The 57,671-nt window shown below is 71.5% G+C and carries 43 protein-coding genes, 1 pseudogene and 1 riboswitch (2 of these 45 running past the window's edge); of the genes and pseudogenes, 21 read left to right on the forward strand and 23 right to left on the reverse strand.

Features of this window, described 5'->3' with window-relative positions; translation table 11 throughout:
• Positions 1 to 466 carry the 3' portion of a class I SAM-dependent methyltransferase gene (locus F1721_RS09675; protein WP_150066255.1) on the forward strand. 542 nt of this gene lie to the left of the window's left edge, so the window shows 466 of its 1,008 coding nt (coding positions 543–1,008); its start codon lies off the left edge, out of view; the stop codon is at positions 464 to 466.
• Positions 467 to 476: 10 nt separating this feature from the next.
• Here the strand turns inward: F1721_RS09675 and F1721_RS09680 are convergent, their stop codons facing one another.
• Entirely contained in the window at positions 477 to 1,670 is a 1,194-nt protein-coding gene (locus tag F1721_RS09680; protein ID WP_150066256.1) for an MFS transporter, read from the reverse strand.
• 445 nt (positions 1,671 to 2,115) lie between these two features.
• Here F1721_RS09680 and F1721_RS09685 point away from each other — a divergent pair, with 445 nt between their 5' ends.
• The gene (locus F1721_RS09685; protein WP_170301425.1) at positions 2,116 to 3,138 is read left to right on the forward strand and encodes a zinc-dependent alcohol dehydrogenase; all 1,023 of its coding nucleotides are present in this window, start codon (positions 2,116 to 2,118) and stop codon (positions 3,136 to 3,138) included.
• A 108-nt stretch (positions 3,139 to 3,246) separates the two neighbouring features.
• Here F1721_RS09685 and F1721_RS09690 read toward each other — a convergent pair whose 3' ends face one another.
• The 3 genes from F1721_RS09690 to F1721_RS09700 are packed head-to-tail and all read right to left on the reverse strand — an operon-like array spanning position 3,247 to position 7,628.
• Positions 3,247 to 3,969 (reverse strand): PIG-L deacetylase family protein, encoded by a 723-nt coding sequence (locus F1721_RS09690; protein ID WP_150066258.1) that lies wholly within the window; start codon positions 3,967 to 3,969, stop codon positions 3,247 to 3,249.
• Positions 3,970 to 3,972: 3 nt separating this feature from the next.
• On the reverse strand, positions 3,973 to 5,829 hold the full coding sequence (locus tag F1721_RS09695; RefSeq protein WP_150066259.1) for an ABC transporter ATP-binding protein: 1,857 nt from the start codon (positions 5,827 to 5,829) through the stop codon (positions 3,973 to 3,975).
• Entirely contained in the window at positions 5,826 to 7,628 is a 1,803-nt protein-coding gene (locus tag F1721_RS09700) for an ABC transporter ATP-binding protein (RefSeq protein WP_150066260.1), read from the reverse strand. Before F1721_RS09700 ends, F1721_RS09695 begins: the two co-directional genes overlap by 4 nt.
• A 366-nt stretch (positions 7,629 to 7,994) precedes the next feature.
• On the opposite strand from F1721_RS09700, the gene F1721_RS09705 reads away from it, so the two are divergent.
• The gene (locus F1721_RS09705; RefSeq protein ID WP_170301426.1) at positions 7,995 to 8,915 is read left to right on the forward strand and encodes a phosphotransferase enzyme family protein; all 921 of its coding nucleotides are present in this window, start codon (positions 7,995 to 7,997) and stop codon (positions 8,913 to 8,915) included.
• A 68-nt stretch (positions 8,916 to 8,983) separates the two neighbouring features.
• Here F1721_RS09705 and F1721_RS09710 read toward each other — a convergent pair whose 3' ends face one another.
• From F1721_RS09710 to F1721_RS09720, 3 genes are read right to left on the reverse strand one after another with little or no spacing between them, the layout of a single operon-like run.
• The gene (locus tag F1721_RS09710; protein WP_246154599.1) at positions 8,984 to 10,354 is read right to left on the reverse strand and encodes an alkaline phosphatase; all 1,371 of its coding nucleotides are present in this window, start codon (positions 10,352 to 10,354) and stop codon (positions 8,984 to 8,986) included.
• Positions 10,355 to 10,364: 10 nt separating this feature from the next.
• Positions 10,365 to 11,735: an AprD4 family radical SAM diol-dehydratase gene (locus F1721_RS09715; RefSeq protein WP_150066262.1), complete on the reverse strand. Its 1,371-nt coding sequence runs from the start codon at positions 11,733 to 11,735 to the stop codon at positions 10,365 to 10,367.
• 54 nt (positions 11,736 to 11,789) lie between these two features.
• Positions 11,790 to 13,301, reverse strand: coding sequence for a GMC oxidoreductase (locus F1721_RS09720; protein ID WP_170301428.1), 1,512 nt, complete (start codon positions 13,299 to 13,301; stop codon positions 11,790 to 11,792).
• 550 nt (positions 13,302 to 13,851) lie between these two features.
• On the opposite strand from F1721_RS09720, the gene F1721_RS09725 reads away from it, so the two are divergent.
• From F1721_RS09725 to F1721_RS09760, 8 genes are all read left to right on the forward strand, one after another.
• Positions 13,852 to 14,586: an SDR family NAD(P)-dependent oxidoreductase gene (locus F1721_RS09725; protein ID WP_150066264.1), complete on the forward strand. Its 735-nt coding sequence runs from the start codon at positions 13,852 to 13,854 to the stop codon at positions 14,584 to 14,586.
• Positions 14,587 to 14,748: 162 nt separating this feature from the next.
• Positions 14,749 to 15,714: a UDP-N-acetylglucosamine 4,6-dehydratase (inverting) gene (gene pseB / locus F1721_RS09730; protein WP_281288752.1), complete on the forward strand. Its 966-nt coding sequence runs from the start codon at positions 14,749 to 14,751 to the stop codon at positions 15,712 to 15,714.
• Positions 15,715 to 15,718: 4 nt separating this feature from the next.
• Positions 15,719 to 16,435 carry a creatininase family protein gene (locus F1721_RS09735; RefSeq protein WP_150066266.1) on the forward strand — a complete coding sequence of 239 codons (717 nt, stop codon included), beginning with the start codon at positions 15,719 to 15,721 and terminating at the stop codon, positions 16,433 to 16,435.
• A 229-nt stretch (positions 16,436 to 16,664) separates the two neighbouring features.
• Entirely contained in the window at positions 16,665 to 17,903 is a 1,239-nt protein-coding gene (locus F1721_RS09740) for a DegT/DnrJ/EryC1/StrS family aminotransferase (RefSeq protein WP_211840398.1), read from the forward strand.
• A 41-nt stretch (positions 17,904 to 17,944) separates the two neighbouring features.
• Complete coding sequence (locus tag F1721_RS09745) at positions 17,945 to 19,093, forward strand: 2-deoxy-scyllo-inosose synthase (RefSeq protein WP_150066268.1); 1,149 nt, start codon at positions 17,945 to 17,947, stop codon at positions 19,091 to 19,093.
• Positions 19,094 to 19,108: 15 nt separating this feature from the next.
• The gene (locus F1721_RS09750) at positions 19,109 to 20,386 is read left to right on the forward strand and encodes a glycosyltransferase family 4 protein (protein WP_150066269.1); all 1,278 of its coding nucleotides are present in this window, start codon (positions 19,109 to 19,111) and stop codon (positions 20,384 to 20,386) included.
• A 32-nt stretch (positions 20,387 to 20,418) separates the two neighbouring features.
• The gene (locus tag F1721_RS09755; protein ID WP_150066270.1) at positions 20,419 to 20,907 is read left to right on the forward strand and encodes an adenylyltransferase/cytidyltransferase family protein; all 489 of its coding nucleotides are present in this window, start codon (positions 20,419 to 20,421) and stop codon (positions 20,905 to 20,907) included.
• Positions 20,908 to 20,910: 3 nt separating this feature from the next.
• Positions 20,911 to 21,603, forward strand: a complete 693-nt coding sequence (locus tag F1721_RS09760; protein ID WP_150066271.1) for an HAD family hydrolase — start codon at positions 20,911 to 20,913, stop codon at positions 21,601 to 21,603.
• Between the two features lie 44 nt (positions 21,604 to 21,647).
• Here the strand turns inward: F1721_RS09760 and F1721_RS09765 are convergent, their stop codons facing one another.
• Positions 21,648 to 22,436 (reverse strand): methyltransferase domain-containing protein, encoded by a 789-nt coding sequence (locus F1721_RS09765; RefSeq protein ID WP_170301429.1) that lies wholly within the window; start codon positions 22,434 to 22,436, stop codon positions 21,648 to 21,650.
• 2 nt (positions 22,437 to 22,438) lie between these two features.
• Positions 22,439 to 23,503 carry a PseG/SpsG family protein gene (locus F1721_RS09770; RefSeq protein WP_150066272.1) on the reverse strand — a complete coding sequence of 355 codons (1,065 nt, stop codon included), beginning with the start codon at positions 23,501 to 23,503 and terminating at the stop codon, positions 22,439 to 22,441.
• 258 nt (positions 23,504 to 23,761) lie between these two features.
• On the opposite strand from F1721_RS09770, the gene F1721_RS09775 reads away from it, so the two are divergent.
• The 5 genes from F1721_RS09775 to F1721_RS09795 all read left to right on the forward strand — a co-directional run bounded on the left by F1721_RS09775 (position 23,762) and on the right by F1721_RS09795 (position 30,970).
• Entirely contained in the window at positions 23,762 to 24,763 is a 1,002-nt protein-coding gene (locus F1721_RS09775) for a beta-L-arabinofuranosidase domain-containing protein (RefSeq protein ID WP_150066273.1), read from the forward strand.
• A complete protein-coding gene (locus F1721_RS09780) occupies positions 24,760 to 25,983 on the forward strand; it encodes a pentapeptide repeat-containing protein (protein ID WP_150066274.1) in 1,224 nt (407 codons plus the stop codon). Before F1721_RS09775 ends, F1721_RS09780 begins: the two co-directional genes overlap by 4 nt.
• A gap of 16 nt (positions 25,984 to 25,999) precedes the next feature.
• Positions 26,000 to 26,923, forward strand: a complete 924-nt coding sequence (locus F1721_RS09785; protein ID WP_170301430.1) for an NAD-dependent epimerase/dehydratase family protein — start codon at positions 26,000 to 26,002, stop codon at positions 26,921 to 26,923.
• Complete coding sequence (locus tag F1721_RS09790) at positions 26,920 to 29,214, forward strand: glycosyl hydrolase family 65 domain-containing protein (RefSeq protein ID WP_150066276.1); 2,295 nt, start codon at positions 26,920 to 26,922, stop codon at positions 29,212 to 29,214. Before F1721_RS09785 ends, F1721_RS09790 begins: the two co-directional genes overlap by 4 nt.
• A gap of 124 nt (positions 29,215 to 29,338) precedes the next feature.
• On the forward strand, positions 29,339 to 30,970 hold the full coding sequence (locus tag F1721_RS09795; RefSeq protein ID WP_150066277.1) for a GMC oxidoreductase: 1,632 nt from the start codon (positions 29,339 to 29,341) through the stop codon (positions 30,968 to 30,970).
• A gap of 1 nt (position 30,971) precedes the next feature.
• Here the strand turns inward: F1721_RS09795 and F1721_RS09800 are convergent, their stop codons facing one another.
• On the reverse strand, positions 30,972 to 32,399 hold the full coding sequence (locus F1721_RS09800; RefSeq protein ID WP_170301431.1) for an APC family permease: 1,428 nt from the start codon (positions 32,397 to 32,399) through the stop codon (positions 30,972 to 30,974).
• Positions 32,400 to 32,790: 391 nt separating this feature from the next.
• Here F1721_RS09800 and F1721_RS09805 point away from each other — a divergent pair, with 391 nt between their 5' ends.
• Positions 32,791 to 33,678, forward strand: coding sequence for an aminoglycoside phosphotransferase family protein (locus F1721_RS09805; protein ID WP_150066279.1), 888 nt, complete (start codon positions 32,791 to 32,793; stop codon positions 33,676 to 33,678).
• A gap of 65 nt (positions 33,679 to 33,743) precedes the next feature.
• Here the strand turns inward: F1721_RS09805 and F1721_RS09810 are convergent, their stop codons facing one another.
• Positions 33,744 to 34,889 (reverse strand): damage-control phosphatase ARMT1 family protein, encoded by a 1,146-nt coding sequence (locus F1721_RS09810; protein ID WP_211840399.1) that lies wholly within the window; start codon positions 34,887 to 34,889, stop codon positions 33,744 to 33,746.
• 166 nt (positions 34,890 to 35,055) lie between these two features.
• On the opposite strand from F1721_RS09810, the gene F1721_RS34365 reads away from it, so the two are divergent.
• Complete coding sequence (locus tag F1721_RS34365) at positions 35,056 to 35,310, forward strand: hypothetical protein (RefSeq protein WP_170301414.1); 255 nt, start codon at positions 35,056 to 35,058, stop codon at positions 35,308 to 35,310.
• Between the two features lie 49 nt (positions 35,311 to 35,359).
• Positions 35,360 to 36,109, forward strand: coding sequence for an enoyl-CoA hydratase-related protein (locus F1721_RS09820; RefSeq protein ID WP_150066281.1), 750 nt, complete (start codon positions 35,360 to 35,362; stop codon positions 36,107 to 36,109).
• 9 nt (positions 36,110 to 36,118) lie between these two features.
• Here the strand turns inward: F1721_RS09820 and F1721_RS09825 are convergent, their stop codons facing one another.
• Complete coding sequence (locus tag F1721_RS09825; protein WP_150066282.1) at positions 36,119 to 37,048, reverse strand: DMT family transporter; 930 nt, start codon at positions 37,046 to 37,048, stop codon at positions 36,119 to 36,121.
• Between the two features lie 31 nt (positions 37,049 to 37,079).
• On the opposite strand from F1721_RS09825, the gene F1721_RS09830 reads away from it, so the two are divergent.
• On the forward strand, positions 37,080 to 37,631 hold the full coding sequence (locus F1721_RS09830; protein WP_211840400.1) for a helix-turn-helix domain-containing protein: 552 nt from the start codon (positions 37,080 to 37,082) through the stop codon (positions 37,629 to 37,631).
• A 20-nt stretch (positions 37,632 to 37,651) separates the two neighbouring features.
• Here the strand turns inward: F1721_RS09830 and F1721_RS09835 are convergent, their stop codons facing one another.
• Positions 37,652 to 38,914, reverse strand: coding sequence for an MFS transporter (locus F1721_RS09835; protein WP_150066284.1), 1,263 nt, complete (start codon positions 38,912 to 38,914; stop codon positions 37,652 to 37,654).
• Between the two features lie 17 nt (positions 38,915 to 38,931).
• Entirely contained in the window at positions 38,932 to 41,601 is a 2,670-nt protein-coding gene (locus F1721_RS09840; protein ID WP_170301432.1) for a family 78 glycoside hydrolase catalytic domain, read from the reverse strand.
• Between the two features lie 648 nt (positions 41,602 to 42,249).
• Positions 42,250 to 42,377: riboswitch (FMN riboswitch) on the forward strand.
• 98 nt (positions 42,378 to 42,475) lie between these two features.
• Here F1721_RS09840 and ribB point away from each other — a divergent pair.
• Entirely contained in the window at positions 42,476 to 43,117 is a 642-nt protein-coding gene (ribB, locus tag F1721_RS09845) for a 3,4-dihydroxy-2-butanone-4-phosphate synthase (RefSeq protein WP_150066286.1), read from the forward strand.
• Between the two features lie 66 nt (positions 43,118 to 43,183).
• On the opposite strand, the gene F1721_RS09850 is transcribed toward ribB, so the two are convergent.
• The 9 genes and pseudogenes from F1721_RS09850 to F1721_RS34970 all read right to left on the reverse strand — a co-directional run.
• Positions 43,184 to 43,639, reverse strand: coding sequence for an SRPBCC family protein (locus F1721_RS09850; RefSeq protein WP_150066287.1), 456 nt, complete (start codon positions 43,637 to 43,639; stop codon positions 43,184 to 43,186).
• A gap of 63 nt (positions 43,640 to 43,702) precedes the next feature.
• Positions 43,703 to 44,539 (reverse strand): shikimate dehydrogenase family protein, encoded by an 837-nt coding sequence (locus F1721_RS09855; RefSeq protein ID WP_246154600.1) that lies wholly within the window; start codon positions 44,537 to 44,539, stop codon positions 43,703 to 43,705.
• A gap of 40 nt (positions 44,540 to 44,579) precedes the next feature.
• Entirely contained in the window at positions 44,580 to 44,867 is a 288-nt protein-coding gene (locus tag F1721_RS09860; RefSeq protein WP_150066289.1) for a hypothetical protein, read from the reverse strand.
• Positions 44,860 to 46,134, reverse strand: coding sequence for a 3-deoxy-7-phosphoheptulonate synthase (locus F1721_RS09865; RefSeq protein WP_150066290.1), 1,275 nt, complete (start codon positions 46,132 to 46,134; stop codon positions 44,860 to 44,862). Before F1721_RS09865 ends, F1721_RS09860 begins: the two co-directional genes overlap by 8 nt.
• 36 nt (positions 46,135 to 46,170) lie before the next feature.
• Positions 46,171 to 47,769 carry a bifunctional 3-(3-hydroxy-phenyl)propionate/3-hydroxycinnamic acid hydroxylase MhpA gene (gene mhpA / locus F1721_RS09870; RefSeq protein ID WP_150066291.1) on the reverse strand — a complete coding sequence of 533 codons (1,599 nt, stop codon included), beginning with the start codon at positions 47,767 to 47,769 and terminating at the stop codon, positions 46,171 to 46,173.
• Positions 47,770 to 47,808: 39 nt separating this feature from the next.
• Entirely contained in the window at positions 47,809 to 48,582 is a 774-nt protein-coding gene (locus tag F1721_RS09875; protein WP_150066292.1) for an arylamine N-acetyltransferase family protein, read from the reverse strand.
• Positions 48,569 to 51,643 (reverse strand): annotated as a pseudogene (locus tag F1721_RS09880) (type I polyketide synthase); the annotation flags it as partial. The pseudogene F1721_RS09880 and the gene F1721_RS09875, both read right to left, overlap by 14 nt.
• 49 nt (positions 51,644 to 51,692) lie before the next feature.
• On the reverse strand, positions 51,693 to 57,125 hold the full coding sequence (locus F1721_RS09885; RefSeq protein ID WP_150066294.1) for a type I polyketide synthase: 5,433 nt from the start codon (positions 57,123 to 57,125) through the stop codon (positions 51,693 to 51,695).
• A gap of 30 nt (positions 57,126 to 57,155) precedes the next feature.
• On the reverse strand, positions 57,156 to 57,671 hold the final stretch of the coding sequence (locus tag F1721_RS34970) for a type I polyketide synthase (RefSeq protein ID WP_150066295.1). The gene runs 12,960 nt beyond the window's last position; only the last 516 of its 13,476 coding nucleotides appear in the window; the start codon falls outside the window, past its right edge; it ends in the stop codon at positions 57,156 to 57,158.

A 57,671-nucleotide genomic window follows, 5' to 3' on the forward strand; every position in this document is an offset into this window, starting at 1 on the left:
GTTCATCGGGCGCGGCGCCTTCACCTGGGCGACGCACGCCGGTGGCGAGCGCAACGGAGTCCTGACCGCCGTCGAGGACGCGCTGGCCGAGGCGCCCGACTGGCACCTGGAGGTGATCCCGGCGGTCTTCGGGCTGGGCATCGCGCTGCGGCCGAGCGCGGAGGCCGACACCGACCTGCTCGACAGCCTCCAGCCCTACAGCCGGTCCGCGCTGCTGGCCGCGCTGGAGAACAACCGGATCGCCTTGTACACCAGGGTGATCGAGCTCGAGCACGAAGCGGCCGCGCACGCCGCCGACGCCGACGAGCTGGCCAGGACCATCGCCGCCAAGCAGGCCGAGATCGACGAGCTCTCGCGGGAGGCGAACGCGCTCCGAGAGCGCCTCGCGCAGGCGACGAGCCGCCCGGCGGGCAAGCGGTCCTTCCTGGAGCTGGCACGGGCAGCCGTCGCGCGGCTGCGCTCCTGACTGCGGCCCGTCAGCTCTGCGGCTGCCGGGGTTTGGCCGCCGGGACGGCCAGAGCTGACGGGATCAGGAGCACGGCGACCACGAGCAGCGCGTGCAGCGTTCCGACGTGGTCGCCCAGGTAGCCCAGCAGCGGCGGTCCGGCCAGGAACGCGGTGTAGCCGATCGTGGAGACCACGCTCACCCGCGCGGCGGCGTGCTCGGGGTCGTCGGCCGCCGCGCTCATCCCGACCGGGAAGCCCAGCGAAGCTCCGAGCCCCCACAGCACCGCTCCGAGCAGCACGATCGGCAACCAGCTGGCGAAGACCAGGAGCAGCACGCCGAGCGCCGCCGTGGCCATCGTCGCCCACAGCATCCGCAGGCGGCCGAACCGGTCGAGGAGCACCGTGCCCGCGACGCGGCCGGTCGTCATGGCGACGAGGAAGACCGCGAACCCGGCGGAACCGGCCCAGTGCGGGACTCCGTGCCCGTCGACCAGGGCGATGGCCAGCCAGTCGTTGGCGGTGCCCTCGGTGAGCGCCAGGGCCAGCACCATCACGCCGAGCACCAGCGTCCGCGGTTCCGCCCAAGCCCGCCACGACTTCCGTGCCCCGCCAGCGCGGCCGTCTTCCGCGTGCTGTTCGCGCAGGAACGCCGGTGCGGCGAGCGCGGGCAGCACCGCGACCAGGACGGCGACTGCGCTCAGGTGCACCGGCATCGGAACCGACCAAGCCGCTGCCGCTGCTCCTCCCCCGGCACCGGCAACGGTGCCGGAGCTGAACGCCGCGTGGAAGCGCGGCATGATCGTGCGGCCGAGCACCCGCTCGACCGCGGCGCCCTCCACGTTCATCGCGACGTCCCAGACGCCCGAGCCGAGGCCCAGCAGGAGCAGGCCGATCCAGGTCACCCAGTACTCGCCGAGCACGCCGACGCCCACGCCGCTGCACGCCACCCCCGCTGCGGCCAGAACGGCGCCGCCGGTGACCATCGCTCGCGCGCCGAACCGCCGGACCAGACCCCCGGCGACCGGCAGGGCGGTGATCGACCCGACCGAGATCGCCAGCAGGAGCGTTCCCAGCTGCCCCGGCGTGACGTCGAGCATGTCGCGGGCCTCCGGGATGCGCGACATCCAGCTGGACGCGGCGAACCCGTTGACGGCGAACACCGCGGTGACCGCGTTGCGCGCGCGCAGCACGGCCGGTCGGGCGGTGAGTTCCTCCACGGCCACGGAGTGGACCCCCAATTCCGCTCAGATCGGGTGGGCGGGCACCGTCGCACCGGGGACGGACGGTTCCTCAGCGCGCGCCCACGGGAGGGTATCCAGCGCCGGAGCGCACCGGCATCCGCCAAACGGTGATCACCCCGCGCGGAGAATCGCCCGGCGAAATCCGGGAAAATGATGCCCGGGAAGCACGAGCGGCGACCGAATCCCGTTCACCCCCGGTCTTCTCGCGGTGTTCGCGTTGTTCACACGGCTCCCGGGCGAGCCCCGGCGGCTCGGTCAGCACGCCCTCGTGTCGCGAAAATCCCCTTGCCAGCAAAGGGAAATCCCGTCACCCGATCAGCGGCTTATGCATGATCGTCAACGCTCACTAGGGTTGCCGGTACTGCACATGGCTGGCAGTTGCGCCCAGCCCGTCATGGTTCATCGAAGCCTGAATCCGGGAGTCTGCGTGAAAGCAGTCGTCTTCGAAGCGCCCGAACACGCCCACCTGGTGGACAAGGAAATTCCCCGCCCGGGACCGGACGAGGCGCTCGTCCGCGTCGCCTACAACTCGCTGTGCGGCAGCGATCTCTCCTTCTACCGCGGTGTTTGGCACGGCTCCACCTATCCGGTCGTGCCGGGCCACGAGTGGAGCGGCACGGTCGTCGACGTCGGCGACTCCGGCCACTCGCACCTGGTCGGGTCCAGGGTGGTCGGCGACCTGACCGTGCCGTGCGGTTCGTGCCCGACCTGCCAGCGGAACAGCCCGTCGCTGTGCGCGAACCTGCAGGAGCTGGGGTTCACCCGGGACGGCGGCTGCGCCGAGTACCTCACGATCCCGGCCGGGAACCTGCACGCGCTGCCGGATTCGGTGTCGCTGCGCGCGGCCTGCCAGGTGGAGCCGCTGGCGGTCGCGCTGCACGCCGCGGCCACCATCGGCATCGAGCCGGGTGACCGGGTGGCCGTGCTCGGCGCGGGCGGCATCGGGTTGCTGCTCGGCGAGGTCGCCCGGTACTTGGGTGCGACGGTGACGCTCGCCGCCGATCCGGTGCCGGAACGTCGTGCCGTGGCGGGCGAGATGGGCGCCACCGCCGTCGCGGACGGCTCGCCGGGCTCGGTGACCGCCCTGGTCCGGGAGCGGCCGGAGCTGGAACCGGACGTGGTGCTGGAGGCCTCCGGGTACCCGGTCGCGGTGCAGGAGGCGATGGAGGTCGTCCGGCCGACCGGGCGGGTCGGTCTGGTCGGGTACCGCCTCGAGGAGGCCGCGCCGATGGCGCCGTACCACGCGGTGCTGAAGGGCCTGACCCTCCGCGGGCTGATGGGCCCCGGCGGTCTCTTCCCGGAGGCGATCGAAGCCATCGAGTCGGGCCAGGTGAACGTGGAACCGCTGCTCAGCCACGAGTTCGGGCTGGCCGACTTCGACTCCGCGCTGGACGTCGCGCTGCGCCGGGTCGACGCCAACACCCGATCGGTGTTCAACATCGAGGCCTGATCCGCCGCGGAGCTGCCCGCCACCTCGCCGTGGCGGGCAGTTTCGCGTGTTGGCAGGACGAAACCGCCCGCCTCGGCAGGTGATCGAGGCGGGCGGTGCACGCGTACCTCAGTCGGCGGCCTCCCAGAGACGTTCGCCGAACTCACCCGGCGGAGCCGCGACGCGGCTCGCGTGGAAGCGCATGTCCTGGACGCCCTGGTCGTCGGTCTGGCTCCGGTAGACGCGCATGCCCTCCACCTTGGACTCGATCACCGCCGAGATGTCGAAGGTCCGGAACGGGCGCAGGCCCCGCACCTCCCTCAGCTCGCGCTCCACGGTCTTCAGCGCGTGGTGCGCGCTGTAGGGGATGTCCTCGTAGTACAGCGTCCGGTGATCGCCGTCCAGCGCGCGGACCGCCAGGTGCACGAGCAGGTGGTCGATGTGGTTGCCCACCGCCGCCGGGGCGATCACCAGGTCCGGGGCGACTCCCCGGACCACCTCCGCGAGCTTCCCGGCCACCTCGTCGGCGAGGGGGTCGTCCTCCGCCCTGGCCAGCAGTTCCTGCTCGTCGTCGTAGCCGCGCAGGCTGGCGTCGGCGAAGTCCAGGAAGCTGTGGTCGATGGCGCGCTCCGCGCAGTACCGCCGGTCCTCCGCGACGCGGACCTCGCTCAGGGCGTCCGCGCCCGCGTCGCGCAGGTGCTCGGAGATCGTCCACTCGGAACGGGTGAACACGGTCAGCAGGTGGGCCGCGTCGATCCGCGTCTCCACCAGGCCGCCGCAGGAGTAGGCGATGTCGTCCGGGTGCGGCGACACCAGCAGCAGTTTTCCGGACCGGAACGAGTCGTCCTGCACTCCTCACCCCTTCGTGCTGATCAGCCATGCCTCGTGCAGGGCCGCGAACTGGTCCCCGTTGCCGATGAGGTCGCTCGGGCGCCCGTCCTCCACGATCCGGCCCCGCTCGATCACCAGCACCCGGTCGGCGGTGAGCACTGTGGACAGCCGGTGCGCGATGATCAGCGCTGTCCGGCCGCTCAGCACCGTGCGCAGCGCGCGCTGCACCGTGCGCTCGGTGGCGATGTCCATGCTGGACGTCGCCTCGTCCAGGATCACGATCGCGGGATCGGCGAGCAGGACGCGCGCCAGCGCGACCAGCTGGCGCTGGCCCGCCGAGAGGCGGCAGCCGCGCTTGTTCACCTCGCTGTCGTAGCCGTCGGGCAGCTTGCTGATGAACTCGTGCGCCCCGATCGCCTTCGCCGCCGCCTCGACGTCCGCCCGGCTGGCGCTCGGCCGCCCCAGCGCGATGTTGTCGGCGACCGAACCGGAGAACAGGAAGGACTCCTGGGTGACCATCGCGATCGCCGCGCGGAGATCGGTTTCCGGGATGTCCCGCAGGTCCACGCCGTTGATCGCGACGACGCCGGACACCGGGTCGTAGAACCGGGCCAGCAGCTTGGCGATCGTGGACTTGCCCGACCCGGTCGCGCCCACCATGGCCACCGTCTGCCCCGCCGGGATCCGCACGTCGAGGTCCGGCAGGACCGTCTCCTCGCCGGAGGGGTAGCGGAACTCGACGTGGCGGAACTCGACGGAGGCGTCGGAGATGCGCAGCGGTTCCCGCTCCGGCGGGTGCGCGACCTTGGGCTGCTCCGCGAGGACGCCGGAGATCTTCTCCAGCGCCGCCGAGGCCGAGGCGTAGGAGTTGGCGAACCGCGCCAGGTCGTCCACCGGGTCGTAGAACTTGCGCAGGTACAGCACGTAGGCCGCGAGCACCCCCACCGCCAGCTCGCCCTGCACGATGCGCCAGCCGCCGACCAGCAGCACGAGGGCGATCGTGGCGTTGCCGATGAAGTTGATCGCCGCCGTCGAGTGGGCCAGCGCGAAGCCCGCCCTGACCGTCGCGTCCTGGTTCGCCGCGTTCCGCTCGCGCATCGAGCGGGAGTTGGTGCCCTCCTGGCGGTAGGCCTGCACCGCGCGGATGCCGTTCATCGTCTCGACGAAGTGCCCGGTCACCCGGGCGATGGTCGTCCTGGTCCGGCGGAAGTGCTGGTAGGACCGCTTGCGGTAGGCGCTGGTCACCAGCAGCAGCGGGATGAAGGTGAGCAGGATGACGCTGGTCAGCGGCAGGTCCAGCCAGATCAGCAGCACCGCGATGGTGACGACCGACAGGAACGCGCGCAACAAGCCCTCGATGCTTTCTTCCAGGAGCTCGCTCAGCGCTTCGACGTCGCTGGTCAGCCGGGAGATGATCTTGCTGGAGCGGTAGGACTCGTGGAACGAGATGGACAGCTTCTGGACGTGCCGGAACAGCCGGTGCCGCAGGTCGAGCAGCACGTCCTGGCCGATCCGCCCGGACAGCGTCATGAAGGCGTAGGTCAGCCCGGCCGAGGCCACGCTGGAGGCCGCGTAGCCGATGACGTACCAGGCCAGCGGGCCGTAATCGCCGCCGCCCGCGGCGGGGATGCCGCTGTCGATCACGGCGGCGATCAGCAGCGGTCGCGCCATCTCGGCCGCGGTGTCCAGGAGCGCGAGCACCAGCGCGAGGACCGCGCCCTTCGAGTGCGGTGCGAGGAGGTCGCCCAGCAGTCGGCGGGACCGCTTCTGCAGCTCCCGCCGCTCCTGGCGGTCCAGCTCCTCGTAGCCCTCCACGTCGGGTTCCCGCCGTTCCGGGCTCTCCTGCTCGCTGTCCTCGGTGATGGTCTTGGGCTGGCTCATGATGTCGCCGCCTCGGTCTGGAAGGTCTGCTCGTCGCTGGAGGACATCAGGGCCCAGTACTCCGGTGAGGTGCGCAGCAGCTCGTGGTGGGAACCGACCGCCGTGATGCGGCCCCCGCTGAGCAGGGCCACCCGGCTGGCCAACTGCACCGTGCTCGGGCGGTGCGCGACGATCAGCGCCGTCGTCCCGCGCAGCACCTGGCGCAGCGCCGCCTCCACCTCCGCCTCGGTGTGGACGTCCAATGCGGACAGCGGGTCGTCCATCACCAGCAGGGACGGGCGTCCCACCACCGCACGGGCGAGCGCCAACCGCTGCCGCTGGCCGCCGGACAGCGAGAAGCCCTGCTCGCCGACCTCGGTGCGCGCGCCGGAAGGCATTGCGGCGACGAAGGAATCGGCGTTGGCGACCCGCAGCGCCTCGTCCACCTGCTCGTCGGTCAGCTGCTCGCGGTCGAGGCGGACGTTGTCCGCGACCGAGCCCGAGAACAGCACGGGGTCCTCGAAGACCGTCGCCACCGCCTCGCGCAGCTCGGCCAGCGGCACCTGGGTGATGTCCACGCCGTCGAGGGTGATCCGGCCGCCGGTCACGTCGTAGAGCCGGGTGATCAGGCCCACCAGGAGGGACTTGCCGGAGCCCGCCGCGCCCACCAGGGCGAGCGTCTCCCCCGGCCGGATCTCCAGGTCGACCTCGGTGAGCAGGTCCTCCGCAGCGCCGGGGAAGCGGAAGCTCACCTTCTCCAACCGCAGGTGGCCGCGCAGCGGCGTCGGCAGGTGCTGCGGGCGGGGCGGGTCGACGATCGTGACCGGGGCGTCCAGCAGCTGGAAGTACCGCTGGGCCGCCGCTGCGGCGCTGTTGGCCTCGGCCAGCAGGTAGCCGATGGACTCCAGGGGCCACTGCAGGTAGGCGACCACCGCGACCGCGGCGACCAGCTCACCGGCGCTCAAAGTGCCCTGGGCGGCCAGGAAACCGCCGACGGCGAGCACGGCGCCGAGCGCGATCTCGGGCAACCCCACGATGGTGGCGGTGAGCACGCCGAGCAGCCGCACCTTGCCGATCTCGGTGTTCCGCAGGAGCTCGGCCTGGCGCCGGAACGCCGCCGTCGCCTGCGCGCTGCGGCCGAAAGCCTTGAGCACCCGGATGCCCAGCACCGATTCCTCCACCTGGGTGGTGAGGTCGCCGAGCTGGTTCTGCGCCCGCAGGCTCTGCGCCTTGTACCTGGACTCGAACAGCGTGGAGCCGATGGCGACGGGCACGCTGATCACCGCGAAGACCAGGCCCAGCAGCGGGGACATCCAGCACAGGACGACCAGGCTCGCCGCGATGGTGAAGCTGTTCACCACCAGGTACACCAGGGCGTAGCGCGGGAACCGCACGATGGTGCTGATGTCGGACACCGCGCGGGAGAGCAGCTGACCGGAGTGCCACCGGTCGTGGAAGATCAGCGGCAACCGCTGCAGGTGATCGAAGAGAGCGCTCCGCATCCGGGATTCCATCCGGGCGCTCGGACCGATTACCAAACGGTGCCGCCCCAGGAAGAAGAGCGCTTCCAGAGCGCCGAGCAGAAGAATTCCGACCGACGCCCACAACAGTTCCAGCAGATCACCTCGGGCCACCGGTCCATCGATGATCCACTGGATGACCAGTGGAATCAGCAAACCGCAGAGGGTGGCCGCCGTGGCCGACAGCAGAGCCAGCCCGACGAGGAGAATATCCGGTTTCACGAATGGGATCAACCGGTACAGGGTCGCTGCTGCGCTGCGTGATTCATTCCGTTCGGGGACCTGCGTTTTCGACGACATGCAAAAGCCCGGATCCTCACTGGTCAAGCCGGTCGCACAAGGAACTGATAGGCACGTGAGCACGACGGCGCCATCCCCCGCGCTCGGCGCGCACCTGCCCCCAGCAGCTTTTTCCAACTCAGGTTGAACGTGCCCGACAATTTGATCTTAGTCTGCCACAGGGGTGCGGCACCGGCAAGCGCGGGAGGGCCGCCCATTCACCGTTGTCGCCCTTTTGGTCCAATGGCGATCGGAACGCGCGAAAAATCTGCGCGAGCCCGCTCGCGACGGTTCTATTGCGCGCGATCACCGGTACACTCACCCGCCGTGGGATCGGATATCGACGAATCGTCGTTGCTCGCCAGCATCGGTCTGCGGAATTGGTCGGTGGAACGGCATCTCCGCAGCGGCGGAGAGCCGACCTGGCTCGTTCGCCCGGCCGGACCGGCATCGGAACTCCTGGTGGTGAAGAAGAAGCGGGACTACCTGAGCGAGAGCGAGTTCCTGGCGCACTGCGCCGTCCACCGGCGCCTCGCCGACGCCGGTGGCCCGGTGCCCGCGCTGCCCGGCGAGGTGCCGTCCAACCCGGTCCGCGGCGCCGACGGGGCGCTGTACGAGATGTGGGAGTGGACGCCCGGCCGCACGCCCGGGCTCGCCGCCCCGGACCTGCGGGACCTCGGTGCCGCGCTCGCCGAGTTCCACCTGCTCGCCGCCAGCGCGCTGGACGGGGTGGAGCTCCAGCACCAGGAGCCGCACGACAGGTTCGACAAGGCCCGCTTCCACCTCCCGCTGCTCGCCGAAGGGCTCGCCGCCCGGGGCGCCGACCGCCACCGCGCGCTGACCGCCGAGCTGGCCGACGCCCGGCAGCGGGCGCGGACGTCGGAGGCCCCGCCGGACGTGGTGCTGCACGGCGACCCGTGCCCGGGCAACGTCCTGCTCACCCGCGCGGGCCGGGCGGTTCTGGTCGACCTGGACGACGTGCACCGCGGGCCCGCCGTGTCCGATCTGGCGTGGTCGCTCATCTCCGTCGGCGCGGTGGTCCCCGAGGGCGACGGGTTCCGCGAGTCCTGGGACCGGCCCGCCTTCGAAGCCGTGCTGGAGGGCTACCAGAGCCGCCGCCCGCTCAGCCGCACCGAGCACGAGGTGCTGCCGTGCTGGATCGTGGCGAGCCTGTGCTGCGCGGCCACCGACCAGCTCTACGACTACGGCTGGAAGATCAGCACCGAGGACCTCCCCGCGGAGTGCGACAAGGTCCTCGCGCTGGCCGAGCCGGACAACCTGCCCGCACGTTCCGTCCACTTCGGCTAGTCGCCGAACGCGGAGATCGGTGAGCAGCACCGGGATGCCGCTCACCGATCCCCTCCCCGCGCGGGTCGTCAACCCAGTCCCATCGCCCCGGTGAGGGTGCGGAACAGGTCGGTCTGGTCCGTCACGCCGTCGACGTCGGCCGCGTGCGGCCCCTGGCCCGCGATGGGCACCTGGCTCCCGCTGTGCTCCTGGGACTCGCCGGGCATCGCGGTCGCGTAGTTGACCGTGATGTGGCTGCCCTCGTTGGTGATCAGGGTGGCGGTCTGCCCCGGCGTCGGCACCCCGTTGGGGACGATCTGGGTGGCCTGCGCGTGGTCGGCGGTGACGATGACCAGGGTGCCGGGGTTGTGCTCGGCGAACTCCAGACCGGCGGCGACCGCCTCGTCGAACTGGAGGGTCTCCCCGATCTGGGCGCACGGCTCGGCGTCGTGCGCGGCGTTGTCGATGCCCGCGCTCTCGACCTGGAGGAAGAAGCCCCGCTGCTGGCCCGCCGACTTGCGGTCCAGCAGGTCCACGGCCGCCCGGGTCATCTCCGCCAGCCGTGGCTCGTCCGCCGGGCGCTCCGCGTTGGGCGCGCACCGGGTGGGTTCGGTGCCGCCCCGCCTGGCCACCGGCCCGGTCCAGATCGGGGCGAGACCGCCGTCGGCGAACAGGCCGAGCACCGGCCGGTCCCCGCTCAGGCCGTCGAGCTGGTCCGCCCGGTCGAGGACCTGGAAGCCGGAGTCCTCGGCCTGCTGGCGCACCGTCCGGCCCGCGAACTCCCCGGCCCTGACGCGTTGGGCGAACGCCTCCGCACCGCCGCCCATCAGCACGTCGGGCCGCAGCGCCACCTGCTGCTCGACGATCGACCCGGGGCCGCCGTTCTCGACGGCGTTCGGGGCGCAGGGCTGCATGTCGTCGGGCCCGGCGCAATCGCGCTCCAGGACGTGCGCCGAGATGGCGGCCGGGGTGGCGTCGAAGACCTCGGCCGTGGTGACGTTCCCGGTCCGGTAGCCGCCCTGCTGCGCGAGCTCCAGGACCGTGGGCAGCGGTCGGCCGCGGGCGTCGACGCCGATCGCCCCGTTGTAGGTCTTGGACCCGGTCGCCCACCCCGTGGCGGCCGCCGCGGAATCGGTGACGTACTCGACCTGGTCCGGTGCTCCCCGGCCGACCGAGTAGGTGGTGTAGGAACCGGAGACCGGCAACCGGTCCAGGGTCAGCCGCCCCGCCGCGCCGCGGTCGTAGTTGCGCGCCAGCGTGATCTCCGAATCGCCCATGCCGTCGCCGATGAACAGCAGGACGTTGCGGACCGCGCCGGTCCGGACCGCTTCCGCCACCGGAAGCCCGGAGGCGGCCGCCGATCCGCTGCCGTCCGAGGGGACCACCGGCGAGAGCGCCACCGCCGCGGTGGCGAGCGCGACCAGCGCCACCGACCGCTCATTCGCGCGTTTCCTGCGCATCATCATCCCCTCAGACCTGCGCGCCCTCGGACCAGGCGTGCACCTTGGACTGGAAGTCCGCCCGCTCCTCCGCCGTGGCCGTCGGGCGGCAGACCGCGTGCAGCTCGTTGACGAGCGCGCTCGCCTCCTCCAGGTCCTCCACGGTCAGCTGGTCGGTGTGCATGACCGCGTTGTGGCTGGTGAAGACGTTCTCCACCCGGTCGATCCAGCCCTTGTCCAGGGCGATCCGGTGCAGTTCGGTGCCGGGGTAGGGCGTGATCACGCTCATGTTGAACTCGTTGTCGGCCAGGCCCAGCTCCATGATGAAGTCGAAGGTGCGCCGGATGGAGGTCCGGGTCTCCTGCGGCAGCCCGATCAGGAACAGGAAGACGAGCTTGAGTCCCGCCTCCCGGGCCACCGCGTGGAACCTGCGGACGGTGTCCAGGTCGAGCCGCTTGCGCACCGCGCTCGCCTGCATCTCCGGGTCGCCGCTCTCGACTCCCACCTCGACCCCGACGCAGCCGGAGTCGACCAGCGCGGCCACGACCTCCTCGTCGAGCCGGTCGATGCGGGTCTCGCACCACCACGGCACGCCGGTGTCGGCGGCCTCGATGGCCCGGCACATCTCGATGGTGCGGTCCCGGTGGAAGGAGAAGACGGGGTCGCGGAAGACCGCGGCGGTGATGCCGAGCTCGGCGCACTGCTGGAACTCCGCCACGATCCGCTCGATCGGGTAGGTCCGGATCTTGCGTCCCTCGCTGAGCGGGTACGGGCAGTAGAAGCGGCACGGGTACGGGCAGCCGAAGCTGCCGTTGATGCTGGTGATCCCGCTCTTGGCGATCGGCGGGAACATGTACGGCGCGTGGTCGAGCAGATCGCGGGCGGGCAGCGCTTCGGCGGCCAGGTCGCCGAACTCCGGCTTGTGGTGCCGCGGGTCCAGCTGGGTCTCCGGCGTGACGATCCCCGGCAGGGAGGTGTCCCCGCGCAGGACGTCCAGGGCGAAGGTGATGGACTCCGGCAGCAGGATCCCCTCGCAGCCGCCGCGCTCGAACAGCGTCTTCCACTGCGCGGGGCTGCGGATGCTGGTGTAGGCGAAGCATCGGGCACCGGCCGCCCTGAACCCCGCTATGCGGTCGGCGTCCTCCAGCAGGCTCGGCAGGGAGACCTGGCAGATCACGGTGCTCCCGGGTTCGGCCACCACCATGCCGGTGACCTCCTCGTCGGCGATGGTGATCTCGTCGGCGCCCTCCCGGAGGACACCGGCGAGCCGCATCAGGTCCAGCGGCGGCAGCAGGAAGTCCTCGTCCTTGCACACGGTGCCGAGCCCGCCCGCGTAGGTGCGCTGCAGATCGCGCCCGAAGGACGTCTTCGGGCTCACCAGCAGTACGTTCCCGAGTTTCATCTGTACCTCGCATGTCGACGACGGCGGCCGCGGGGCGCGACCGGGGAGGGAGGGTCAGGCGATGGCGGAGGCGATCCGGCGGGCGTTCGCCTGGATGGTCAGGGTCGGGTTGAGGTTCCCGGCGAACGGGAACACCGCACCGTCGACGGCCCACACGTTGTCGTAGTCGTGCAGCCGCCCCATGCGGTCGGTCACCGAGGTTCGGGGGTCCTTCCCCGCGCGCAGGGTTCCGTGCAGGTGCGCGCTGCCGAGCTCGTACTTGGTGCTGACCTGCCGCACCTTCCCGCCCAGCGAGCGCAGGAGCGCGGTGGCGCGCTGGCGCAGCACCCGCAGCCGGGCCAGGTCGTGCTTGTCGGCGACGTAGTTCATCACCACCCGCGGCAGTCCCCACCGGTCCCGCTCCTTGCTCAGGCCGATCCGGTTGCGGGCCCGGGGGCGGTCGCCGACGCTGCACTCCAGCTGCAGGGGCATGAACCCGTTGTCCTCGACGCCGTCCCACGGGTTGGCCTCGTAGATCAGACCGCCCATGCCGCCGGGGAACTCCGGTCCGTACATCGAGTCGAGCAAGGTCATGCTGGAGTAGCGGTGCTGCAGCGGGCGGTAGCCGTGCTGGCTCGGCACGTGGCTGCGCAGGTAGCCGCTGACCTTCATGGCCAGGTGCCTGCCGACCAGGCCGCTGCTGTTGGCCATGCCGTGCGGTTCCAGCCGGGACGACGAGCGCAGCAGCAGCGCCGCCGACTGAATCGCGTTGGCGGCCAAGAAGAATCGGCGGGCGCGGATCGTCGTGCTGCTCCGCTCGTCGTCGCTGAGCACCTCGACCGAGCCGACCACGCCCGGCCGGGAGGCCACCAGCTTCACCGCTCTGGAGCGCAGGAGCACCGAAAGCTCGTCCCCGCAGTCGTAAAGCAGGCGGGAGGCGACGTCGGCCTTGGCGCCGATCGGGCAGTGGTTGTCGGTGCACGGGGTCAGCTGGCGGCAGCCGGAGGTGAAGCGGTCGGCGACACCGCTGATCGCCACCGGGGTGGCCACCGGTTTCCCGCCGAGGCTCTCCGCCGCCTCGGCGAGCACCCGGCCCGGGCTCGTGTACGGGAGGCGTTCCCTGGTGTAGCGCGGAAATCGGTACTCCCCGACGGTTTCCCCGGACGGCCCCGCCACGGCCAGCTGCGCCTCGATCCAGTCGTAGTGGGGGTCGAGCTCCTGCCTGGTCAGCCCCCAGTGCTCGTACGCCGCGGAGCCCATGAACTCGTCGCTCGGCGTGAAGTCGCGGGGGTGGTACCGGAAGGAAACACCGGCGTAGAAGATGGTGCCGCCGCCGAATCCCTGGGCGGACCAGGGATATCCGGTGTCCCACCAGCGGCCGTGCCGCCACGCGTAGGCCCAGCTGTCCGGGTCCAGGTGATCGTCGATCTTGCCGCCGGGCGGGATGATGTCGCCCTGCTCCACCAGGAGCACGGACAGGCCTTGCTGCGCCAGCGTGTGGGCCGTGACGCCGCCGGACGCTCCGCTGCCGATGATGCACGCGTCGAACACCTGGCGGGCGGCCTGATCCACCGCTACGAACTTCACGGGCAACTCCTTAACGCACCCGGGCACGCGGCGGGAGCGCGATTTCAACGACGAGAATGCCACCGACACGAATGACCGCTGCCCGGACCGCTCAATTTTCACAGGGCAGGTCGCGAGGAGATTCCCGGCAAGACTACCGAAGCACCCCCGGGCGGCGTCAAGGTCGCCGCCCGGGCAGTTATTTGAACGGCGAACAACCCGCTCGGACATCCGCGGCGACCCGATTTCGGGCAGATTCTGGTACGTTTGAGTGAACCGGGTAATTGAATCCCGTAAAGATTCCCACCACCGGCGACCCGAGTTCACCCGCAGTTCGCGGCGACGGACGCGACGACGTGGCGCTTTACCGGTTTTCCCACCCCGGAGCGCAATAATTGGTCCGGTTCCTCCGCTTTCCCGAACGGCTGTCGGGCTGCTTGACGCCCTGTGCGGCCGTTGCTAGCTTGATGATCATGTTCAGCCTTTCGGGCTCACTTCACTTTCCTCCACCCAGACGCTCGGCCAACAATTCACGAGGCCTTCCGGAAATCATTTCCAACAATTGTTTCCGGTGGACCCGGCCGGGCCCGGCGCACGACACCGCAACGTCCTGATGGGCCGCAACCAGCGATACGCGCTGATCACGGGCGGTAATCGCGGGCTCGGCCTGAGCAGCGCGCGGGTGCTCGCGCGGCGGGGCTGGTCGGTCCTCCTGGGGTGCCGCGATCCCCGCGCCGCCGAAGCCGCGCTCACCGAGCTGCGCGGGGAAGGCGGCACCGCGCACGCGGTCGCGGTGGACGTGGCGGACCCGGCGAGCATCGCCGCGGCGGCGAGGGCGGTGGCGGGGCTGACCGACCGGTTGCACGCCGTGGTCAACAACGCCGGGCTGTTCTCCCACCGGGAAGAGCACCTGCCGGACCTGGAACCGCGCACCGCGGTCCAGATGCTGCTGACCAACGCGTGCGGGCCGCTGCTGGTGGTCCAGGCCTTCCTGCCGCTGCTGAAAGCGGCGAACGGCGCCTCGGTGGTGAACGTGACCAGCGAGGACGCGAATGCGGACACCTTCGACGGCGAGTACACCTGCTATCGGATGTCCAAAGCCGCGCTCAACGCGATGACCCTGAACCTGGCCATTGCCCTGCGACCCCACGACGTGCTGGTGAACGGCGTGGACCCGGGCTGGATTCCCACCGACATGGGCGGGGCGGAAGCGCCGGGGAGCATCACCAAGGCCGCCCTGGCCGTCGCCGACGCCGTCGAACTCGCCGACCGCGAGAAGACCGGGCGGACCATTCTCGCGCAATAGTCGTCCGAGCAGGACGACCGCGGCAGAACTCCCGGCCGCGGTACCCGACATCGAGCGGAAACCAGCGGAACTCCGCCGCGCCGCGGTGGAACTGGTTGCCGCGATTCCGCCACCTGGACTGCTGTACACCTCGAGGGAGAAGACGTGTCATCCCACCAGGCCTTGTCCGGAAGCAGGGTGATGATAACCGGCGGGACCGGTTCTCTCGGTCGCGCGTTCATCCGCTTCGCACTGGACCAGCTCGCATGCGCTTCCGTCGTGGTCTACTCCCGCGACGAGCTCAAGCAGCACACGCTCCGCGAGGAGTTCCGCCACGACCCCCGCATCGAGTGGGTGATCGGCGACGTACGCGACGGCCAGCGGCTGCGGTCCGCCATGCGAGAGGTCGAGCACGTCGTGCACGCGGCGGCGCTCAAGCACGTCTCCGTGGCCGAACGCCACTGCATCGAGTACATCCGCACCAACGTCCTCGGCACCCAGAACGTCATCGACGCGGCGCTGGAGAACGGCGTCTCGCGGGTGATCGGCGTGTCCACCGACAAGGCGTCCAGCCCGGTCAACCTCTACGGCGCGAGCAAGCTCTGCGCCGACAAGCTGTTCGTCGCCGCCAACGAGGACGCGGGCAGCAGGGCCACCCGGTTCAGCGTCGTGCGCTACGGCAACGTCATCGGCAGCCGCGGTTCCGTGGTCCCCCGGTTCAAGCAGCTGGCCGCGACGGGCCAGCCGATCCCCATCACGGACAAGCGGATGACCCGCTTCTGGATCAGCCTCGACGAGGCGGTGCGGTTCATCACCGACTCCTTCGACCTGATGACCGGCGGCGAGATCTTCGTGCCGCGGATCCCCAGCATGCGCGTCATCGACCTCGCCGAGGCCATCGCACCGGGCAGCCCGATCCACGAGATCGGCATCCTGCCGGGCGAGAAGCTGCACGAGGAGATGATCTCCGAGTCCGAGGCGCGCCGGACCGTCCGGCTCGGCGAGCGCTACGTGGTGCGCTCGGCGATCTCCGGGCGGAGCGGCGCCGCTTCCGGGACCGCGGTGCCCGACGGCTTCAGCTACACCTCGGACACCAACGACATGTGGCTGTCGGTGGCGGACCTGCGCAGCCGGCACGTGGAGGTGTAGCGGGATGACCACCACCGAGGTCCGCTACGACCGGCTGCTGCCCGCCGAGTTCGACGCGCGCCTGGCCACCGCACCGGTGGCCTACGTGCCGGTCGGATCGCTGGAGTGGCACAGCGCCCACCTGCCCTACGGCGTGGACACCGACAAGGCCACCGCGATCTGCGAGCGGGCCGCGGCGGCGCACGGCGGGATCGTGCTGCCGGGCAGCCCGTGGGGCTTCATGCAGGGCAGCTGGCGCGGTGCGACCCACCCCGGGCTGCGACCGGAGACGATCTTCAACCTGTACGCCGACGTCCTGCGCGGACTGTCCACTGTGGGCTTCAAGGCCGCGATCGTGGTGTCCGGGCACTGGACCACCAAGCAGACGATCCCGATCTCCTGCGCCCTGGAGCAGGTCCGGCACGAGACGGGGCTGCGCGGGCTGGTCACCTTCGACGGTTCCGACGACGACTGCGGTTTCGACCCGGAGCTCGGGCTGGACATGGACCACGCGGGCGCGCTGGAGACCTCCGTCTACGGCGCGCTGTTCCCGGAGAACGTGCACCTGGACCGGCTGTCCGCGCTGGACCTGTCCGACCTGCCCGGCGAGGAGTGCCACCTGACCCGCTCCGGGATCCAGGGCCGGAACCCGCAGCACGCCACCGACTTCGAGCGCGGCCGCTGGCACGTGGACGAGGTGGTGAAGCTGCTCGGCGAAGCCGCCGCCCGGCTGCTCTCCTGATCTTCCGACACCTCGGGGGGAACCTGTTCGGCTCCAGGGGGGACAACTGCACATCGCTCCAGGCCCGGCCGGACCGGCTCGCGCGGGGAGTTCCGGTGGCCTGGGGCGTCGTTCGCCACTCCGGCGGCGGGAACGCCTCCGCGCGCGTTCACCCCGCCACTTCCCTGCCTCAACTCCTCGAGAAAGGCGACCTGTGCAACAGAAACTCGCTATCAACGACGGAACGCCGGTGCGGACCGCGCCGTGGCCGCTGTGGCCGCAGCCCGCGGCCGGGACCAGCGCGGCGCTGACCGAGGTGCTGTCCTCCGCCCGCTGGTCCCTGAGCGGGCCGTACCGGGGCTCCGAGTCGTTCGAACGGCGCTTCGCCCGCGATTTCGCCGAGTACTGCGGAACGGCGCACTGCGTGCCCGCGGCCAGCGGGACCGCGAGCCTGATGCTCGCGCTGGAGGCCTGCGGGGTCGGGGCCGGTGACGAGGTGATCGTGCCCGGCCTGTCCTGGGTGGCCTCAGCCTCGACGGTCATCGGGGTCAACGCGGTGCCCGTGCTCGCCGACATCGACCCCGACACCCTGTGCCTGGACCCCGCCGCGGTGGAGGCCGCGATCACCCCGCGGACCAGGGCGATCGCCGTGGTCCACCTGTACTCCGCGGTGGCGGACCTGACCGCGCTGCGGGACATCGCCGACCGGCACGGCATCGCCCTCATCGAGGACTGCGCCCAGGCGCACGGCGCGGTCTACCGCGGCCGCAAGGTCGGCACCTTCGGCGCGGCGGGCACCTTCAGCATGCAGCACAGCAAGGTGCTGACCAGCGGCGAGGGCGGCGCGGTCGTGACCGACGACGCGGGCCTGGCGCGCCGGGTCGAGCACCTGCGGGCCGACGGGCGGTGCTATCCGGCCGCCGCTCCCCCGGTGGGTTCGATGGAGCTGGTGGAGACCGGTGAGCTGATGGGCAACAACCGCTGCCTGTCGGAGTTCCACGCCGCCGTCCTGGTCGAGCAGCTCAAAGAGCTCGACGAGCAGAACGCCCGGCGCGCCCGCAACGCCGCCGTGCTCGACGAGCTGCTCGCCGAACTGGGCTGCCAGCCCCAGCGGACGTCCCCCGGGACCGATTCGCGGACCTACTACGTCTACGCCGCGCGGCTGCCCGAGGACGCCCTCGTGGGCGCCGACATCGCGAAGGTCAACGCCGCCCTCTCCGCGGAGCTGGGGTTCTCCGTGGTCCCCACCTACCGGCCGCTGTCGCTGAACAAGCTCTACGACCCGGCGAGCAGGCGCCGCTACGCGATCAGCGACGAGCACGAGAAGCAGCTCGACCCGTCCCGGTTCCCGCTGCCGGTCTGCGAACGCGTCGCGCAGCGCAGCTTCACGCTCCACCACGCGGCGCTGCTCGGCGACGCCTCGGACGTGGAGGACATCGCGACCGCCGTGCGGAAGGTCCTCGACAACAGCGCGGAACTGGGTTCCTGACGCGGCAGAACCAGGCGTACTTGGGGAGTTGGGGAGTTGGGATGAACGTGACCACCATAACGATGGGAAGCGCGCGGTTTCCCTACCGGCTGGGCACCGGTTGCGTCGATCAGATCGTGGCCCGGCTCGGCGAGCTGGAGGGCAGCCGCTACCTCGTCGTCGCCGACACCACCGTGGCGGGCCTGCACGGCAACGACCTCACCGAGCGAATACGGCGGTCGGCCGGGCCCGCCGACCTGCTGGTGCACCGGGGAGGCGAGGAGCACAAAGGACTCGGCACGCTCAACCAGCTGACCGAGGCCGCGCTGCGGCTGGGCGCCGACCGGCGCACGATCGTCGTCGCGCTCGGCGGCGGGGTCACCGGGAACATCGCGGGTCTGATGGCCGCGCTGCTGTTCCGCGGCATCCGGCTGGTGCACGTGCCCACGACCGTGGTGGCGATGCTGGACTCGGTGCTCTCGCTCAAGCAGGCGGTGAACAGCTCCATCGGCAAGAACCTCGTCGGCACCTTCTACCAGCCGGTCGAGGTGCTGGCCGACACGGCGTTCTTCCGGACGCTCAGCCGCCGCGAGATCAGGTCGGGCCTGTGCGAGGTGGTGAAGAACGCGCTCGCGATCCGGCCCAGCATGATCGACGTGCTGTCCGCGAACCTGCCGCTGGACGAGAACTACGACGACGACGTCATGCGCTGGATCATCCACGAGAGCATCGCCGCCAAGGCGCAGGTCACCGAGAACGACATGCACGAGCGCCGACAGGGCCTGGTGCTGGAGTACGGCCACACCATCGGCCACGCCCTGGAGCACGCCTCCAAGGGCGAGGTCCCGCACGGCGCCGCGATCGGGCTCGGCATGCTCGCCGAGGCCGAGATCGCCCACCGGCTCGGGATGGCCGACCGGGGGCTGGTCGAGCTGCACCGCGAACTCATCTCCAAGGTGGGCGTCGACCTGCGGTTCCCCGCCGACGTCAACCCAGACGACGTGCGGTTGCGCCTGCGGTACGACAACAAGCGCGGCTACCTCAACAGCGCGGGCGAGGGCTACGTCATGGTCCTGCTCAAGGCCCCGGGCGTTCCGCTGGAGTCCGAGGGCCTGCCGCTCACGGTCGCCGACCGGTCCGTCGCGGACGCCGTGGTGGACGAGTTCGCGCACCCGGCCGCGGTCGCCGCTCGCCCGGCGGAATCCACTTAGGACGGAGGTGACGACGTGCGCGTGCTGCGGCTCACCCCGTTCTTCCACCACGACTGCGTGGACAGCTGGCCCGCCGAGTTCGACGCCGTCGGCGGGATGCAGGTGCAGATCCTGCGGCTGTCCCGGCAGCTCGCGCGGCGCGGGGTCCAGCAGGAGGTGTTCACCCTCGGCTTCCCCGGGCTGCCCAGGACCCGCGAGGACTCCCCCGGGCTGGTCGTGCGGATCACCAGGGCACCGCTGCCCCGGTTGCGCTCCGAGCTGACCGGCCTGGTGGGGCTGAACCTCGCCTGGTTCCTGGCGGCGATGGCCGCCTGCGCGCGGTTGCGCCGCGCGCAGCGGCCGGACCTGATCCAGGTGCACGCCGACGGCCAGCTGTGGGCGCTGCTGGCCGGTCCGGTCGCGGCGGCGATCCTGCGCCGCCCCTACAGCCTCGTGCTGCACTGCTCCCGAATCGGCGTCTACAAGCCGATGTCGCGCTTCGACCACTACCAGCACCGGTTCGTCGCGGCCGTCGAGCGCTGGGCGCTGCGCAGGGCGGCCCGGGTCTGCACCCTCACCAAGCGCACCGCCGACACCGTCGCCGAAGCGCTGCGGCCCGCGGCGGTGGACATCGACGTGGTACCGGACTCCGTCGACGCGGACGCCCCGGTCCGGACCGGCACCCCGGTGCGCGAGCGCCTGCGCGCGGCGGGGATCGGCGGAACCCCGAAGGTCGTGGGCTACGTCGGCCGGGTGGCGCACGAGAAGGGCTGGGACCACTTCGTCGAGGTGGCCCGCCGGCTTACCGCGCAGCGACCGGCGGAGTCCTTCGCGTTCCTCGTCGTCGGCGACGGCCCGCAGCGACCGCGGATGGCCGAGGCGGTGGCGAAGGCGGGCCTGTCCGACCGCTTCGCCTTCACCGGTTTCCTGCCCAACGACCACATCCCGCTGGTGATGAGCGAGATCGACCTGCTCGTCATGCCGTCGGTGCACGAGGAGCTGGGCGGCAGCGCCATCGAGGCGATGATGCTCGGCACCCCCGTGGTGGCCTACGGGGTCGGCGGGCTCCAAGAGACGGTGGGCAAGGTGATCCCGGAGCTGCTGGCGGCCCCGCAGGACGCCGGGGCGCTCACCGCCGCGGTCGGGGACGCCCTCGACCACCCCGAGCGGTACCGCGAACAGGTCCGGGCGGGGCGGGCCTGGCTGGCGGAGAGCTTCGGCGGCGACGTCGCCGGTGACCGCCTCCTCCGGCACTACCAGCGCATCCTGCTCGACCGCGGAACCAGCGCCGCAGCGGTCGGCACCGCCACCTGAACCCACCCAACCGCAGCGGCCGAGGAGTTGCCGTGTCCCCATCGAAGAAGATATCAATACCGGAGGCCCTGGAATTGCGCGAGCAGTTCGCGCGGAGCGGAATCTCCCTGGGCATGTGCCACGGTTGTTTCGACATTCTGCACAGCGGGCACATCCATCACCTGAGCCAGGCGGCGAAGCATTCCGACCGCCTCCTCGTCTCGGTGACCGCCGCCAAATCCATCAACAAGGGACCGGGTCGGCCGATTTTCGACGACACCGCCCGGACCACGGTTCTCGCGGCGCTGGAAGTCGTCGATCTCGTCGTGCTCAACGAGGAGCTCACCGCAGTTCCGCTGATTCAGGCGCTCAAACCCGACCACTACTTCAAGGGCGCCGATTACGCGGACCTGCAGGACCCGCGGGTCGCGGCGGAGGTGGCCGCGGTCGAGGCCGCGGGCGGCACGTTCGTGCTGACCGACGGAGCCGTCTTCGACTCCTCGACCAGGGCCGCCGGACTGCTGTCGAGGACGAGGAGCTGACCGATGAGGCGTCCCGCTCTGGTGGTCCTCGACATCGACGGCACGCTCCTGGACACCCCGCACCTGCCCGCCTGGCGCACCGGGCTGGAGCGCGTGCTGCGGTCGGCCGGGGTGGACCGGAGCTGCCCGATCACCGTCGAGCAGTACCACCGCCACATCGCCGGTCGGCCCCGGGACGTGGGCGCCCGGGCCGCGCTGGAGATCGCGGGGGTGGCGCCGTCGGAACCGCTGGTCGACCAGCTCGCGGCGGTCAAGCAGGAGGTCTTCCTCGGGCAGGCGGAGGAGACCGTGCTGTTCCCCGACGCCGCGGACTTCCTCGACGCCGCCGCGGCCGCGCAGCTGCCGGTGGCGTTCTGCACGGCCTCCCGCAACGCGGGCGAACTGCTGGCCAAGCGCCTGATGGACCTCGACGGCGGGGACTGGCTGTTCGAGCGGCTGCACCGCAGCCTGGGGCCCTCCGGCCACTACGGGACCGTGCCCAGGGCGGCGGCCCTGGCGCAGGTGGCGGCCACCTGGCGGGTGCCGCCCGCCGACTGCGCGCTGGTGGACGACGCCTGGTCCGGGGTGGTCGCGGGCCGGGAGGTCGGCATGCGGTCGATCCTGCTCGACCGGCTCGGCCTGCACCCCGCGACCACCGACTTCCCGGTGGTCAGCACGCTGGCCGAGGTGCCCGCCGGAGTGCGCTCGACCCGCTGAACGGCCCCGGCCGGGCCCGGAACCTCCCGGGCCCGGCCGGGGCATCACCCGTCGGGCCAGGTGAGCTGCTCGACCAGGGCGGGGAGCCGCCGGGCGTCGGCGGTGGTCATCACCCGCGCGAAGTCGTCCCCGTCGCCGTCCACCACCCGCTCCCCCGGCAGCAGCTCCGCCAGCCGCGGGTCGAGCGGGATCTCCAGGTAGAGCCGACCGGTCTCGGTCAACCGGTCGCCGACCTCGGCGAAGAAGCGCCGGTAGAGCCCCAGCGGCTGCGCTGTCCGGTCGTAGAGCGCCACCGAGGGCTCCCAGTCCCCTTCCGGGACCGGGGTGCGCGGGTCCTGCCGGGGCAGGTTCGCGTAGATCACGTCGAACCGGCCGTCCAGGCCGTCGAAGAGGTCGCTGATCACCAGGTCCACCCGGGCGCCGTGCCGCTCGGCGTTCTCCCCGGCCAGCTCCAGGGCGCGCGGATCGACGTCGGTGCCGATGAACTCGCCGGTCAGCTCCTTGGCCAGGGTGCAGATCGCGGCTCCCGCGCCGCACCCGATGTCCACAGCGCGCACCGGTCGGCCCGCGAAGTCGCGCAGGATCCGCTCGACGAGCGGCTCGCTGTAGCGGCGGACGGCCAGCGCCCTCGAGTCGCTGCGGAACGCTCTGCCCAGGTAGTTGACCTCGCCGAGCACGTAGCCCAGCGGGATGCCGGACTGGTAGTCGGTGAGCATGGCCGCGGCCCTGCGCACCCAGCCCTCGGCCGCCGGCCACCCGTCCACCGCGTCCGGGCTCACCCCGGCCGCGACGGCGATGACGTCCCGCAGCCGCGATTCGTCGATCCTCGCCACCATCACCCTCCTGCCGTACGCGTTCGCCGGTCGACGGGGACCAGCAGGGATTCCAGCGCGTCGACGGCCCGGCTCCGGCCGTGCCCGTCGACCAGCCGCCACGCGGTCTGCGCCAGCTCGGAGCGGCGCTCCGGGTTCTCCAGCAGCTCCCGGACGCTCGCGCCCGCAGCCCCGGGGTCGCCGAGCACGTCGGTGAGCGAACCGAGGCCGTGCACGCAGCCCGCGGCGACGGCGTGCTCGTAGACGGGCAGCTGGTTGTCCACCACCCAGAGCGCGGCCACCGCCGCGCCGACGCAGCAGAGCTCGCCGAGGGTGGTGCCCGCCGCGCTGACCACCAGGTCCGCCTCCGCCATCAGGCGCGGCAGGTCCGGGGTGGGCGGGACGACCTCCACCGCTTGGTCGGGGCCGACGTCGAACTCTTCCGCGCGCACACCTCTGCCGATCACCGAGAGCCGGATCGACGGGCAGGAGGCCAGCACGATCCGGGCGAGGTCGCCGGTCACGTCGAGGGCGTCGGTGCCGCCGAGGACCAGCAGCACGCGCGGCGGTTCGCCGAGCTCCCGGGCGCGGGGCGGGAGCGCCGGGCGCGCGGCCCGGATCCGGTCCCGCAGCAGGACGTAGTCGGGTCCGCGCAGGACGACCGCACCTCCCGGCGGGAGCGGATCGCGGTGCGCGCCGAAGGTCTGGTCGACCAGGACGTCGGCGGGCAGCGGGCCGGAGTACCGGTCGTAGCTGGCCAGCACCGGCACCACCTCCCGCGCCGCGCGGTAGAGGTCGGGCTCCAGGTGGTAGGAGTCGATCACCGCCGCTGCCGCGCCCAGCCAGGTGAGCTGGTCGGCGAACGCCTCCGGCCCGGACGGCGGGGCGTGCACCGCGAGCTCGCGCTCCCGCAGTTCCGCCCGCAGCCAGTCGACGTCGCCGAGATCGGCGACGAACACCGCCTCGGCACCGCGCGCGGCCACCTCCTCGGCCAGCGAGAGGCAGCGCACGACGTGCCCCGCTCCGCCCCCGGTGGAGGCATCGGCGCGAAACACCACCACCCGGTGGCGCAGATCGGTCAAGGACATCTTCCCCGCATCTTTCAGCCGGTACACGTGAATCGGGCCATTTCCGCCCGGATGTCGAATCCGGCCCGATGGTATTCGAACGGGACCCGCGATCAATGGCGCGGGAAAATGAAACCGGGGAGAATTTTCCCACAACCGGCTTCCGATCCCGATACCCCCGGTTGGACTATTTTGCGCCCGCGGTGCGGGCTTTAGGCTCCTCCCGGACGCGAAAGAATTGCTCCCGGTCGAAGTGGTGCACGGGAAGGAACAGCGGAATTGAACCTGAAGAGCGCGAGCGCGCGTGCCGCGGACTGGCTGGTCGCACATCAGCGGGCCGACGGCGCACTACCGAGCCGCACACCGGTCGTCGAATCCTGCTACAAGGGGATGTGGTCGCTGCACGTCGCGGGCCACACGCAGGCAGCCATGCGCGTGGCGGACTACGTCGGCTCGCTGCTCCAGGCCGACGGTGACATCCCGCAGCCCCGCGAGGAGCGGTTCTTCCTCGACGTCCACTACCTCTACGCCAACGGCTACCTGACCATCGGCGCGCACATCCTCGGCCGCTTCGACCTGTCCGCGAAGCTGATGTCCTTCGTGGAGACCATGCAGAACCCGGTCACCGGCGGGTTCCGGTCGCACGGCCCTGGCGTCCCCGGCGACGGCCGCTGCGACTCGGTCTCGACCAGCATCAGCGGGCTGGCGGCGCTGTACACGGGGCGGCTCGCGGTCGCGAAGTCCGCCGCGGAGTTCGTGCACGCGCTGTGGAAGAACCAGCCCGACCCGGACACCGCGTTCCACGCCGTGACCGACTCCGAGGGGCGGGTGCTCACCAGCGAGGACGCCGTTGCCGTCGCGGTGCGGAAGGCGGAGGGCGACTGGTACTTCATCGGCCTGCCCTGCCTGTTCCTCACCGCGCTGCACGAGGCGACCGGCGAGCAGAAGCACCTCGACCTCGCCGTCGAGCTGATGGACTACATGGACCAGCGCTGCAACGAGGACGCCTTCCTCGACTCCTCCTGCGGCAAGGCCGGGGTGGCCGCCGCGATGCTCCACCGCCTCACCGGCACGCCCCGGTACCGCGAGATCGCCGAGCAGATCGGCGAACTGCTGGCCTCGCGGCAGTCGGCGCACGGCTACTGGGCGGAGGAGGAGACCGCCGACGTGTCCGAACTGGACTGGTCCGATCTGGACATGACGGCCGAGTACGTGCTGTGGCTGGACCTGATCGGCCGCAACCTGGCGGGCGCGGTGCGGCCCGGAGCGGGTGCTCGATGACCGCTCGCACCGGCAGCTGGGGCTGGGCCGGGGAGCTCGACGGGCGGCCGACCGACGAGGTCGTCGAGGCGGTCGCCGCCCGCGAACCCGCCTCCGCCGCAGCGCTGCTCACCGACGAGCTCCCGCCGGGCGGCTTGCTGATCGTCACCGCGCACCGCAGCAGGGCGCGGCCGGACGAGGACCTTCCGGCGCAGCTGGCCGAGGCGGGCCTGACCGCCGAGGTCGTCCCCCTCGCGGGCCGGGAGCTCGACGAGGAGCAGCTCGCCGAGCTCCAGCCGGAGGTCCTGGTGCTGGACGCCCCGGACCTGGCGGGGTTCGCGGGGCGTCGGCTGGACGGCGTGATGCTGCGGAACCTGCTGGAGCGGCTGCGAGCCCGGCTGCCGCGCACGCGGTTGGCGATCTACGTCAGCGACGCCTGCTTCGCCGTCCACCACGCGCTCCCCGGCACGCTCCGCCTCACCCTGCCCCAGCAGGTCGACGAGGACGCTTCCACCGGGCCGTTGGCCGATTTCGCAGGCAAGGCGGTCGCCGCTGCGAGCACCGGCGACCGGGCGCAGGTGGTCGAGGCGCTGAGCGAGTTGGCCCGCCAGCCGTCCTTCGACCCGCTCAGCCCACCCCGGCCGCTGGTGGACACAGCCACCGAGAACCTCGTCTTCTTCCAAGAGATCCTGGGCGATCTGCTGCGGCTGCACTGGCCCCTAGCTCCTCACCGCTGGCCGACGCCCGATACGTCCGACAGCGCTCCGCGCACGACGGCGGTGCTGTACCGCCTGCTCTCCGCTGCGGAACCGGTCGGTCCGCGGAACAACCTCCGCCATGCCGACGTGGGGCGGTGGTTGTGCGCGCTGCGGGCGGAAAGCTACGAACTGCTGGGTTCCGTCACCGCGAGCCTGCGCGGCGAGGACCTCTCGGGCGCCAACCTGTCCTACGCGCCGTCGCTGGAGCACTGCGACCTCAGCGGGGCCGACCTCACCGACGTCGACGGCTACCGGGTCAACGTCGGGGACGGGGTGCTCGACCGCGCGGTCCTGGTCCGGTCCTGCTTCGCCCGCGGTCACCTCAAGCGGACCTCGCTGCGGGAGGCCGATCTGAGCCACGCCGACCTCGAGTACGCCTCCCTGCAGCAAGCCGACCTCACCGATGCCGTGCTCGACGGGGCCGACCTGCACCGGGCGCTGGTCGACCAGGCCACCGGGCTGCGCGTCCCGGTGCGCGGCTGACCCGCGGAGGAGCGACATGCGGATCGCTGTGACCGGCGCGGCCGGGTACCTCGGGCAGGCCGTGCTCGCCCGGCTGCACCGGGACGGGCACGAGGTGACCGCGATCGGCCACCGCACCCCCGTCGACCGGCCGCCCGGGGTCTTCGTCCGGTACGCCGACCTCACCGACGCCGCGGCGGCGACCGAGGCGATCGCGGGCGCCGACGCGGTCTGCCACCTGGCCGGTCGGACGCGGGTGCGCGACAGCGGTGGCGCGGTGGGCCGCTACTACCGGGACAACCTGGTGGCGACGCTGAACCTGCTGGACGCCATGACCGCCGGGAACCGCCCGGCGCGGCTGGTGTTCCTCTCCAGCGGCGCGGTTTACGGGCGCAGCGGCCGGGAACCGATCGCCGAGTCCCACCCCACCGAACCGCGCAGCGCGTACGGCGCGACCAAGCTCGCCGCCGAGCAGGCGATCTCCTGGTACGCGGCAGCGGGCGGGCTGTCCGCGGTCTCGCTGCGGCTGTTCAACGCGGCGGGCGCCGTCCGCCCCGGCAGCGGACCCGACGGGAGCACGCTCATCGCGCGGGCCCTGGCGGTGGCCACCGGGGAGGAAACCACGCTTCCCATCAACGGGGACGGCACCGCGGTGCGGGATTTCGTGCACGTGGCGGACGTCGCGGACGCGATCGCCCTGGCGCTCTCGCTGCCCTGCCGAGGGGCTGAGGTGTTCAACCTCGGCGCGGTGGGCGCCAGCGTGCTCGAAGTGGTCAGCGCGGTGGAGCGGGTCGTCGGCACCTCCGTGCCCGTGGAGCACAAGCCCGCCAACGGAGCGGACCAGCCCTGGCTCCTCGCCGACACGAGCGCGGCGCGCGAACGGCTCGGGTGGCGGCCCGAGCGGTCCACTTTGGAATCGATGATCGCAGACCAGTGGAAATCCGGGAGTGCGCGAGGATGACGAACACGGCGGGCGACCCCGGCTGGACGATCCGGCGGGACGCCTACGACCGCGCGGAGGACAGCTTCTACGAGAGCCTGTTCGCCCTGTCCAACGGGCGGATCGGCGTGCGCGCGACGGTGGACTTCGAGGCGGGCGGCGGCGTCCCCGGGTTCTTCCACAGCCGCCTCTACGCCCGGTCCGTGACGGTGCGCAGGCATCTCGTCAACGCGCCCAACCCGACCTTCCGCAGCGTGCTGGTGGACGGGGTGCCGCTGCTCGCCACCCCGGACCGGATCACCGAGTTCCACCAGCACCTCGACCTCCGCCGGGCCCGCCAGGAGACCGCGCTGACACTTCGGGACGGGCTGGGCAGGCACACCAGGATCGCCACGACCACGCTGCTGCCCGCGCAGTTCACCGGAACCGTCCTCACCCGCATCGCGGTGGCCGCACTGGACCACGACGCGCCGGTGACGATCCTCGCCGGGACTGATTGGTCGACCGGTAACGGCGATCTCGGCGGACAGCTCCCCCGGGTGCGCATCCACCACACCGAGCTCCTGGAGCACGACCACCGGCCGGGGCGGCTGGATCTGCGGATGGGCAGCTTCGGCCACCCGGAGCAGCTCACCCAGCGCCTGGCGATCCTCGCCGATCCGGCGTACCGGGACCTGGTCGTCGGCCGCACCCGGCTGGCGGAGGGCCTGCGCTTCGCCCGTTCGGCAGGCGAGGAACTCCGCGCCGACGTGATCGCCGTGGTGCGCGCTGAGCACGACGACGCCGCCCACGGGGAGCCGAATCTCGACTCAGCGCCCGACGTCGCGGACATCATCGCCGAGCACGAGGAGATCTGGGCGGTGCGCTGGGAGCAGCAGGCGGAGGTGGTGGGCGATCCACAGCTGGTCGAGGGCCTCCGGTACTCGCAGTTCCAGCTGCTGAGCTCCATCGACGACGGAAGCGACGTCCACAACGTCCCCGCCCGGGGACTGACGAGCGAGTACCACTCCGGTCACTTCTTCTACAACACCGAGTTCTTCGCGCTGCCGCACGCCGCGTGGACCGATCCCGCCGCGGCCAAGGCCATGCTGCGGTTCCGGGTGTCCACGTTGGACGCCGCTGTCGCGCACGCCCGCAAGACCGGTCACGTCGGCGCCCGGTTCCCCGAGGAGGCCGACCTCTTCGGCGATTCCGGGTCCCCGTCCCTGGTGCGCGACGTGCTGCGGGACGACGAATGGCTGGAGCGGGCCGGTGAGCAGGTCGTGCACACCAGCGCCGACGTGCTGCACGCGCTGCGCAGCTACGTCCAGATCACCGGCGACGAGGACTTCCTGGCCGAGGAGTGCGTGCCGCTGCTCGCCGAGACCGGCCGCTACCTGGCGGGCCTGCTCCGGTTCGACCCGGAGGTCGGCGGCCGGACCGTCCGGCGGGTGATGGGCTTCGACGAGTTCCACTACGAGGTCGACCACCACTTCGGCACGAACCTGCTGGTCAGCTGGGGGTTGTCCTGGGCGGCGGACACGCTCCGGGAGCTGCTCGCCCGCCACCCCGAGGTCCGCGACGCGCTCGCGGCCAGGCAGGTCGACGAGGCGCTGCTGGCGGACTGGACCGGCATCGCGGCCGAGGTCCACCTCCCGCAACCCCGGCACGACGGCGTGATCCCGGTCTTCGACGGCTACTTCGCGCTCCCGGACGAGGTGTGCGAGCTGACCCCGAGCCACAACCTGCCGCTGCCGGTCAAGGAGAACGACGAGCGGCGGACCAGCGGACTGGTGAAGCAAGCCGACGTCGTGCAGACGATGGTGCTGCTGCCCGAGCAGTTCACCCGCTCCGAGATCGCGGCGAACCTGGCCTTCTACGACCCCCGCACCGCGCACGGCAGCTCGCTCAGCCCGACCTCGCACGCCATCGCCGCGGCCTGGGTGGGCGACACCCGGCGCGCGGTGCGGCTGCTCGCCGCGTCCGCGCGCTACAACCTGGACTTCACGCACAAGGCCAACTACCGCAACGGTGTCCACCTCGCGGCCTGCGCGGGCGCCTGGCTGATCCTGACCCGGGGATTCCTCGGCGCCGACGCCTCCGGCGACCGGCTGCGGTTCACGCCGTGCGCGCCCGAGGACATCACCGAGATGCGCGTCCCGCTGCGCTGGCGCGGACGCGGCCTGACCGCGACGCTGACCAGCAGCGGCCTGACGCTCGTCGCGGACGAGGCGAACGACGACCCGCTGCCCGTCGAGGTCGACGGCGAGAAGGCCGAGCTGAACCCGGGGAAGACCGAATCGTTCGGCCTCTCCGCCCCGGGGTCCTCCTAGCGTCCACACGGGACTCCGCGTCGATCGGGGAGCTCGCCCCACCTCACACGGCAGGGTGAAAAATCCTCACGTTTTGCCTGCTGGCCGAGATCGGTGATTGTCGGCGCGATCTCGCGCGGCAACGATGGCGGGCGTGACCTCCCCGCTGTCCCGCCGACGCTTCCTCGGCTTCGCCGCGCTGAACTCCGCGGCCCTGCTCGGCCTCAACACCATCACCACCGCTCCTGCGGCGGCCGCGAAGCCCACCGGCGACGTCCTGCCCGCCGTCATCGTCGGCACGGGCTACGGCGCTGCCGTCACCGCACTTCGGCTCGGCGAGGCGGGCGTTCCCACGCTGATGCTGGAGATGGGCAGGCTGTGGGACACACCGGGCGAGGACGGCAACGTCTTCTGCAGCATGCTGCGGCCGGACGGGCGCGCGATGTGGCTGAAGAACCGCACCCGAGCACCGCTGGCGTCGCTGCTGTGGATGGACGTGATCAACCACGACACCGAGCGCTACCCGGGCGTGCTCGACCGCGTCGACCACGACGGCATGTCGGTCTACCTCGGCCGCGGTGTCGGCGGCGGCTCGCTGGTCAACGGGGCCATGGCGGTGGTGCCCAAGCGGAGCTACTTCGAGGAGGTCCTGCCCTCCGTCGACCCCGACGAGATGTACGGCAGGTACTTCCCGCGCGCCACCGCGGCGCTCGGGGTCAACCACGTCGACCCCGAGTGGTTCGAGACCTGCGAGTCCTACCAGTACGCCCGGCTGTCCCGCGAGCACGCCCACCGCGCGGGGCTGACCACGACCTTCGTGCCCAGCGTCTACGACTTCGACTACCTGCGCCGGGAGGAGGCGGGCGAGGTCCCCCGCTCCGCCCTGGCGGGTGAGGTGATCTACGGCAACAACCACGGCAAGCGCTCGCTCGACAAGACCTACCTCGCCGACGCGCTGGGCACCGGCAACGTGACCATCCGCGCGCTGCACGAGGTCCGGGCGATCCGCCGCGACGCGCGCGGCTACGCGCTGACCGTGCACCGGCGCGACGAAACCGGCGAAGTCGTCGAGCGGCTGGAGATCGCCACCGAGCGCCTCTTCCTGGGCGCGGGCAGCCTCGGTTCGACCGAACTGCTGTTGCGCGCGCGGGACACCGGGACCCTGCCGGAGCTCGGCCCGGAGATCGGGCAGGGCTGGGGCCCGAACGGAAACGTCATGGTCGGCCGCGCCAACCACGTCTGGGACAGCACCGGCCGCACCCAGTCCGGGATGCCAGCGCTCGGCATCGACGCCTGGGACGATCCCGAGCACCCGGTCTTCGCCGAGATCGCACCGGTCCCGGCGGGCGTTGAGCTGTGGCTCAGCCTCTACCTGGCCATCACGAAGAACCCCGAGCGCGGCCACTTCAGCTACGACCCGGCCACCGACACCGCCCGCCTGCACTGGAACGCCGAGCAGGGGAAGACCTCGATCCAGCAGGCGAAAGCGCTCTTCGACAAGATCAACCGCGCGAACGGGACCACCTACCGCACGGACCTGTTCGGCGACACCCGCGCGTTCGAGAACCGGTTCACCTACCACCCGCTCGGCGGTCTCGTGCTCGGCGCGGCCACCGACGACTGGGGGCGGGTGCGCGGCTACCCCGGCCTCTACGTCACCGACGGCTCCCTGATCCCCGGCAGCACCGGGGTGAACCCGTTCGTCACGATCACCGCCCTCGCCGAGCGGAACGTCGAACGCATCCTCGCCGAGGACTGGACAACGCCGGTCGGCTGACTCACTGGCTGGCGGCCGGGCTGAGCGCTGCCTGCCGACGACGCGTTGCCGTGACGACGACAAGCGCGACGCCGAAGATGATCAGCGACGAGCAGGGCGCCCACACCGTCGGCGCGGGAACTTTGTAGAGCGCACCGAAGATCGCGCCCCCGGTGAGCACCGTGCCGACGGTGCTGGCCAGCCACACCGAGGCCCGGCGGGGGTGGTCGCGCAGCCCGCGAACGGCGCCCACCGACAGCAGCAGGTACACGAGCATCAGCGTGAAGCCGCCGAACGTGGCGGCCCAGTGGAACGTCGAGAAGTAGCCGGGCGCTCCCGGCTCCCCGAACGGTTCCGGGGCGACGTTGGAGACGACGATCCAGGCCAGGACGAAGATCCCGACGACACCGATGGCCGGGCCGGGCGTGCCCCGCCGCGCGCTGGTCGCCGCGAACCGCTTCGGCAGCCACCCGTCCCGGGAGATCGCGCTGATGCCGCGGCTGGCCGAGACCACCACCCCGAGGTACACGGCGACCATGTCGAGCAGGATGACCAGCTCCAGCACCTGCCGCAGCGCCACCGAGCCCTGTCCGCCAGGTCCGCCCAGGAACACCAGCGGCGACTGCCCGCTGCTGATGGCCTCCTGGATCTGCCGCAGGTCGAAGGAGAACGCGGCGACCTGCGAGTAGGTCGCGAGGAGGAAGAACGCGGCCGCGATGACGACCGAGGTGACCACAGCCCGCGGGATGTTCCGGCCCGGATCCTCGGTCTCCTCCGCGAGATTCGCCGCCGCCTCGAACCCGGTGAACAGCAGCACGCCGTACAGGACGCCGAAGAGGACACCGCTCCAACCGTCGGGCGAAGCGGCCGGGGTGAAGGCGACCGGGCTGTTCGCCGAGCCCGCGTTGAAGATCAGGAAGACGAAGAACCCCACCAGCACCAGCATCGACACCAGCGCCAGCACCAGCTGCGCCTTGATGGAGATGTGCACACCGACGTAGGCGATGGACACCGCGACCACCAGCATCGCGACCTGCCAGGCCCACACCGGCAGCACCCCGTTGCCGAACTCGGTCCGCAAGGTGTCGTGCACGTACCCGCCGACGTACACCCCGAGCGCCGAACCGAGCATGAGCACGCCCAGGTAGTAGACGAGCCCGGTCGCACCCCCGACCCGCACCCCGAGCCCGGCGGTCACGTAGCTGTACAACGACCCGGCGGCGTGAATCCGCTTGGCGAACTGCGCGACGATCCACCCGAGCGCCAGCACCCCCAACGTGGCCATCAGCACCGACAACGGAGCCGCCGCACCAGCGGTCTTCCCGGAAGCGCCCTCGACGAGCAGGATCAGCAGGATCGACCCGGAGAACACCGGCCCGAGAAACCCCACGGACTGCGCGATCGCGTCGACGTAGGTCAACTTCTGCGCCCCAACGACCTTTCCGGACACGATCGTCTCCTCGCTACCCCGCCCCGGCGCACGAACACGCCCCAACCCGCAGCAACCTAGCCCCGCAGCGACACCCACCGGTTGTCCACGAGTGCACGAACCTTGTCCCCCAGCGACAACCGCTCCCGACAGCTCAGACGCTTTGATGCGGAGGTTGGGCTGAGGTGCGTTCTCGCTGGTGTGCTTCCGCCCTGGGCTGAGCCACCCCTCCCTGGGCTCCGGGCGTTTCGCCAAGGGGCTCAGGTCGAGGTCTTCCGGGACGCCTCAGAGGTCCAGCCGTTTCAGGTTCAGGAGTTCGGACAGCGGGCCGACGTCGGTCACCGCGCTGATCGGGGCCGGGGCGGGGTCAGCTGCTAGCGTGCCCGGACACCGGTGATCGGAGGTTCTTCGGGTGGACGCGCTGAAGTTCGAGCAGGACCTGGTGCGGGCGCTGCTCCGGGAGCAGCAGCCGGATCTCGCGGACCTCGAACTCCGGGACGTCGACGGCGGCTGGGACAACCAGCAGTGGCGCCTCGGCGACGAACTGGCCGTCCGCTTGCCGCGCACCGACCGAGCGCCGGATCTGCTGCGCACGGAGCAGAAGTGGTTGCCGGTGCTGGCCGAACGCCTGCCCCTGCCGGTGCCCGTCCCGGTCCGCACCGGCGAGCCTTCCAGCCTGTTCGAGCGCACCTGGACGATCACGCGCTGGGTCGAGGGCGAACCAGCCGACCGCACACCGATCACCGCCCTCGACGCGGCCGAGGTCCTCGCCGACTTCCTCAAGGCGCTGCACCGCCCGGCACCGGCTGACGCGCCGACCAGCCCGACGCGCGGCCTCCCGCTGGCCGATCTCCAGCAGGAGGCCAAATCCTGGTTCGAGGTCATCGCCGACCGCGAGGACGTCGCTGCTGCGCGAGAGACGTGGGAGAAGGCCGTCGCAGCACCCGCCTGGCAGGGCCCGCCGATCTGGCTGCACGGTGATCTGCACCCGGCCAACGTGGTCGTCCGCAACGGGACGCTCGCCGGGGTGATCGACTTCGGCGACATGTGCGCGGGCGACCCCGCGACCGGCCTGTCCGCGGCGTGGATCCTGCTGCCCGCGGGCGCGGCGACGCGCTTCTTCGAGGCCTACGAGCACGCCGACGAAGCCACCATCGCCCGAGCCCGCGGCTGGGCCGTCATGCGAGCGCTGAACCTGATCTGGATCGGCCGCAACGGCAGGCTCGGCCTCCCCGGCGGAAAACCGACCTGGGAACCAGCGGGCCACGCCACCCTGGACCGAGCCCTGACGACGAACTGACCGGCGACACCCGAGCAGCGGTGGTGGTCGCCTTGCGGGAGTGGTGGTTTCGCGCGAGGTGCTGCTCAGGGTCGGGTCGTTTGGATGAGGGCGTGGGAGCCGCTGGTGCGCCAGGGGCCTTCGCCCAGGTCTGCGATCGTTGCTTCGTCGAGGCCCACCACGACCTCGGACTTCAGGACCCGGAGTGCGGCGACCGGGCTCGGGAAGTGCGACACCGCTTCGGCGAACGGTGTGGTGGCGGGCCAGTAGCGGTCGCCGACGAGGCGCCGGTAGTTCAGGTCCCCCTTCAGGATGGTCACCGCTGCGGAGGCCAGCTCGTTCCGCAGGTCGTCCGGCATCGCGCGGTAGTCCACCGGGGCGCAGAAGAACGGGTGGGCGCGCAGCTCGATCCGCCCGTGCCGGAGGCCCTCCCAGATCCGCTGCCCGATCGCGCCGACCTCGCCGGGGAGTTCGACCAGGTGCCGCAGGACGCCGAGCACGTCGGCGGGCGTGGCGTCGGAGACGTAGTACGGGGTCGGTTTGACGTGCAGGACGACGCGGTCCGCGCGGCCGGTCGTGAGCAGGTGGTCGATCAGCGCCAGGTCGGCCGCGAGCTCGCCAGCGGCGTTGTCGGCGACCAGGTGGACCGGACCGGCGGTGTCGAACAGCGACCAGAACTCCTGGCTGCCACCGGCCACCAACCCCGCGGCCCCGGAGACCCCCGTCGACAGCTGGAACGCGAGATCGGCCTGGTTGCCCCACACCGCGGCCTGCACGACGGCGGCGTCGCGCTCGTCGGCGGTGAGCCCCGGCAGGGCGTCGAAGGCCTTGAGCGTCTCAGCGGTCGCGGCGCTGCGGAGCTCGGCGAGCTTCATCGGCGCGAACGGGTCGACACCGCACCACGGCCCGGGTTCGAAGTACCCGACCGCGGCGAGCAGCCTGCGGAAGAAGTAGCTCTCCGCCCACAGGAACGGCGTCTCCCGCCACGGCCGTCCCACCCAGTCGGCCGTCCACGACGCCCAGCGGCCGTGGTCCGGTGCCTGGTCGTCGAGCGGGGCGACGACCCCGGTGGTCGTCTCGCTCAGCAGTTCGGCCAGCTCGTCCCGCACCTCGGCACCGTAGGGCGTTGCGGAGCACACCTGTTCGAGCATCGCGGGGTGCCGCTCGTGGAAGACCTTCCACGCGAACGAACCCGGCTCGCCAATAGTGATCAACGGTGCTTCGAACTCCACGACGCTCCCTCCGGTGCTGGCCACCCCGCAGGGTACGGCGTCAGCGCACTACTCAGGGCAGGTGCGGGGGCATGATTGAGTAGTTCGCCCCGCCCCGGAAACCGTGTCGGCCGTCACAGTAGGAGGCAGCTCCACCAGGCATCCACCGACGAATCGGGGTGTGATCATGTCCCCTCTCCAGCACGATGCACCGCTGACCGCCTGCACCCTGGACGAGCTCGACCGCCGCGCCAAGCTGGCCGAGCTCTGCATGAACCACGCGCTCGAACAGCAGTGCTGGGACCTGGTGCGGCGGCACCGTCGCGAAGCGCTCGTCGTCCAGGCCGAGATCGACCGCCGCCTGGACGCCCTCGAGGACTCCCCCGGCCACATCGGCTCACGCCTGGGCGAGCCGACCGGCGACGCGGTCGGCTTCTGCTGAACCCCGGCTTAGACTCCCGGCTGCGGCACCCGAGCTGAGGAGCGACATCGTGGCAGTGCGAACGGAGCGGAAGGGCGCGGTCCTGGTCCTCACGATGGACCGGCCGGAGCGCCGGAACGCCTTCGACGGCGCGATGACGCGAGCGCTCGACGCCGCGTTGAACGAGTTCGAGGACGACGACTCGGTCCGGGCCGCCGTGCTGACCGGCGGCCCGGACTTCTTCTCCGCGGGGACCGACATCCGCGTCTGGGCGGGTGAGCCCACCGAGCGCGGCGGACCGTACGGGATCGCCGGGCGCCGCCTGCGCAAACCGCTGATCGCCGCGGTCGAAGGGGCCGCGGCGGGCGGCGGCTTCGAGATCGCGCTGGCCACCACGATGATCGTCGCCTCGCGGACGGCGTTCTTCTCGTTCCCGGAGGTCGGCCTCGGCCTGGTCGCCGAATGCGGCGGCCTGTTCCGCGCCCCGCGCGCGCTCCCGCTCAACGTGGCCAGGGAACTGCTCCTCACCGGAGACCCGCTCCCGGCACAGCGCGCGCACGAACTGGGCCTGGTCAACCGCCTGACCGAACCGGGAGCAGCGCTCGGAGAAGCCCTCGCCATCGCCCAGCGGATCGCCGGGCACGCCCCGATCGCGGTCCGGGAAACCCTTCACGCGGTCGAAGCGGCCTACGCCGCCGACGACGAGGACCGCTGGCTGGACACCGCCACCGCAAAAGAGCGCGCCCGAGCTTCCGTCGACGCAACCGAAGGCGTCGCAGCCTTCCTCGCGAAGCGACCCCCGCACTGGACCGGCACCTGATCACCGGCCTCAGCTGCGAGCGCTGGCCTCCTCGCGGTCCGGGGTTCGTGGTTCGGCGCGCTCCTTCGTGCGGGGTTTCAGCTCGCTGACGAGCACCCCGAGGACGATCAGGGCTGCTCCGAGGAGCGCCAAGCCGGGCAGGCGGTCACCTGCGACGCGTCCGATGACACCTCCCCAGACCGGTTCGCCGGTGTAGATGATGGTCGCCCTCGTCGGGGAGACGAAGCGCTGCGCCCAGTTCATGGTGAGCTGGATGAGGTAGCTCGCGGCACCGAGGCCGACCGCCGCGGTGAGCCAGACCCAGGAGAACTCCGGGATCCGCTCCCCGGCCACCGGCATCAGCAGCAGGGACAGCGCACCGCCGACGAACAGCTGCACGACGGTGACCCGGCCGAGGTCGACCTTCCCGGCGAACGATCCGATCAGGATGATCTCGGCGGCGATGGCCACCGCGCTGAGGAGCGTGACGAGCTCGCCGGTGCTCAGGGAGATCCCGGCCGCGCCCGGCCCGGCCAGCAGCACCAGACCGGTGAACGCGAGCGCGACGCCGACCAGCGTCATCAGCCGCGGCGCCCTGCGGAGCACGGCCCACTGCAGCAGCGGCACGATCGGCACGTACAGCGCGCTGATGAACGCCGAGGTGCTGCTGCTGATCGACTGCAGCCCCCAGGTCTGCAGCCCGTACCCGAGGAAGATCATCACACCGATCGCGCTGCCCGCCCCCAGCTCGAGCCGGGTCAGCCCCGCCAAGGTGCGCCGGAACACCACGAGGCCGATCGCGGCGGCGGTCAGGAAGCGCACGCCGACGAAGAACAGCGGTCCGCTGTGGTTCATCGCGACGTGGATGATCAGGAACGTCGCGCCCCAGATCGCGGTGATCCCGACCAGCGCGGCCTCGTGCCTGCTCAGCAGCGGGAACCGCCGGAAGAAGTGCAGCATGTTGCACAACGGTATGTGTAGAATCCTGCACGTGCAAGAGCCGCGTCCGGACGTCCTGGTGCACGTCGGGGAGAACCTGCGCCGCCTGCGCCGCGCGGCGGAGCTGAGCCAGGCCGCGCTCGCCGCCGCATCGGGCGTGAGCCGGCGGACGATCATCAACCTGGAGGCGGGCGAGGCCAACATCAGCCTGTCCGGCCTGGACAAGCTCGCCGACGCGCTGGGGGCGACCTTCGTCGACCTGGTGACCCCGCCGAGCGCGCCGACCAGCCGGATCGACGCGACCGCGTGGACCGGCCGCCACCCGGACAGCCGGGCGGTGCTGCTCGGCAGCACCCCGGCGCGCTCCGAGGCGCAGCTGTGGACCTGGAGCCTCGCCCCCGGCGACCGCTACGACGCCGAGCCCGATCCCGACGGGTGGCACGAGATGGTCTACGTGACGCGCGGCCGCCTGCTGATCGAGCGCGACGAAGGCCCGGCCCGCGTCGCCGAAGGCGACTACGCCATCTACTCCAGCGCCCAGCGCTACGCCTACGTCAACGACGCGGAGACCACCACCACCTTCGTCCGCAACGTCATCTCCTGATCCGCAGTGGACTCCCCGGTTCACGCCGGGGCCCCGCCGCCCACCGGCACGTCCTCCAGCTCGCGCGCCTTCGGCAGCCGCGGCACCCAGAACAGGCCGATCGCGTTCGCGGCCGCGGTGAAGGCGAGCAGCAGCCAGAACAGCAGCGCCGGGTTGGCCAGCGCGATCGCGGGCGTGACGAACGCGGCGAACGCCGCGATGACGCGGGCGAAGGCGATCGTGAGCCCGGTGGCCGTCGTGCGCAGCAGCGTCGGGATCAGCTCCTGGGACCACACCTTGTAGATGCCCTCGCCGCAGAAGGCGTTGCCGAGACCGGACAGCAGCAGCACGGCGACCAGGGTGAACCGGTTCGCCCCGAACAGCGCGGGCAGCGCCCAGGCGACGAGGATCAGCGCGGAGCCGCCCGCGAACCACGCGTACCGCGCCGGGCGGTCGACCACCCGCATGAACACCAGTCCGGCCAGGAAGCCCACGGGCAGGCCGAGCAGGCTCAGGCGGGAGTACTCCGCGACCTCGCCGCCGGTGAGGTTGGTCCACAGGAAGGTGCCGAAACTGCCCATTGTGGATGCACCCAGGTTCCACGCGGCGTAGTAGAGGCCCAGCGCGACGACCGCGAAGACCACGGGGGCGCGGAAGAGCTGGCCGATGCGGCTGAACTGGATTCCCCCGGCCGCTGCCTCGCTCCGCGCCGCGACCCACTCGGCGGACTCGCGCAGCGTGAAGCGCAGGACGAGCACGACGATCGCCACCACCAGCAGGTGCGCGAACATGATGCGCCCGCCGAGAACGCCCCACGACCCGACCACGGCGCTGAGCCCCATGGCGGCCACGATCCCGCCGATCCACAGGATGTTGGAGAAGATGACCATCTTCCCCTTGTGGCCGTCGGGCGACTCCTCGTTGATCAGCGCCAGCGAGGCGGCCAGATCCGCGCCGATCGCCAGGCCCACCGCGACGACACCGACGTGGAGCAGCCAGAGCGGGGACGCGATGAGCAGCATCGCGATGCCCGCGGCGTAAAGCAGCAGCGACAGGGTGAACACCCGGCGCCGCCCGAACAGGTCGCCGAGCCGACCACCGCACAGCGCGCCGAGGGCGAACATCAGGGTCTGCAGCCCGAGAAGCGCGCCGACGGTCCCGGCGTCGAGGGCGAGGGCCTCGGTGTAGGAGCCGCCGAGGACGATGCCGGAGGTGACCAGCGCCCCGGCGTCGAGGTAGGAGGCCATGCCTGCGAGCGTGGCGATCTTCCACGTGCGGCCCGGTGGTTGCGCGAGCTGGGACATCGGTTCTCCTCTCGGGCTCACGTCGTCACGACCGGCACCCGCAGCGCGTGCCGCCCGCCGCGCAGGGGCCTGCCCGGATGGCCCGGCAGCCGGACCGCGGCGACCGCGGTCTCCGGCACCTCGACGTCCAGCTCCCACACCCCGCCCGAACGCCGCCACGCGACGGCGGCGCGGCCGCGCACCGTCGTGTGCGCGGCGCGGGCCCATCCCACGCGGTCGTCGAGGATCGGCGCGACGTCGAAGGTGGCCCACCCCGGGCTGGTCGGGCGCAGCCCGCCGACCGCCTGCTGGATCCAGGCGGCCGCAGCGCCCAGGAAGTAGTGGTTGTGCGAGCGGGCGGTCTCGTCCCACGACTCCATCAGGGTTGCGGCTCCCGCCTCCCGCCAGACGCCCCAGCCCGGGCGGTCCCGCCGGGTGGCCACGGTGATGGCGAGGTCGGGGCGGCCGTGCTCGGCCAGCACCGGCAGCAAGTGCTTCGCCGCCACCGCACCGCAGTCCAGGTGTCCCCCGGTGCGGTGCTCGACGTCGGCGAACAAGCCCTCCGCGACCGCGGTGACGTGCTCCGCCGGGACGGCGCCGAACGCCAGCGGGAGCACGTTCATCGCCTGCCGGTACCCGACACCCGGGGCCCGGTAGCTGCCGTTGTCGAAGAACCGCTGGTGGTAGGCGGTTGCCACCACGTCCGAGGCCGCCCGGTACCGCTCCGCGCCGCTGGTCTCCCCCAGCACCTCGAGGATGTCGGCGCACCGGCTGACCACGTGCCGCAGCATCATCGTCGCGGTCGGCACCGGCCCCTCCGGGGCGAAGTGGTGGCCCGGGGAGAGCCAGTCGCCCCAGCTGTGGTGCGGCCACAGGCCGTCCGGCGCCAGGTCGAGCAGCCGATCGGTGTAGGTCCGGATCGGCTCCGCATAGCGCTCGAGAAACGTCCGGTCGCCGTACTCGCGGTAGAGGTACCAGGGGATCAGCACCATCGAGGCGCTCCACGCCGGGTCCGCCGCGCGGCCCCAATCCGGGGTGGGCACGATCTGCGGCACCACGCCGTGCTCGTCGCGCGCGTCCACGTGGTCGTCCAGCCACTTGCCGAACGACTCGCGCAGATCCACGTGGTGCAGCACGGCTTCGGTGGCCAGGTGCGCGTCCGCGGTCCAGCCGTTCTTCTCGTACACCGGGGTGTCGGTCGGGACGCCGTGCAGGTTGTTGCGGAACGTCCGCGCCGTCGCGTCGACGATCCAGGTCAGGACGTCGTTCGCGCACTCGAACTCGCCCACGCGCGCCACCGGCGTCTCCAGCCGGACCGCTCGGACCTCGCTCACCGCCGCACGCCCGAGGGTCTGCACGCTGGCGTACCGGAACCCCTTGTAGCTGAACCGCGGTTCCCACGCGGCCCCGGTTCCGCTGTCGGCCAGGACGAACCGGTCGACCTGGGCAGGTCCGGCGGCCAGCGGGTTCCGGCTGTGGACGGACCCGTCCTCGTCGAGCTGTTCGGCGTACCGGACGACGATCTCCGCACCCGCCTCGCCCACGGCGATGAGGCGGATCCGCCCGGCGAGCACCTCCCCGAAGTCGTGGACGACCACGCCGTCCGCCAGCGGGGTGCTCGACATCGGCGCGAGCACGTCGGCGCGGCGGACCGCCGGTGCGGTCGCCGGTTTCAGCTCCCCGCCCGGAGGTTCCACGACCAGCGCTGGCTCCCACTCGGCGCGGCGCGCACGGCCGGGGTCGGTCGTCTCCCCGACGTAGAGCAGGTCGGAGGTCACCGCGCCCTCGGCCGCCTCCCAGTCCGGGCCCGAGGCGACGACGTGCCGCTCCCCCGCCCCGTCGATGTACTCCAGCTGCGCCAGCACCACGGGTTCGCGGTGCCAGCGGGCGAAGTTCCAGCCCCAGGTGTTCGCGCCCCTGGCGGCGTAGAAACCGCGGCCGAGTTCCGCGGTGAGCGTGTTCCGCCCGGCCCGCAGGAGCGCGGTCACGTCGTAGGTGCGGTACAGGACGGTGCGGTCGTACGTCGTCTGCGCCGGTTCCAGCACGTCGTCGGTCACCGCTCGGCCGTTGATCCGGAACTCCCCGTAGCCGAGACCGACCGCGCTCAGCCGGGCTCCCCGCACCTCCCCGGGAACCTCGAAGGAGGTGCGGAACACGGGATCGGGAGCGGGAACCGTTTCGACGCCGATGACCCGAACCCCCGGTTCCCGGACGCCGTCGCGCACGGCCCACCCCACGACCGGGAGCGGCGACACCCCGTCGTCCGGCCGTTCCGGAGCGGGACCGGACAGCGTCGGCCACCCGAGGCGGCCCACGACGGGCCGGACCCGCAGCAGGTACTCCCCGGCACCGAGGCCGTCGGGGAGTTCGAGGAAGTGGGCGAAGCGGTCCCAGCGGACGATGCCGCGCTCGACGACCTGGTCGGCCAGCACGGCACCGTCGGCGCCGCACAGCTCCACCAGGCAGCGCACCTCCGCACCCGGGTCGCCGACCAGGTCGAACCCCACGGCCGTGAACGGCCCCGGCGCGGTGAAGGACTGGCCGATCCAGTGCCCCGGCTCGACCCGCGCCACGTGGTCCGAGGTCACCGACCGCGAGATCCGGTGAGCGGGGTCGGTGCGCTTGCCGATCCACTGCGCGGACCACCGGACGGGCACCGGCGACGCCAGCGGCGGAAGGGACTCCGGAAGCGTGCTGCGAGCGCTCACCCCGTCCTCCTCGTCAAGCAGCGAGCGACTGCGTGCGCGGCCAGCACCGACCATGCCCGGAAACCCGCGGCAAGTACAGGGATGGCCCCGGCGCGCGCGGGAAATCGCAACCAATGGAGGAAATCCCGGCTCTTGTGCCGGAGGAGTGGGGATCGGGGCGACATCGGAACCACTGCCTGGGGATCGGTGGTGATACCCCGGGTGGGTTGGGGCGGAGCGGTGCCGTTGGGCGGTGGGTTACTTGAGGTTCAAAGCGGTGGGTGGTCGGCCTGGGGAGGCTGCAATTTCAATCGAAATTGCGTCGTTCTCGACGGAACCTGCGGTGGCGACGTGGGCAATTTCAATCGAAATTGCAGTCGTCACCGCCCCACGGACGGCCGCCGTAGCGGTCATCCCGCTTCGTGCGAACGGGCAGACTCTTTACTGCCGTCGTCACCACCCGACGGACGGCCGCCGTAGCGGTCGCCCCGCTTCGTGCGGACGGCCGGACTCTTCGCTGCCGTCGTCACCGCCCCACGGGCGGCCGTGATGGCGGTCTGGGTGTGTGTTCTTCCGGGGTGATCGGGTGGTCGGGTCCGGGGTGAGCTGGGTGACACATGCTCGCCTGGGGTGTGGTGGTGTGCCAGACTCCCGGCCAGTCACAACCACGTGCGCTCCGGGGCTCGGTGAAAGTCCGAACCGGCGGTGACAGTCCGCGACCCGGTCGACCTCGTCGGCCGGTTGACCCGGTGGAACTCCGGGACCGACGGTGAAAGTCCGGATGGAAGGCTGCGCGCGCGGGCATGCCGCCGACGGGTCGTGGGCCCGTCGGAGACGGCTGCATGCCCGCAGGTGCCCCCGGTGCGCAGCGCGATCCGGAACGGAGGCACCGGAGATGTCAGCTAGCGCAACGGTCGATCAGGCGGAGCTGCGGCTCGACGCGGTCGAGGACGCCGTGCGGGCGTTCGCCCGGGGCCGGATCGTGGTGGTCGTGGACGACGCCGACCGGGAGAACGAGGGCGACCTGATCTGCGCCGCGAGCACGGTCACCCCCGCCGACATCGCCTTCATCGTCCGGTACACCACCGGGATCGTCTGCGCCCCGATGGCCGGGGACCTGCTCGACCGGCTCGAGATCCCGCTGATGACCAGCCGCAACCGGGACCGGATGAGCACCGCCTTCACCATCAGCGTGGACGCGCGCGACGGGATCAGCACCGGGGTGTCCGCTGCGGACCGGGCCAAGACCCTGCGCACCCTGGTCGATCCCGGCTCCCGGCCCGACGACCTCGTCCAGCCCGGGCACATCTTCCCGCTGCGAGCCGCCGGGAACGGCGTGCTGGACCGCCCGGGCCACACCGAAGCCGCGGTGGACCTCGCCCGGCTGGCCGACCTGCCCCCGGCCGGTGTGCTCGCCGAGCTGGTCAACGACGACGGCACCATGATGCGCGGCCAGCAGCTGCGCGACTTCGCCGACGCGCACGGTCTCGTGCTCATCTCCATCGAAGACCTGATCGCGACCCGCAACCGCGGCTGACGCCCCGACGTTCTCCCGGCGCCACGGGGCAAAGCGGGCACCCGCGTTCGGAGCGGCACGCGTTGTTCACGACTCCGCGAGTTCGGCGAGCCTGTCGAGGGAGGCCCGGAGCCGGTCCGCTGTGGTGGCGCGGGCTCGGGGCAGGCGGTTCTCGTCGGTCAGGCGGGACCAGTCGTAGGTGTGGGTGACCTTGGTCCGCCCCGCACCGGCCGGTTCGAGCTCCCACCGCCAGAGGTGGCCGGGCGGCTGCGCGCCCGGCTCCGACGGGAGCCAGGCGATGCGCCGTCCTTCTTCGAACTCCACCACGCGGTTCTCCCGGACGCTGCCCACGGTGAGCGTCACCGTGAACACCTCGCCCACCGCACGCACGCGCTGGCCCTCGGCAGCTTCGGCGAGGTTGTCGTTGCCGTCCCACCGCGGCTGCTGCGCCGGGTCAGCGATCAGTTCGAAGATCCGCTCCGCGCTGGCGGCGATCTCGCGGTGGCTGGTCACGATGTGCGGGGGCTGACTGCTGGAGGTCACCGCACGATTGAAGCACCTCTGGCCCGCCACCGGGAAGATCGCGGGGGCCGCGCCGGTGGTCGGTCAGGGTGCTCCGCCGGGGTCGCTCTTGTCGGTGAGCCCGAAGAAGTCGAGGTAGGCCGGGATCTGGTGGTCGAGCATGTGGATTCCGTGGTGGATCGGGTGGCCTCGGGATGCCGCGAGCGACAGGAGCTTGGTATCGCGCGGCGTCATGATGATGTCGGCGACGACGGCGTTCGGCGGCAGATCGTCGAGGTCGAAGGGAAGGTCGTCCGTTTCGCGCAGTCCGAGCGGGGTGGCGTTCACCGCGAGATCGGCGCCGAGCAGGTCCGGCACTTCGCTGAACCGGGCGCGCTGCGGCCACCTCGCCTCGACGCGGGCGCGCAGGTCGGCCAGGCGGGCGGGATCGCGGTCGCAGATGCGGAGATCACCGACCCCTGCTTCGAGCAGCGCCACCGCGAGGGCGCTGCCCGCGCCGCCCGCCCCGACGACCGTCACCGTCCGACCTGCGGGATCGCGTTGCTCGTGGACCAGGCCAGCGACGAAACCGGCGCCGTCGAAGTTCGACGCGGACCAGCTGCCGTCCGGCTCCCGGCGAAGTGCGTTGGCGCTGCCCGAGACCACCACCGCCGGGCTGAGGTGATCGGCCAGCTCGCACACCGCGATCTTGTGCGGCACCGTGACGAGCAGGCCGTCCAGGTTGCCGATCAGCTGCAGGCCGCGCACGACCTCGGTCAGTCGGCCGGACGGTGCGTGGACCGGGACGAGCACCGCGTCGGCGCCGAGCCGCTCGAACTCGCGGTTGAGCAGCTCCGGCGCCCGCACCTGCTCCACCGGGTCGCCCAGCACCCCGAACAGGCGCGTCCGACCGGTGATCCGGGAAATCTCAGATCCGCCCACCCCGCACCCTCCGCTCATACGTCCGCCGAATCACCGGAGCTCACCCCGCGCCGGGTGCTCGGCGGAATCCACCGATGCCCTCGTCGTCGGCGTCCCGCCACAGGTCGGGGTCGTAGGGCTCGTCCGGAACCAGCACGACGGCCTGCGCGCTCGGTTCCGCCGCGCAGGAGCGGGGGCATTCCGCGGCCAGGTCGAGTTCCAGGCGTTCGACCGCGTTGTGCAGGCGGCGCGCGGACAGGCAGTTGTCGTGGTTCCGGACCAGCGAGTCCACCGAGCGGCGCAGTTGGCCCACCAGGTGCTGCATCCTCCGTCGCTCGGCGTCAGACATCGCTGCCTCCGCGGAGCATCCGGGCGATGGCGCGGGCCAGGTCCAACGACTGGCGGCGGTTGAGCCGCGGATCGCACGCGGTCTCGTAGCGGGCCGCGAGGTCGGTGTCCGACACGCCCGAGGCGGAACCGACGCACTCCGTCACGTCGGACGCGGTGAGTTCGAGGTGCACGCCGCCGGGGTGGGTGCCCATTCGCCGGTGGACCTCGAAGAACACCTCCAGCTCGCGCAGGACGTCGGCGTAGTCCCTGGTCTTGTAGCCCGATTCGGACTCGTGGGTGTTGCCGTGCATCGGATCGCACATCCAGACGACCGGGTGGCCGGTTCGCCGGATCCGCTCGACGAGCTCCGGCAGCACCCAGCGGACCTGGTCGCGCCCCATCCGGCTGATGAAGGTCAGCTTGCCGGGGACGCGCCCCGGGTTCAGCAGGTCCGCGTACTGCTCGATCTCGTCGGGTGTGGTGCCGGGACCGACCTTCACCCCGATCGGGTTGGCGAGCAGGGCCGCCACCGCGATGTGCGCGCCGTCCAGCTGCCGGGTTCGCTCCCCGATCCACAGGAAGTGGCCCGAGGTGGCGAAGACCTCCACGTCCTGCCCCGCCGCAGCGCGATCGGCGCGCAACTGCGGTCCTTCGTAGTCGAGGAGCAGGGCTTCGTGGCTGGCGAAGACGTCGCCCGCCCGCAGGGTCCTGAGGTGGTTCATGGTCCGGCAGGCGTGCGAGTGCGCGCGCAGGAGCCGGTTCGGGTCGGGTTCGCGGGCCGACGGGACGGGGTCCTGCGCGTTGACGATGTCGCCGCGGTAGACGGGCAGGCCGAGCACGTCGACCGGTTTCGAGCGGGGTTTCGCGTACTGCCCGGCCAGGCGGCCGATCTTGATCACCGGGAGGCCGGTGCTGGACAGCTCCCCGGCCATCTCGTCGAGGAGGTGCACCGTGCCGGAGACGTGCTCCTCGGTGTTCTCGTCGAAGGTCTCCGCGCAGTCGCCGCCCTGCAGCAGGAACGCCCGGCCCTCCGCCGCCGCGGCGAGTTCGCGGCGCAGCAGGCGGATCTCGCCGGGTGAGGTGACCGGAGGCGCCGCGCCCAGCAGAGTTCGCGCGGCGTGCAGAGCAGTGCTGTCCGGCCATTCGGGTTGTTGCGCCGCAGGTCTCGCGAAGGCGGCGGCGAGCTCTTGGCGCAGCTGCGGCGGGATCCGCTCGTCGAACGTTCCCGCCGCGGTGGGGGGAGGTGCTGGTGAAGTCGTCGTGTCCGGCCACGTGTGTCGAATCATGGTGTCCCCTTCAGCTCCGTGCCTGGGCTGCCCGGTTCACCCGGTCACCGCGGCGGCCATCAGCCCGGCGCGCAGTTCGTCCGCCGCGGCGGCGAGCCCGGCGGCGTCGTCGACCCCGCCGAACGCGTAGAAGTCGGGGCGGACCAGGACGGCTCGCGAGTTCGACCGCGCCAGGTACGGCAGGTACACGTCGTCGACGTCGACCACCGCGTCCTCGCCGACCTCGGCCACCGGCGTTCCGGCGGGCAGCACGCGAACCACCCGCACGTCGAGCTCGCGGAGGAGCGGCGGCAGACCACCGGCCAGGACCTCGTCCGCGCCCTCGCCCACCAGCAGCACGAATCCGCACCCGACCAGCTCGTCGAACAACCCCGACTCGCCTCCCCGGGCGACGACCGCCTGCGGGACGAGCTCACCGGCCGGTCCGCCGGTGCTGGCGAGCAGGCCCGTGGTCAGCGCTTGCAACGACGAGCGCGGCCGCACGCCGCTGGTGCCCCGCTGGCGCGAGGCGATCATGACCTCGTCGCGGTCCCGGGCCGCGTCGGGGTCGGTCTGGCAGATGACCTTGCCCAGGTCCACCGACATCCGCAGCGCGTGCTGGACGTGCGCACGTCGTTCCTCCTGGTAGGTGTCCAGCAGCGCCTCGTCGGCGAGGCCGCGCAGGACCAGGTCGAGCTTCCACGCCAGGTTGGCGGCGTCCCGGAACCCCGAGCACATCCCCTGCCCGGCGAACGGCGGCATCAGGTGCGCCGCATCACCGGCCAGCAGCACCCGCCCGGAACGCCACACGTCGGCGTAGCGGGCTTCGAAGGTGTAGACGGCGTGGCGCTGCAGCGTCGCGTTGTCCGGCGTGACCGCATAGGGCTTCAGCAGGTCCCACACCACCGACGTCTCGTGCAGCCGCTCGACCGGTTCGCCGGGCAGGCGCATGAACTCCCACCGCCGGTGCCCGGGACCGGCGGAGACCACCGTCGTGGGCCGGTGCGGATCGCACACCTGCTGGTTGTTCGGGCTGAGCTGACGCCCGTCGTGCAGGATGACGTCGCAGGTCAGCCAGTCGTTGGAGAAGCCGAGGTCGGTGCTGGTCGCGCCGATCCGCCGCCGGACGAAGCTGTTCGCCCCGTCGCACCCGACGATCCAGTCCGCGGTCAGCGCGAACTGCTCGCCGTCGGTGTTCTCGACCGCCAGCTCCACCGCGTTCGGGCCGCTCGTCAGCTGCTTCGCCTCGTGGCCGCGCAGCACGCGCAGGCCCGGAACGGCCGCGCCCCGTTCGGCGAGCGCGGCCTCGATGCCGGGTTGGTACATCGAAGTGGAGTCCGGCCACCCGAAGTAGCCCCGGTCGGGGATGTCGACGTGCAGCAGGACGTCACCGGCGGCGTTGGTCCAGGTGTACTCCCGCGAGGACTCGCCGTGCTCGTGGATGGCCGCGCCGACACCGGCCGCGGCCAGGATCCGCGCCGACTCGCCGTCGAAGGACACCGCGCGCGGCATCGGGTACGGCTGCGGCCACCGCTCCACCGCGGTGACGCGCCAACCGCGCTGCGCCAGCAGGACCGCCAGCACCTGGCCCACCGGCCCGTACCCGACGATCAGCACGTCCGAGTGCTCGGCCGCCGGGTTGTCGCTGTCCGTCATGTTCCCTCCCACCTTTCCGCTGGGTGCGCTGGACGGGGATCAGCGGTCGGCGCGGAGGATCGTGCGCACGACCCGGTCGAGCTCGTCCTGCTCCACCAGCACCCGCATCGCGTCGTGGCCGTTGTCGACCTCGAGGTATCGCCGACCGATCAGGATCATCTGCCCGGTGTCGAACGCGCGGCCGCGGATCACCGTGCCCGCGCCGACGAGCTGCTGGGCGAACTCGACCAGCTCGCGCTGATCACCGCTCCACTCCTGGAAGTCCCTGGCCTGCGGGCGGAACCGGTACACCGGCTGCCAGTCGCCGGTCTGCGGCTTGCGCTCCACCACGCGGTAGTCGTCCTGCCGGGCGATCCGGAACCGGGAGCCGAACTGCGGCTGCTCGTCGTCCGAGAGCACCAGCGGTTCCAGGTAGGACGGGCCGACGAAGCCGACGTCGGCCAGCCAGGTCCGGCCGTCGAGCTCGACGCGGTTGAAGACGTGCTCCAGGTCCGGGCCGAACGTCCCGTCGACCTGCCGGATACCGGCCGACAGCACCGCGGTGTCGAACCCGATCTCGTCGAGCAACCGGCGGAACAGGCCGTTCAGCTCGTAGCAGTTGCCGCCCCGCCCGCCGATCACGATGTCGTCGAACACCGCGTCGACGTCGATGTCCACGTCCCGCCAGATCGAGATCCCCCGCTCGGCGTTCCACGAGCTGTCGTAGGGGATCGCCATCAGGTGTCCCTTGTGGAGGGTTCGGAGGGTTTCCGCGTCCGGGCGGGGTTGCCCGGCGAACCCGATCGCCTTCAGGTACTGGTCAACGTCGAACATCGGATGCCTCCGCAGCGGTGTCCAGGAGCTCGTGGACGTGGTCGGCCAGCAGCGCCGGGGTGGGGTGGTCGAAGAGCAGCATCGCGGGCAGCGTCAGGTCGAACACCGCGCTGAGCCGGTTCCGCAGCTCCACGGCGGTCAGGGAGTTGAACCCGATCTCGAAGAACGGGCTGCCGTCCTCGACGGTGTCCGCCGAGGAGTGGCCGAGCACCGCGGCGGCCTCCTTCCGGATCAGCTCCGCGATCGCCTGCTTGCGGTCGTCCCCGGACAGCCCGCCGAGCTGCTCGGCGATCGGGTTCCCGCCCTGCTCGGCGACCACGTCGTCGGTTTCCTCGTGCACACTCGTCTCCATCGTGTCGGACTCCAGCCAGTAGTGCTGGTGCTGGAAGGCGTAGGTGGGCAGCGCCACCCGCTGCGGTCGGGCGCCGTCGAAGAACGGCGTCCAGTCGACGTCGACGCCGCGGACGTGCACCTGGGCCAGCGAGGTGGCGAACCGGGCCAGGCCGCCCTCGTCGCGGCGCAGCGTGCCGGTCACGGCGGCGTTGACGTCTGCGTGCCGGTCGAGCGTTTCCTGGACGGACATCGTCAGCACCGGGTGGGCGCTGACCTCGACGAACACCCGGTAGCCGGACTTCACCAGCGCCTCGGCGGCCTCGGCGAAGCGGACCCGCTGGCGCAGGTTCCGGTACCAGTAGTTCCCGGACAGCGACTCGCCCGCCACCCAGTCGCAGTCCACTGTGGAGAAGAACGGGATCTCCGGGGCACCGGGCGCGACGTCCGCCAGCACCGCCGACAGCTGCTGCTCGATGCGTTCGACGTGGCTGGAGTGCGAGGCGTAGTCCACCGGGACCCGACGCGCCCGGATCTCTCGGGTTTCAGCCTCAGCGATCAGCTCGTCGCACTCCACCGGATCACCCGCGACCACGACAGCCCCAGGTCCGTTGACCACCGCAACTTCCAGCCCCGGCCAGCGGCCGATCAGCGCGGAGGCCTCCAGCTCGGGGAGAGAGATCGACACCATTCCGCCGCGACCGGCCAGTTCGGCCGCGATCAACTGGCTCCGCAGCGCCACGATCCGCGCCGCATCACGCAGACTCAGCGCGCCCGCGATGTGCGCAGCGGCGATTTCGCCCTGGGAATGGCCCACCACCGCGTCCGGAACAACGCCGTGCGCTTGCCACAACCGCGCTAGTGCCACCATCACCGCGAACGACGCGGGCTGCACCACATCGACGCGATCCAGCGAGCCGCGTTCGCGAATCACTTCTAACAGCGACCAGTCCACGAACTCCGACAGCGCCTTGTCGCACTCGGTCAACGCCTCGGCGAACACCGGGGACGAATCCAGCAGCTCCGCTCCCATGCCGATCCACTGAGCCCCCTGACCGGGGAAGACGAACACCCGGCGACCGTCCACGCCCGCCACGCCCTGCACGACGTCCGGGCGGGGTTCGACGGCTGCCAAGGCGGAGGTGGCGTTCAGGGCATCCGGGCGGTTGTCGGAGATCAGCACCGCGCGGTGTTCGAGCTTCGCGCGGGACAGCAGCGACCAGCCGACGTCGACGCGGCAGAGATCCGAGGTGCTCACCGACGCGGCGAGCCGACCGGCCTGTGCCCGCAACGCCGCCGCGGTGTGCCCCGACAGGATCCACGGCACCACTCCCCCGGGATCGCTCCCGGTCTCCGGTGCCTCAACCTCTGGTGCTTGTTCGAGGATGACGTGGGCGTTCGTGCCGCTGACGCCGAACGAGGACACACCAGCCCGACGCACCCGCCCAGTCTCCGGCCACTCCCGCTGCTCAGCGAGGACCTCGACCGCCCCAGCATCCCAATCAACCTTCGACGAAGGACGATCCACATGCAACGACGCAGGCAACACACCGTGACGCATCGCCTGAACCATCTTGATCACACCCGCCACACCAGCAGCAGCCTGGGCATGACCGATATTCGACTTCAACGAACCAACCCACAAAGGCTCACCCGAACCACGCTGGCCATAGGTCGCCAGCAGCGCACCAGCCTCGATTGGATCGCCGAGCGAGGTTCCCGTGCCGTGCGCCTCAACCGCGTCCACATCGGACACACCCAGCCCGGCATTCGCCAACGCGGCCCGGATAACTCGTTCCTGCGATGGTCCGTTCGGCGCGGTCAGGCCGTTCGACGCGCCGTCCTGATTCACCGCCGAACCCGTTACCACCGCCAACACCCGACGGCCAGCACGCCGCGCATCCGACAGGCGCTCCAACACAACAACCCCGACGCCCTCGGACAAGCCCGTGCCATCAGCCGAATCCGAGAACGCCTTGCACCGACCATCCACCGCCAAACCCCGCTGACGGGAGAACTCGATGAACGGGCTCGGCTGCGCCATGACCGCCGCTCCGCCCGCGAGGGCCATCGAGCACTCCCCGGCGCGCAGCGCTTGCACTGCCAGGTGCAGGGACACCAGCGACGATGAGCACGCCGTGTCCACCGTGACGGCCGGGCCCTCCAGGCCCAGCGTGTAGGACACCCGGCCCGAGGCCACGCTCCCCGCGGCACCCGTGCTCAGGAATCCCTCCATCCCCGCCGGGATCTTGCGGAGCCGGGTGCCGTAGTCGTGGTACATCAAGCCCGAGTAGACGCCGACATCGCGTCCCCGCAACGACAACGGGTCGAGTCCCGCGTGCTCCAGGGCCTCCCAGGAGATCTCCAGGAGAAGTCGCTGCTGGGGGTCCATCGCGGTCGCCTCGCGGGGGCTGATCCCGAACAGCGCGGGATCGAACTCACCCGCGCCGCTCAGGAACCCACCGGTGCGCACGTACGACTTGCCCGCCGCACCCGGGTCGGGGTCGAAGATCCCCTCGACGTCCCAGCCGCGATCCGCCGGGAACTCCGAGATCGCGTCACCACCCGAGGACACCAGGTCCCACAGCTCGTCCGGCGAGCCCACCCCGCCCGGCAGGCGGCAGGCCATCCCCACGATCGCGATCGGCTCGCGCCGGGCCGCGGTCAGGGCGCTGTTCTGCTTCTTCAGCCGCTCGTTCTCCAGCATCGCGGCACGCAGCGCCGCGACGACCTTGTCGTCCGAACCCGTCATCGTTCTGCCTCCGAATACCGCGATCGAGTCAGCTGCCCAGCGCGCGGGCCACGAGCTGGTCGACGTCCATGGTTTCGATCGAAGCCGCGTCGTCCTCCGGCTCCGCGGGCGCTTCGCCGTGCTCGCCGTCGACCAGGCGCAGCAGGGCGTCGAGCACGCCCAGCTCCCGGAACCGGTCGAGCGGGGCGGTGGCCAGCGCTCGGCGCAGGCGTTCCTCGTCGACCCCGGGTTCGGCCCGCTCCGCGCAGAGCTCGCCGTGCAGCCGAGCGGCGAGCGCGTTCGGGGTCGGGCAGTCGAACACCACGGTCGCCTGCAGGCGGAGTCCGGTCGCCGCACCGATCCGGTTGCGCAGCTCCACGGCCGCCAACGAGTCGAAGCCCAGCTCCTTGAACGGCCGGTCCGCGCGAACGGCGTCCGCCGTGGCGTGGCCGAGGACGGTGGCCGCGTGCCCGCGGACCAGTTCGACCAGCGTCCGCTTCTGCTCGGCCTCCGACTTCCCGGCGAGCTGCTGCGCGAGGGCGTTCGCGCCACCCGGTCGCTGAGCGGACCGCCGCCGCGTCCGGGTCAGGCTGCGCAGCAGCGGTGAGGGCGGCTCCTCGACCCGCAGCGCGGCGAGGTCGAGCTTGACGGGGACCAGCAGCGGTCGGTCGGCGCGCAGCGCGCGGTCGAACAGCGCCATGCCCTCGTCGTTGGACAGGCCGACCAGTCCGCTCCGGACCAGGCGTTCGTGGTCGGTGTCCGACATCTTCGACGTGAGGCCGGTGGCGTCCGACCAGAGCCCCCAGGCCAGCGACACGGCGGGCAGACCGAGCTGCCTGCGGTGCGCGGCGAGTCCGTCGAGGTAGCCGTTCGCGGCCGCGTAGTTGCTCTGCCCGGCGCCGCCGAGCACTCCGGCCGCCGAGGAGAACAGCACGAACATCGCCAGGTCGAGGTCCGCGGTCAGCTCGTGGAGGTGCCACGCGGCGTCCACCTTCGGCCGGAAGACCGCGTCCAGCCGCTCCGTCGTCAGCGACGAGAGGACGCCGTCGTCCAACGCGCCCGCCGCGTGCACCACGCCGGTCAGCGGGCGGTCGGCCGGGATGTCGGCCAGGACTTCCGCCAGCGCGGCGCGGTCGGCCGCGTCGCAAGCGACGATGCCCACCTCGGCCCCCAGCTCGGACAGCTCCGCCACCAGCTCGTCCGCCCCCGGGGCCGCGGGGCCGCGGCGGCTGGTCAGGACGAGGCTGCGCACGCCGTGGGCTCGCACCAGGTGCCGTGCGACCAGGGCACCGAGGGTTCCGGTGCCGCCGGTGACCAGCACCGTCCCCTCCGGATCGAGCGGCTTCGGTTCGACCTCGCCGGTGGTCTTCGCCAGCCGGGGTGCGAACGCGCGCCCGGACCGGACCGCGACCTGGGGTTCGCCCGCGGCCGCGAACCCTGCCAGCGCGGCACCGTCCTGCGGCGCGCTGTCGACGTCGACCAGCGTGATCAGTCCCGGGTGCTCCGCCTGCGCGGCCCGCACCAACCCCCAGACCGCCGCGGCTCCGGCGCGGACCACGTCGCCCCCCGCGACCGCCACGCCGCCCCGGGTCAGCACGACCAGCTCTGCGCCCTCCGCCGGGGCGTCGGCCAACCACTCCTGCAGCAGTTCGAGCGCTCGGCCGACAGCAGCCCGCACCTCGTGCGGTGCCGGATCGCCTGCGCCGGTCAGGTCGAGGACGACGGCGCCGGGCCGCGGTTCGCCGGAGGAGATCGCCGTGCGCAGCGCATCCAGGTCCGGGTACGTCGGCACGTTCGAGACGCCCTGCCCGCCTGCGACGACGAGCTTCGGTCCGGTGCCCGTTCCGGTGACCGGTGTCCAGTCGACCTCGTGCAGGGAGTCGCCCGGCGTGCTCAGGCGTTCGACCGGGACGGGCCGCAGCGCCAGGGAGTCCAGGGCGGCGACCGGCGTCCCGCTCCCGTCGGCGAGGGTCAGGGACACGCTGTCGTCGCCGGTCCACACCGCGTGCACCCGCAGCGTTGTCGCGCCGGGTGCGTGGACGGCGAACCCGTTCCACGCGAACGGGAGCAGGACGTGCCCGGGGGCGGTGCCCGCTTTGCGGCCGAGCTTGGTGGCCTGCATGGCGGCGTCGAGCAGCGCCGGGTGCAGGCCGAACTCGCGGGCCTCGGCGTGGTGCTCCTCGGGCAGGACGACCTCCGCGAAGACCTCGCGGCCGCGGGTCCAGGCGGCCGACAGGCATTGGAAGGACGGGCCGTACTCGACGCCGGATTCGGCCATGCCCTCGTAGAAGTCGTCCAGCTGGACCGGCTCCCCGCCCGGCGGCCACGGCACCGCCGCCGCACCGACCGGCTCCGGCGACAGCACGCCGCTGGCGTGGCGGGTCCAGGACTCCTCGTCGTCCGGCCGCGCGTAGATCCGCACCGCCCGCCGACCGGTCCCGTCGGCCTCGTCGACCTTGACCTGGATGCGCAGCGCGGACTGCTCGGGGACGACCACCGGGGCTTCGACCAGCAGCTCGTCGACGGCCGGGCACCCGACCTCGTCACCCGCGCGCGAAACCAGCTCCAGCAGGGCAGCGCCGGGCACGAGGACCGCGCCGACCACGGCGTGGTGGGCGAGCCAGGGGTGGGTCCGCAGCGACAGCCTGCTGGTGAGCACCACCTCGTCGGAGTCCGCCGCGCGGACCGCGGCACCGAGCAGCGGGTGGTCCACGACGTCGAGGCCGGTGGCGGCGACGTCCCCGGCGGTGGGCGGGGCCGATTCGAGCCAGTAGCGCTGGTGCTGGAAGGCGTAGCCGGGCAGCTCCGCCCGCTGCGGGGCGAGGCCGTCGAACAACGGAGTCCAGTCGACCTCGACACCGCGGACGAACGCCTCGGCCAGCGAGGTGGCGAACCGGCGCAGCCCGCCTTCCTCGCGGCGCAGCGTGCCGGTCACGACGGCGTTGACGTCCGGGTGCTGGTCCAGCGTTTCCTGGATCGCCAGCGTCAGCACCGGGTGGGCGCTGACCTCGACGAACGCGCGGAAACCGGCCTCGACCAGAGCCGCCGTGGCCTCGGCGAAGCGGACCCGCTGCCGCAGGTTCCGGTACCAGTAGTTCCCGGACAGCGACTCGCCCGCCACCCAGGAGCAGTCCACTGTGGAGAAGAACGGGATCTCCGGAGCACCGGGCACGACGTCCACCAGCACCGCCGACAGCTGCTGCTCGATGCGTTCGACGTGGCTGGAGTGCGAGGCATAATCCACCGGAACCCGACGCGCCCGAATCTCGCGTTCCTCCGCCTCGGCGATCAGCTCGTCGCACTCCGCCGGATCACCCGCGACCACGACCGCCCCAGGACCGTTGACCACCGCAACCTCAAGCCCCGACCAGCGGCCGATCAACTCCGCAACTTCAGATTCAGGGAGGGAGACCGACACCATCCCACCGCGACCGGCCAGTTCGGCAGCGATCAACTGGCTCCGCAACGCAACAATCCGCGCCGCATCACGCAAACTCAACGCACCCGCCACATGCGCGGCAGCGATCTCACCCTGAGAATGACCCACCACCGCATCCGGCCGAACACCATGCGCTTGCCACAACCGCGCTAGTGCCACCATCACCGCAAACGACGCGGGCTGGACAACGTCAACGCGATCCAGCGAGGCGCGCTCGCGAATCACCTCGACCAGCGACCAGTCCACGAACTCGGCCAGCGCCTTGTCGCACTCGGCCATTGCCTCCGCGAACACCGGGGATGTGTCCAGCAGCTCCGCGCCCATGCCGACCCACTGCGCACCCTGACCCGGGAAGACGAACACCCGACGACCATCCACGTCGGCCACGTCCGACACAGCCTCGGCGCCGGGGTCATCCGAGGCCAGGTCGTGCAGGCCTGTCAGTGCTTCCTTCTCGTCGGTGTGCACCACGACGGCCCGGTGGGGCAACTTCGCGCGGGTGAGCAGCGTTGAACCGACATCAACGCGATCGGCACCGGATTCCTCCGCTGCCGCAGCGATTCGTTGCGCCTGGACGCGCAGTGCCTCGGGCGTGTGTCCTGACACGATCCACGGCACCACGGCGTCAGTGGCATCCCGCTCGGCTGTCAACGGTGCCTCGGCAGGTGCTTGTTCGAGGATGACGTGGGCGTTCGTGCCGCTGACGCCGAACGAGGAAACCCCGGCCCGACGCACACGCCCAGTCTCCGGCCACTCCCGCTGCTCGGCGAGCACCTCGACCGCGCCCGCATCCCAATCAACCTTCGACGACGGACGATCCACATGCAGCGACGCGGGCAACACACCGTGGCGCATCGCCTGAACCATCTTGATCACACCCGCCACACCAGCAGCAGCCTGAGCATGACCGATGTTCGACTTCAACGAACCAACCCACAAAGGCTCACCCGAACCACGCTGGCCATACGTCGCCAACAACGCACCAGCCTCAATCGGATCACCCAGCGAGGTTCCCGTACCGTGCGCTTCAACCGCGTCCACATCGGACACATTCAACCCGGCGTTCGCCAACGCGGCCCGGATAACTCGTTCCTGCGACGGACCATTCGGCGCAGTCAGGCCGTTCGACGCACCGTCCTGGTTCACCGCCGAACCCTTAACCACCGCCAACACCCGACGGCCAGCACGCCGCGCATCCGACAACCGCTCCAACACAACAACCCCGACACCCTCGGCCAACCCCGTGCCATCAGCCGAATCCGAAAACGCCTTGCACCGACCATCCACCGCCAAACCCCGCTGACGGGAGAAGTCGACGAAGACTCCGGGCTCCGCCATGACGGCGACGCCACCGGCGAGGGCCATCGAGCACTCCCCCGCCCGGATGGCCTGCACGGCGAAGTGCAGCGCGACCAGCGACGACGAGCACGCCGTGTCCACGGTCACCGACGGGCCCTCCAGGCCCAGCGTGTAGGACACCCGGCCCGAGGCCACGCTCCCGGAGTTGCCGATGCCGAAATATCCTTCGAGCCCGGCGGGGAGCTCGCGGAGCGTGCTGCCGTAGTCGTGGTGCATCAAGCCCGAGTAGACGCCGATGTCGCGTCCCCGCAGCGAAAGCGGGTCCAGCCCCGCATCCTCCAGCGCCTCCCACGACGACTCCAGCAACAACCGCTGCTGCGGGTCCATCGCCAGCGCCTCACGAGGACTGATCCCGAACAACCCCGGGTCGAAATCCCCAGCACCACTCAAGAACCCGCCGCTGCGCACGTACGACTTCCCGGTGGCCTCCGGGTCCGGGTCGAAGACCCGGTCCAGGTCCCATCCGCGGTCCTCCGGGAACCCGGAGATCGCATCGCCGCCCGAGGACACCAGGTCCCACAGCTCGTCCGGCGAGCCCACCCCGCCCGGCAGGCGGCACGCCATCCCCACGATCGCGATCGGCTCGCCCTGGCGCTCCTCCACGTCGCGGAGCCGCTTGCGGGTCTGCTGGAGGTCGGCCACCACGCGCTTGAGGTAGTCGCGCAGCTTCTCGTCATTCGACATCGTCTAGCCTTCCCGAGTCGGCGCGGGCCGTCACTGGTTTCCGATTTCCCTGTCGATGAAGTCGAAGAGCTCGTCGTCCGAGGCGGAGTCGACATCGATCTCCCCGGCCGCGTCGGCGGCCCCGAACTTCTCCGCCAGCGACCGCAGCCGAGCGGCGAGCTGGTCGCGCTCCTCCCCCGGCGCGGTGGCGGCCGCCAGCAGCTCCTGCTCCAGGGCGTCCAGGCGGTCCAGCAGGGCTGTCCCGGCGGGGGCCGGACCGCCCAGCCGGTCGCGCACGTGCTCCGCGATCGCGAGCGGGTTCGGGTGGTCGAACACCAGCGTCGCGGGCATCCGCAGCTGGGTCGCCCGGGACAGCCGGTTGCGGAGCTCGACCGCGGTGAGCGAGTCGAAGCCCAGCTCCTTGAACGCCTGGTCCGCCGGAACCGAATCCGCCGTGCTGTGCCCGAGCACCGCCGCGGCCTGCCCCCGGACGAACTCCACGAGCGTGCGGAGTTGCTCGTCGGCGCTCATCCCGGCCAAGCGCTGGGCGAACCCGTCGACGGACGC

This window comes from Saccharopolyspora hirsuta (assembly GCF_008630535.1).
In the GTDB taxonomy this organism is placed as follows: Bacteria; Actinomycetota; Actinomycetes; order Mycobacteriales; family Pseudonocardiaceae; genus Saccharopolyspora; species Saccharopolyspora hirsuta.

Coding starts and splice junctions, on each gene's coding strand:
- F1721_RS09695 (WP_150066259.1), bottom strand. CDS start 5,829: ATGAGCCAGCCCAAGACCATCACCGAGGACAGCGAGCAGGAGAGCCCG.
- F1721_RS09700 (WP_150066260.1), bottom strand. CDS start 7,628: ATGTCGTCGAAAACGCAGGTCCCCGAACGGAATGAATCACGCAGCGCA.
- F1721_RS09710 (WP_246154599.1), bottom strand. CDS start 10,354: ATGCGCAGGAAACGCGCGAATGAGCGGTCGGTGGCGCTGGTCGCGCTC.
- F1721_RS09715 (WP_150066262.1), bottom strand. CDS start 11,735: ATGAAACTCGGGAACGTACTGCTGGTGAGCCCGAAGACGTCCTTCGGG.
- F1721_RS09735 (WP_150066266.1), top strand. CDS start 15,719: ATGACCACCACCGAGGTCCGCTACGACCGGCTGCTGCCCGCCGAGTTC.
- F1721_RS09745 (WP_150066268.1), top strand. CDS start 17,945: ATGAACGTGACCACCATAACGATGGGAAGCGCGCGGTTTCCCTACCGG.
- F1721_RS09760 (WP_150066271.1), top strand. CDS start 20,911: ATGAGGCGTCCCGCTCTGGTGGTCCTCGACATCGACGGCACGCTCCTG.
- F1721_RS09770 (WP_150066272.1), bottom strand. CDS start 23,503: ATGTCCTTGACCGATCTGCGCCACCGGGTGGTGGTGTTTCGCGCCGAT.
- F1721_RS09780 (WP_150066274.1), top strand. CDS start 24,760: ATGACCGCTCGCACCGGCAGCTGGGGCTGGGCCGGGGAGCTCGACGGG.
- F1721_RS09785 (WP_170301430.1), top strand. CDS start 26,000: ATGCGGATCGCTGTGACCGGCGCGGCCGGGTACCTCGGGCAGGCCGTG.
- F1721_RS09790 (WP_150066276.1), top strand. CDS start 26,920: ATGACGAACACGGCGGGCGACCCCGGCTGGACGATCCGGCGGGACGCC.
- F1721_RS09795 (WP_150066277.1), top strand. CDS start 29,339: ATGGCGGGCGTGACCTCCCCGCTGTCCCGCCGACGCTTCCTCGGCTTC.
- F1721_RS34365 (WP_170301414.1), top strand. CDS start 35,056: ATGTCCCCTCTCCAGCACGATGCACCGCTGACCGCCTGCACCCTGGAC.
- F1721_RS09825 (WP_150066282.1), bottom strand. CDS start 37,048: ATGCTGCACTTCTTCCGGCGGTTCCCGCTGCTGAGCAGGCACGAGGCC.
- F1721_RS09835 (WP_150066284.1), bottom strand. CDS start 38,914: ATGTCCCAGCTCGCGCAACCACCGGGCCGCACGTGGAAGATCGCCACG.
- ribB (WP_150066286.1), top strand. CDS start 42,476: ATGTCAGCTAGCGCAACGGTCGATCAGGCGGAGCTGCGGCTCGACGCG.
- F1721_RS09860 (WP_150066289.1), bottom strand. CDS start 44,867: ATGTCTGACGCCGAGCGACGGAGGATGCAGCACCTGGTGGGCCAACTG.
- F1721_RS09865 (WP_150066290.1), bottom strand. CDS start 46,134: ATGATTCGACACACGTGGCCGGACACGACGACTTCACCAGCACCTCCC.
- mhpA (WP_150066291.1), bottom strand. CDS start 47,769: ATGACGGACAGCGACAACCCGGCGGCCGAGCACTCGGACGTGCTGATC.
- F1721_RS09875 (WP_150066292.1), bottom strand. CDS start 48,582: ATGTTCGACGTTGACCAGTACCTGAAGGCGATCGGGTTCGCCGGGCAA.
- F1721_RS09885 (WP_150066294.1), bottom strand. CDS start 57,125: ATGTCGAATGACGAGAAGCTGCGCGACTACCTCAAGCGCGTGGTGGCC.